At 50.0% G+C, this 57,671-nt stretch carries 57 protein-coding genes (2 of these 57 running past the window's edge); 31 read left to right on the top strand and 26 right to left on the bottom strand.

Translation table 11 applies throughout. The annotated features are described in order from the left end of the window. A protein-coding gene (locus tag FPG75_RS19890) for a helix-turn-helix domain-containing protein (protein ID WP_143309162.1) crosses the window boundary here: on the bottom strand, window positions 1-805 show its 5' portion. 44 nt of this gene lie to the left of the window's left edge; only the first 805 of its 849 coding nucleotides appear in the window; its start codon is at window positions 803-805; the stop codon falls past the left edge of the window. Between the two features lie 211 nt (window positions 806-1,016). On the opposite strand from FPG75_RS19890, the gene FPG75_RS19885 reads away from it, so the two are divergent. The 7 genes from FPG75_RS19885 (at window position 1,017) to FPG75_RS19855 (ending at window position 10,593) form a co-directional block, all read left to right on the top strand. Next, window positions 1,017-1,634 carry a TetR/AcrR family transcriptional regulator gene (locus tag FPG75_RS19885; RefSeq protein ID WP_143309160.1) on the top strand — a complete coding sequence of 206 codons (618 nt, stop codon included), beginning with the start codon at window positions 1,017-1,019 and terminating at the stop codon, window positions 1,632-1,634. A 119-nt stretch (window positions 1,635-1,753) separates the two neighbouring features. Next, on the top strand, window positions 1,754-2,950 hold the full coding sequence (locus FPG75_RS19880) for an efflux RND transporter periplasmic adaptor subunit (protein ID WP_143309158.1): 1,197 nt from the start codon (window positions 1,754-1,756) through the stop codon (window positions 2,948-2,950). A gap of 65 nt (window positions 2,951-3,015) precedes the next feature. Further along, the gene (locus FPG75_RS19875) at window positions 3,016-6,180 is read left to right on the top strand and encodes an efflux RND transporter permease subunit (protein ID WP_143309156.1); all 3,165 of its coding nucleotides are present in this window, start codon (window positions 3,016-3,018) and stop codon (window positions 6,178-6,180) included. Window positions 6,181-6,214: 34 nt separating this feature from the next. Further along, window positions 6,215-7,630 carry an efflux transporter outer membrane subunit gene (locus tag FPG75_RS19870; RefSeq protein ID WP_143309154.1) on the top strand — a complete coding sequence of 472 codons (1,416 nt, stop codon included), beginning with the start codon at window positions 6,215-6,217 and terminating at the stop codon, window positions 7,628-7,630. A gap of 154 nt (window positions 7,631-7,784) precedes the next feature. Next, on the top strand, window positions 7,785-8,699 hold the full coding sequence (locus tag FPG75_RS19865; RefSeq protein WP_143309152.1) for a helix-turn-helix domain-containing protein: 915 nt from the start codon (window positions 7,785-7,787) through the stop codon (window positions 8,697-8,699). A gap of 124 nt (window positions 8,700-8,823) precedes the next feature. Beyond that, window positions 8,824-9,756: a GlxA family transcriptional regulator gene (locus FPG75_RS19860; RefSeq protein WP_143309150.1), complete on the top strand. Its 933-nt coding sequence runs from the start codon at window positions 8,824-8,826 to the stop codon at window positions 9,754-9,756. Between the two features lie 66 nt (window positions 9,757-9,822). Continuing rightward, a complete protein-coding gene (locus FPG75_RS19855; protein ID WP_143309148.1) occupies window positions 9,823-10,593 on the top strand; it encodes a DJ-1/PfpI family protein in 771 nt (256 codons plus the stop codon). A gap of 43 nt (window positions 10,594-10,636) precedes the next feature. Here the strand turns inward: FPG75_RS19855 and FPG75_RS19850 are convergent, their stop codons facing one another. The 6 genes from FPG75_RS19850 to FPG75_RS19825 form a co-directional block, all read right to left on the bottom strand. Then, window positions 10,637-11,845 carry an FAD-dependent monooxygenase gene (locus FPG75_RS19850; RefSeq protein ID WP_143309146.1) on the bottom strand — a complete coding sequence of 403 codons (1,209 nt, stop codon included), beginning with the start codon at window positions 11,843-11,845 and terminating at the stop codon, window positions 10,637-10,639. 84 nt (window positions 11,846-11,929) lie between these two features. Further along, complete coding sequence (locus FPG75_RS19845; RefSeq protein WP_143309144.1) at window positions 11,930-12,736, bottom strand: hypothetical protein; 807 nt, start codon at window positions 12,734-12,736, stop codon at window positions 11,930-11,932. Between the two features lie 61 nt (window positions 12,737-12,797). Continuing rightward, window positions 12,798-13,634: a hypothetical protein gene (locus FPG75_RS19840; protein WP_143309142.1), complete on the bottom strand. Its 837-nt coding sequence runs from the start codon at window positions 13,632-13,634 to the stop codon at window positions 12,798-12,800. 117 nt (window positions 13,635-13,751) lie between these two features. Beyond that, window positions 13,752-14,228 (bottom strand): SRPBCC family protein, encoded by a 477-nt coding sequence (locus FPG75_RS19835; protein ID WP_143309140.1) that lies wholly within the window; start codon window positions 14,226-14,228, stop codon window positions 13,752-13,754. 27 nt (window positions 14,229-14,255) lie between these two features. Further along, a complete protein-coding gene (locus tag FPG75_RS19830) occupies window positions 14,256-14,681 on the bottom strand; it encodes a VOC family protein (RefSeq protein WP_143309138.1) in 426 nt (141 codons plus the stop codon). Between the two features lie 11 nt (window positions 14,682-14,692). Further along, window positions 14,693-15,031 (bottom strand): ArsR/SmtB family transcription factor, encoded by a 339-nt coding sequence (locus tag FPG75_RS19825; protein ID WP_143309136.1) that lies wholly within the window; start codon window positions 15,029-15,031, stop codon window positions 14,693-14,695. Between the two features lie 97 nt (window positions 15,032-15,128). On the opposite strand from FPG75_RS19825, the gene FPG75_RS19820 reads away from it, so the two are divergent. Continuing rightward, window positions 15,129-16,208: a serine hydrolase domain-containing protein gene (locus FPG75_RS19820; RefSeq protein WP_143309134.1), complete on the top strand. Its 1,080-nt coding sequence runs from the start codon at window positions 15,129-15,131 to the stop codon at window positions 16,206-16,208. A gap of 3 nt (window positions 16,209-16,211) precedes the next feature. Here the strand turns inward: FPG75_RS19820 and FPG75_RS19815 are convergent, their stop codons facing one another. Together FPG75_RS19815 and FPG75_RS19810 are read right to left on the bottom strand one after the other, a co-directional pair. Next, entirely contained in the window at window positions 16,212-16,592 is a 381-nt protein-coding gene (locus FPG75_RS19815) for a hypothetical protein (protein ID WP_143309132.1), read from the bottom strand. Further along, a complete protein-coding gene (locus tag FPG75_RS19810; protein WP_143309130.1) occupies window positions 16,589-17,977 on the bottom strand; it encodes an MFS transporter in 1,389 nt (462 codons plus the stop codon). Before FPG75_RS19810 ends, FPG75_RS19815 begins: the two co-directional genes overlap by 4 nt. A gap of 87 nt (window positions 17,978-18,064) precedes the next feature. Here FPG75_RS19810 and FPG75_RS19805 point away from each other — a divergent pair, with 87 nt between their 5' ends. Both FPG75_RS19805 and FPG75_RS19800 read left to right on the top strand, forming a co-directional pair. Next, a complete protein-coding gene (locus FPG75_RS19805) occupies window positions 18,065-18,928 on the top strand; it encodes a helix-turn-helix domain-containing protein (RefSeq protein ID WP_161596860.1) in 864 nt (287 codons plus the stop codon). Between the two features lie 23 nt (window positions 18,929-18,951). Beyond that, entirely contained in the window at window positions 18,952-19,542 is a 591-nt protein-coding gene (locus FPG75_RS19800) for a hypothetical protein (RefSeq protein ID WP_143309126.1), read from the top strand. Window positions 19,543-19,645: 103 nt separating this feature from the next. Here the strand turns inward: FPG75_RS19800 and FPG75_RS19795 are convergent, their stop codons facing one another. Then, window positions 19,646-20,233 (bottom strand): Crp/Fnr family transcriptional regulator, encoded by a 588-nt coding sequence (locus tag FPG75_RS19795; RefSeq protein ID WP_143309124.1) that lies wholly within the window; start codon window positions 20,231-20,233, stop codon window positions 19,646-19,648. A gap of 114 nt (window positions 20,234-20,347) precedes the next feature. On the opposite strand from FPG75_RS19795, the gene FPG75_RS19790 reads away from it, so the two are divergent. The 3 genes from FPG75_RS19790 (at window position 20,348) to FPG75_RS19780 (ending at window position 23,934) form a co-directional block, all read left to right on the top strand. Continuing rightward, window positions 20,348-21,241, top strand: a complete 894-nt coding sequence (locus FPG75_RS19790) for an SDR family oxidoreductase (protein WP_143309122.1) — start codon at window positions 20,348-20,350, stop codon at window positions 21,239-21,241. A 266-nt stretch (window positions 21,242-21,507) separates the two neighbouring features. Next, window positions 21,508-22,506: an EndoS/ChiA family endoglycosidase gene (locus FPG75_RS19785; RefSeq protein ID WP_161596859.1), complete on the top strand. Its 999-nt coding sequence runs from the start codon at window positions 21,508-21,510 to the stop codon at window positions 22,504-22,506. Window positions 22,507-23,079: 573 nt separating this feature from the next. Then, window positions 23,080-23,934, top strand: a complete 855-nt coding sequence (locus FPG75_RS19780) for a helix-turn-helix domain-containing protein (protein ID WP_143309118.1) — start codon at window positions 23,080-23,082, stop codon at window positions 23,932-23,934. Window positions 23,935-23,971: 37 nt separating this feature from the next. Here the strand turns inward: FPG75_RS19780 and FPG75_RS19775 are convergent, their stop codons facing one another. Continuing rightward, window positions 23,972-24,322, bottom strand: a complete 351-nt coding sequence (locus tag FPG75_RS19775; protein WP_143309116.1) for a TetR/AcrR family transcriptional regulator — start codon at window positions 24,320-24,322, stop codon at window positions 23,972-23,974. Between the two features lie 90 nt (window positions 24,323-24,412). Continuing rightward, complete coding sequence (locus FPG75_RS19770; RefSeq protein WP_143309113.1) at window positions 24,413-25,258, bottom strand: helix-turn-helix domain-containing protein; 846 nt, start codon at window positions 25,256-25,258, stop codon at window positions 24,413-24,415. A gap of 223 nt (window positions 25,259-25,481) precedes the next feature. On the opposite strand from FPG75_RS19770, the gene FPG75_RS19765 reads away from it, so the two are divergent. Continuing rightward, window positions 25,482-26,843 carry an outer membrane beta-barrel protein gene (locus tag FPG75_RS19765; protein WP_143309111.1) on the top strand — a complete coding sequence of 454 codons (1,362 nt, stop codon included), beginning with the start codon at window positions 25,482-25,484 and terminating at the stop codon, window positions 26,841-26,843. Here FPG75_RS19765 and FPG75_RS19760 read toward each other — a convergent pair. Continuing rightward, complete coding sequence (locus tag FPG75_RS19760) at window positions 26,829-27,038, bottom strand: hypothetical protein (RefSeq protein WP_143309109.1); 210 nt, start codon at window positions 27,036-27,038, stop codon at window positions 26,829-26,831. The genes FPG75_RS19765 and FPG75_RS19760 overlap by 15 nt on opposite strands. Before the next feature lie 109 nt (window positions 27,039-27,147). On the opposite strand from FPG75_RS19760, the gene FPG75_RS19755 reads away from it, so the two are divergent. Further along, complete coding sequence (locus FPG75_RS19755) at window positions 27,148-28,035, top strand: NmrA family NAD(P)-binding protein (protein WP_143309107.1); 888 nt, start codon at window positions 27,148-27,150, stop codon at window positions 28,033-28,035. Window positions 28,036-28,039: 4 nt separating this feature from the next. Continuing rightward, window positions 28,040-28,954 (top strand): helix-turn-helix domain-containing protein, encoded by a 915-nt coding sequence (locus tag FPG75_RS19750; RefSeq protein WP_143309105.1) that lies wholly within the window; start codon window positions 28,040-28,042, stop codon window positions 28,952-28,954. A 9-nt stretch (window positions 28,955-28,963) separates the two neighbouring features. On the opposite strand, the gene FPG75_RS19745 is transcribed toward FPG75_RS19750, so the two are convergent. Together FPG75_RS19745 and FPG75_RS19740 are read right to left on the bottom strand one after the other, a co-directional pair. After that, a complete protein-coding gene (locus FPG75_RS19745; protein ID WP_143309103.1) occupies window positions 28,964-29,518 on the bottom strand; it encodes a TlpA family protein disulfide reductase in 555 nt (184 codons plus the stop codon). Between the two features lie 84 nt (window positions 29,519-29,602). Continuing rightward, window positions 29,603-30,925, bottom strand: coding sequence for a DUF3472 domain-containing protein (locus FPG75_RS19740; protein WP_201747991.1), 1,323 nt, complete (start codon window positions 30,923-30,925; stop codon window positions 29,603-29,605). Between the two features lie 242 nt (window positions 30,926-31,167). On the opposite strand from FPG75_RS19740, the gene FPG75_RS19735 reads away from it, so the two are divergent. Continuing rightward, window positions 31,168-32,037, top strand: coding sequence for a M12 family metallopeptidase (locus FPG75_RS19735; protein ID WP_143309101.1), 870 nt, complete (start codon window positions 31,168-31,170; stop codon window positions 32,035-32,037). Between the two features lie 58 nt (window positions 32,038-32,095). On the opposite strand, the gene FPG75_RS19730 is transcribed toward FPG75_RS19735, so the two are convergent. The 10 genes from FPG75_RS19730 to FPG75_RS19685 all read right to left on the bottom strand — a co-directional run bounded on the left by FPG75_RS19730 (window position 32,096) and on the right by FPG75_RS19685 (window position 39,920). After that, window positions 32,096-32,509, bottom strand: a complete 414-nt coding sequence (locus FPG75_RS19730; RefSeq protein ID WP_143309099.1) for an arsenate reductase ArsC — start codon at window positions 32,507-32,509, stop codon at window positions 32,096-32,098. 18 nt (window positions 32,510-32,527) lie between these two features. After that, entirely contained in the window at window positions 32,528-33,364 is an 837-nt protein-coding gene (locus FPG75_RS19725) for an arsenite methyltransferase (protein ID WP_143309097.1), read from the bottom strand. Window positions 33,365-33,418: 54 nt separating this feature from the next. Further along, complete coding sequence (locus tag FPG75_RS19720) at window positions 33,419-33,748, bottom strand: ArsR/SmtB family transcription factor (RefSeq protein ID WP_143309095.1); 330 nt, start codon at window positions 33,746-33,748, stop codon at window positions 33,419-33,421. A 106-nt stretch (window positions 33,749-33,854) separates the two neighbouring features. After that, window positions 33,855-35,186: a glycoside hydrolase family 27 protein gene (locus FPG75_RS19715; RefSeq protein WP_143309093.1), complete on the bottom strand. Its 1,332-nt coding sequence runs from the start codon at window positions 35,184-35,186 to the stop codon at window positions 33,855-33,857. Window positions 35,187-35,277: 91 nt separating this feature from the next. After that, window positions 35,278-36,276, bottom strand: a complete 999-nt coding sequence (locus FPG75_RS19710; RefSeq protein ID WP_143309091.1) for a serine hydrolase domain-containing protein — start codon at window positions 36,274-36,276, stop codon at window positions 35,278-35,280. A 118-nt stretch (window positions 36,277-36,394) separates the two neighbouring features. Next, window positions 36,395-36,898, bottom strand: coding sequence for a GNAT family N-acetyltransferase (locus FPG75_RS19705; protein WP_161596858.1), 504 nt, complete (start codon window positions 36,896-36,898; stop codon window positions 36,395-36,397). Between the two features lie 44 nt (window positions 36,899-36,942). Further along, a complete protein-coding gene (locus FPG75_RS19700; RefSeq protein WP_143309087.1) occupies window positions 36,943-37,761 on the bottom strand; it encodes an SMP-30/gluconolactonase/LRE family protein in 819 nt (272 codons plus the stop codon). Between the two features lie 108 nt (window positions 37,762-37,869). Then, complete coding sequence (locus FPG75_RS19695) at window positions 37,870-38,250, bottom strand: YybH family protein (protein ID WP_143309085.1); 381 nt, start codon at window positions 38,248-38,250, stop codon at window positions 37,870-37,872. Between the two features lie 11 nt (window positions 38,251-38,261). Beyond that, window positions 38,262-39,035, bottom strand: a complete 774-nt coding sequence (locus tag FPG75_RS19690; protein ID WP_143309083.1) for an isocitrate lyase/PEP mutase family protein — start codon at window positions 39,033-39,035, stop codon at window positions 38,262-38,264. A gap of 69 nt (window positions 39,036-39,104) precedes the next feature. After that, on the bottom strand, window positions 39,105-39,920 hold the full coding sequence (locus FPG75_RS19685) for a helix-turn-helix transcriptional regulator (protein ID WP_161596857.1): 816 nt from the start codon (window positions 39,918-39,920) through the stop codon (window positions 39,105-39,107). Window positions 39,921-39,978: 58 nt separating this feature from the next. Here FPG75_RS19685 and FPG75_RS19680 point away from each other — a divergent pair, with 58 nt between their 5' ends. From FPG75_RS19680 to FPG75_RS19645, 10 genes are all read left to right on the top strand, one after another. After that, a complete protein-coding gene (locus tag FPG75_RS19680) occupies window positions 39,979-40,626 on the top strand; it encodes a GNAT family N-acetyltransferase (RefSeq protein WP_143309079.1) in 648 nt (215 codons plus the stop codon). A 4-nt stretch (window positions 40,627-40,630) separates the two neighbouring features. Further along, window positions 40,631-41,551, top strand: coding sequence for an alpha/beta fold hydrolase (locus tag FPG75_RS19675; protein ID WP_143309077.1), 921 nt, complete (start codon window positions 40,631-40,633; stop codon window positions 41,549-41,551). Between the two features lie 1,054 nt (window positions 41,552-42,605). Next, complete coding sequence (locus FPG75_RS26065; RefSeq protein WP_161596856.1) at window positions 42,606-42,752, top strand: hypothetical protein; 147 nt, start codon at window positions 42,606-42,608, stop codon at window positions 42,750-42,752. A gap of 153 nt (window positions 42,753-42,905) precedes the next feature. Beyond that, window positions 42,906-43,052, top strand: a complete 147-nt coding sequence (locus FPG75_RS26060) for a hypothetical protein (protein WP_161596855.1) — start codon at window positions 42,906-42,908, stop codon at window positions 43,050-43,052. A 222-nt stretch (window positions 43,053-43,274) separates the two neighbouring features. Then, the gene (locus tag FPG75_RS19670; RefSeq protein ID WP_143309075.1) at window positions 43,275-44,729 is read left to right on the top strand and encodes an RICIN domain-containing protein; all 1,455 of its coding nucleotides are present in this window, start codon (window positions 43,275-43,277) and stop codon (window positions 44,727-44,729) included. 257 nt (window positions 44,730-44,986) lie between these two features. Then, window positions 44,987-47,809: a TonB-dependent receptor gene (locus tag FPG75_RS19665; protein ID WP_143309073.1), complete on the top strand. Its 2,823-nt coding sequence runs from the start codon at window positions 44,987-44,989 to the stop codon at window positions 47,807-47,809. A gap of 20 nt (window positions 47,810-47,829) precedes the next feature. Next, on the top strand, window positions 47,830-49,227 hold the full coding sequence (locus FPG75_RS19660; RefSeq protein WP_143309071.1) for a hypothetical protein: 1,398 nt from the start codon (window positions 47,830-47,832) through the stop codon (window positions 49,225-49,227). A 128-nt stretch (window positions 49,228-49,355) separates the two neighbouring features. Continuing rightward, window positions 49,356-50,396 (top strand): exonuclease/endonuclease/phosphatase family protein, encoded by a 1,041-nt coding sequence (locus tag FPG75_RS19655; RefSeq protein WP_143309069.1) that lies wholly within the window; start codon window positions 49,356-49,358, stop codon window positions 50,394-50,396. A 76-nt stretch (window positions 50,397-50,472) separates the two neighbouring features. Continuing rightward, window positions 50,473-50,952: an ester cyclase gene (locus FPG75_RS19650; protein ID WP_161596854.1), complete on the top strand. Its 480-nt coding sequence runs from the start codon at window positions 50,473-50,475 to the stop codon at window positions 50,950-50,952. Window positions 50,953-50,993: 41 nt separating this feature from the next. Next, complete coding sequence (locus FPG75_RS19645; protein WP_143309065.1) at window positions 50,994-51,578, top strand: Crp/Fnr family transcriptional regulator; 585 nt, start codon at window positions 50,994-50,996, stop codon at window positions 51,576-51,578. Between the two features lie 127 nt (window positions 51,579-51,705). On the opposite strand, the gene FPG75_RS19640 is transcribed toward FPG75_RS19645, so the two are convergent. Then, window positions 51,706-52,920, bottom strand: a complete 1,215-nt coding sequence (locus FPG75_RS19640) for an aminotransferase class V-fold PLP-dependent enzyme (RefSeq protein WP_143309063.1) — start codon at window positions 52,918-52,920, stop codon at window positions 51,706-51,708. A 114-nt stretch (window positions 52,921-53,034) separates the two neighbouring features. Here FPG75_RS19640 and FPG75_RS19635 point away from each other — a divergent pair, with 114 nt between their 5' ends. The 4 genes from FPG75_RS19635 to FPG75_RS19620 form a co-directional block, all read left to right on the top strand. Further along, window positions 53,035-53,496, top strand: a complete 462-nt coding sequence (locus FPG75_RS19635) for an Lrp/AsnC family transcriptional regulator (protein WP_143309061.1) — start codon at window positions 53,035-53,037, stop codon at window positions 53,494-53,496. Window positions 53,497-53,564: 68 nt separating this feature from the next. Further along, a complete protein-coding gene (locus FPG75_RS19630; RefSeq protein ID WP_143309059.1) occupies window positions 53,565-54,413 on the top strand; it encodes an NAD(P)-dependent oxidoreductase in 849 nt (282 codons plus the stop codon). Between the two features lie 277 nt (window positions 54,414-54,690). Further along, window positions 54,691-56,016 carry a GntP family permease gene (locus FPG75_RS19625; RefSeq protein ID WP_143309057.1) on the top strand — a complete coding sequence of 442 codons (1,326 nt, stop codon included), beginning with the start codon at window positions 54,691-54,693 and terminating at the stop codon, window positions 56,014-56,016. 106 nt (window positions 56,017-56,122) lie between these two features. Next, window positions 56,123-57,671: the 5' portion of a chondroitinase-B domain-containing protein gene (locus FPG75_RS19620; protein WP_143309055.1), read on the top strand. It continues 503 nt past the right edge of the window; only the first 1,549 of its 2,052 coding nucleotides appear in the window; the start codon lies at window positions 56,123-56,125; its stop codon lies off the right edge, out of view.

The following is a 57,671-nucleotide window of genomic DNA, read 5'->3' as shown; positions in this document are numbered from 1 at the left end:
CGGGCACCAGCTCGTTTTCATCCAGGGCCAATTGAGATCTCAGGTACTCCATTGGCTTTAGCCCTGTAAAAAAGGCAAAGTCTTTTATGAAATGGGCCTGGTCAAAATAGCCATACCGGTGGATGATGGAGAACCAGTCGATATGGGTTTTGTTTTTTTGGATTTCAGTAATCACCTGCTGTAGCCGATGAACTCTTTGCAGGTATTTGGGTGAGAAGCCCGTATATGTTTTAAGCAGGTGAATGACGTGCTTTTGGGAATAGCCGGATTTCTGTACCAACCAGTCGATGGGTTTGTCGATATGCTGGTTTATAAACCTCACGATATGGTATCCCATGTTCTCTTCAACCGAATATTGTAAAAAGTAGTTTTCGATCAACGCGAACTTTTCTGCCAGGGCGGCGGCATTGAGTAGTTTTTCATACAATCGCGTGAAGGAGTTTCCAAAAACAGCTTCGGCCTCAATGCCCACGTCGTCCAATACGGTAACTGGTATCTTCGTAAGCGAAAAAAAGCCGCCCACCGTAAAACGGATACTGATGATAGTGGAATCAGGATTGTTTTTGTAATGGATCGCCTGTTTCTGCATCCCCGAGATCCAGGCATGCTTCACCTCTTTTTTGCAAGCGGCGTTTATTTCGGGATAAACTGTATTCAGGGTATTTTCATTCAGTTCGATCACGAGGTTTATCCCGCCTTCCGGAAGCTCTTTGATGTAGGGTATTGATAATGATCCGCTAACGTAAATAATGTGCTGAATAAAGTCTGAGAGTGGATATGTTGGAATGTGCCGGTGTACTTTCATGATCGGATCAGTGATTGCCAATTCCGTAAAAATATGCCATTTCCGGTTCTAATTGATTTATCCCGACCGGATTTATTTAGCGGGCCACCCGCAATTTGTATCAGTCTTCCTGCTTTTTGTATAAACATCCACGTTTTTTTGCGTCATAGCTTTACATCGTTAATCACCGGTATAAAATCTAACCGTTCCAGAAAAAATAACAGTGTTAGCGATGGGTATATCAGAACGTAAATTAAGACACAGAGAAGAAGTTAAGGCAAGTATCCTGCACGCAGCGAAACAACTGGTGAAAATGGAAGGGTGGCAGGCATTGTCTGTCCGGAAGATAGCCGATGTCATAGAATATAGCGTACCGGTGATTTACGAATACTTTGACAACAAGGAAGCCCTGCTGTTCGAACTTTCGCTCGAAGGATTCCATCTTCTTAAAAAAGATCTGAACGCCGCCCTGGTATCCTGCGCCATACCCGAGGAGCAGTTGAAAAGGTTGTCTTGCGCCTACTGGGATTTTGCTTTCAAAAACAGGGAATATTATCAACTGATGTATGGCATAGGCATGCCCTGTTCCAGCACAGGCAGGCTGAAGCCCGAGCTGAATATTTTCGGCCGCCTGATCGGTAACGCCATGAAGGAGATAGATTACCTGCAAAGAATGAACGAGCATGAAATTGATTTCAGGGCCTCCCTGCTCTGGAGTATGCTGCACGGGCTTATTTCCATTGTCATGATGCGTAACCCGGATGTGGATTATAAAATGGATAAGGAAGTGATGGAAGAAAGCATCACCGCTTATATTACCTACCTGCGCCGTTTTCATTCCCCATCCTGAATGTTTGAAAAAAAATCTGAAAAAAAAATTGTGTAACCAATTGGTTACGCATATATTTGTAACCAAATGGTTACCCTTTAATTTTTGCATTACATGTTCATTTTCTAATACTATACTATATGACCGCAAAGAATCATCAATCATACCGTTTACATCTCAGGCAGCTACTGGCCGGGGGCCTGGCGCTTTCTTTCATGACTGGTTTATACGGTTGTGCCGGACGTGCGGCAGTTAACAACGCGCCGCCCACCGTGCCTGTGGTGGCCGTCAGTGCTTTGCCCGCTACTACTTACCAGGATTTCACTGCCGCTATACAAGGCAGCCGCGATATAGAAATAAGACCATTGGTGGATGGTTATTTAACAGACATCGCGGTAGATGAAGGCGCCGCCGTACACAAAGGGCAGGTGTTATTCCACATCGACAAAAGGCCTTATGAAGAACAACTTCACAACGCCATGGCCAATTTGCAGGCGGCAAAAGCAGCGCAGGAAAATGCGCAGATCAATGTTGACAAACTGAAACCGCTGGTGGCGGCGAAAGTGGTATCTGACATACAACTGAAATCAGCTGAAGCAGTATATCATTCCGCGCAGGCCAATGTAGCACAAGCCGAAGCGCAGGTAGAAGCAGCCCGCATCAATATCGGGTATACTACTATCACTGCGCCGGGCGATGGTTACATCGGCAGCATCCCTTATAAAACCGGCAGCCTGGTCACCAAAGGCATGCCAGGCGCGCTCACCACTGTTTCTGAAACAAAAGAAGTAAGGGTGTATTTCTCCCTGAGCGAAACAGGTTTTCTGCAATTCACAGAAAAATACCCGGGCCAATCCATTGCGGAGAAAGTAAAATCAATGCCCCCGGTACAACTGGTGCTGGCTGATGGCAGCGTGTACCCGGAAAAAGGAAAGGTAGAATTGGCAAAAGGACAATTCGATAAAACGATCGGCGCCATCAATTTCAGAGCCTCGTTTCCTAATGCATCCGGAACGCTGAAAAGCGGCAGCACCGGCAAGATCAGGATACCCACTACGCTGTCGTCCGCACTGGTGGTGCCCCAGGAAGCCACCTTTGAAATACAGGACAAAATATTCGTTTACCTCGTAGCCGACAGTAACAAAGTAGTGACCCGGTCGCTCACCATTGCCGGCAAAACACCTAACTACTATTTTGTAGCCGATGGCGTAAAGAAAGGAGAACGGATTGTGTTGTCTTCTCAATCTACCTTGCTGATGGGCGGATTGAAAGATGGAATGGCCATCCAGCCGAAAATGGCTTCCATGGATAGCCTGCTGAGAGCGAAACCAATTTAGTGGTCTGTTCCCGGAAAACATTATTTATTTCTGCGGCTTTGTCCGCTGCATCACAATCTCATTTTATGCTACGAAAATTTATTGAACGTCCCGTATTATCTACGGTGGTGTCTATCATATTGCTATCACTCGGGGTGATCTCCCTTCTCACATTACCCATTACTTTGTTCCCGGATATTGCGCCGCCATCTGTTCAGGTAACGGCCAACTATCCCGGCGCCAACTCGGAAGTAGTAGCGCGCGCAGTGGCCACGCCTATTGAAGAAGCGGTGAACGGCGTGGAGAACATGAGCTACATGACCTCCAACTCCAGCAACGACGGTAACTATACGCTCACCGTTTATTTCAAGCAAGGTACCAATCCGGATATCAATGCGGTGAACGTACAAAACCGTGTATCGAAAGCCAATAGCCAGCTGCCACAGGAAGTAATACAGGCGGGCATCTCCACACAAAAAGTGCAGAACAGTACTATCATGTTCGTGGGCTTGCAGGCTTTTGATACCACCAAAGGTTATAATGAGCTTTTCCTGGAAAACTATCTCAGGATCAATCTTATTCCGCAACTGCAACGTATTCCCGGTGTGGCGCAGGCAACGGTGTTCAGCGCCAAGGATTATTCCATGCGCATTTGGCTGAAGCCCGAACGCCTGGCCGCCAACAACCTGTCTCCGCAGGATGTGATGAACGCCATCAGGGACCAGAACATCGAAGCGGCGCCCGGCAGGCTGGGACAGGGAAGCAGCGCCTCCTTTGAATACATCATCAAATATAAAGGCAAGCTGAATAAGAACGAGGACTATGAAAATATGGTGCTCAAATCCAATAACGATGGCTCCGTACTTCGACTGAAAGATGTGGCCCGTATTGAGTTTGGCGGATATAGTTATACATCCACCAACAAGTTGAGCAACAAGCCTACCTCCGGTTTTGCCATCCTGCAAACACCTGGCTCCAATGCCAACGAGATCCTTACAGAAGTACAAAGGCAGCTGAAAGAGTTTACGCCGAAACTCCCGGTGGGCACCCGTTTCGAGATTATGTACAATGTGAAGAACTTCCTGGATGCCTCTATCGACCAGGTAAAAGAAACACTGATCATCGCCTTCATACTGGTGGCATTGGTGGTATTTGTTTTCCTGCAAGACTGGCGTTCTACTTTGATACCGGTGATTGCTGTTCCTGTAGCGATCGTAGGTACTTTCTTCTTCATGCAGCTGCTGGGCTTTACCATCAACCTGCTCACACTCTTTGCGCTGGTACTGGCCATCGGCATTGTGGTGGATGATGCCATCGTGGTGGTGGAAGCAGTGCATACGAAGATGGCTCGAACGCACCTGGCGCCGAAAGAGGCCACCATCAGCGCGATGAGCGAGATATCCGGTGCGATCGTTTCCATTACCCTCGTGATGGCCGCCGTATTTGTGCCGGTGAGTTTTGTACAAGGCCCTGCCGGCGTGTTCTACAAACAGTTTGCCTTTACGATCGCTACCGCCATCATCATCTCTGCGATCAATGCGTTAACGCTCAGTCCTGCCTTGTGCGCCCTGCTGTTGAAAAACCATCATGCGGATGCGGAAGAAGAGAAGAAAGCGGGTCTTGGCAAACGTTTCTTCACTGCCTTTAACACCGGCTTCAATGCGATGACGGATAAATATGTAGGCAGTATAAAATTCCTGTTGAAGAACAAGTGGGTGGCCATTGCAGCGCTGCTGCTGGTTACATTGGGCAGCGTGGTGCTGATGAGAAACAGCCCTACCGGCTTTATCCCGAACGAGGACCAGGGTTTCGTATTGTCAGTTGTGCAAACACCTGCGGGTAGCTCGCTGGACAGGACCACAGCCGCCACCGCGCAGATCAGTGATATCATCGACAAAGATCCATCCACAAACGGCTCCTGGGTGATCAACGGTTTTAACCTCATCACTTTTGCCACCTCTTCGCCGCAGGCAGCTATCTTCTCGCGCCTGAAGCCCATCAAAGAGAGAGGCGCTGTAACAGACCCGGATGTGATTGCCGGCGGCCTGATCGCTAAAACAAGCCAGGTGCATGATGCCATGACCGTATTCGTGAACTTCCCTACCGTGCAAGGTTTCGGTAACGTGAGCGGTGCAGAATTTACCTTGCAGGACAGGGGAGACGGATCATTGCAGCAACTGGGAAACACCGCATGGGCCTTTATTGGCGAGCTTTCCAAAAGAAAAGAGATCGCTACAGCGTTCACCACCTTCAATACCAGCAACCCGCAATACAACCTGGAAGTAGATGATATCAAAGCCAAACAACTCGGCGTTTCCATCAGCGATCTGATGAACACTTTGCAGGTGTATTATGGTAGCAGCTTCGTGACAGACTTTAACCGTTTCGGTAAATACTACCGCGTGATGGCGCAGGCCGATGTGCCTTACCGCGTAGACGAAAGTTCGCTGGATGGTATCTATGTAAAGAATAATCTCGGCACGATGGTGCCCGTGTCTACAGTCGCCAAGTTTGTGCGCACCTATGGCCCGGAAGTGGTGACCCGCAACAACCTTTACAAGGCTGTGCAGATACAGGTGATCCCCAAACCGGGCTACAGTACCGGCGACGCGATCAAAGCCATCCAGGCTACGGCCAAACAGTCATTGCCCGCTTCATATGGCTATGAGTTCACCGGTATCAGCAGGGAAGAGATCAAGGCCGGTAACCAAACGGTGTTCATCTTCCTGCTCAGCGTATTCTTCGTGTATTTCCTGCTGGCCGCACAATATGAAAGCTATGTGCTGCCGCTGGCGGTGATCCTCACCGTGCCTACAGGCTTGTTGGGCGTGTTTGCGTTTATCGGTTTCGGTGGCGTACAAAACAACGTGTATGTACAGGTAGGCTTGATTATGCTGATAGGTCTCATCGCCAAGAACGCCATCCTGATCGTGGAGTTTGCCGTGCAAAGGCGACGAGCGGGGCACACACTCGTAGAAGCCGCGCTGGAAGCGGCGCATCTGCGCTTACGCCCGATACTCATGACCTCCTTTGCATTCATCGTGGGTATGCTGCCGCTGATCTTTACGCAAGGCGCTTCTGCACAGGGTAACCATTCTATCGGATGGAGCGCTGTTGGCGGTATGCTTTCCGGTGTGGTGCTCGGCATATTCCTGATACCCGTATTGTTCGTGATTTTCCAGTACATGCAGGAAAAGATATCTGCCCGGAAAGCCGCGTCTGTCCGGACGCGCCAGGTAGCAGTACAATAACTTTCATTCAGACAAGTATAAATTCTAAATAATAATGGACCGCAAAGATTATATGCGTTATCTGCTGTTAGCTCCGGTGGTAGTCGTTGTCATTGCTTCCTGCAAAGTTACCCGCGACTACCAGCGTCCGGATCTGCAATTGCCGGCGCAGTACAATGGCCTCAGTTACAGCGACACTTCTTCGATCTCAGACATGCCATGGAATACTTTTTTCACGGAGCCGGCTTTGCAGGCGCTGATAGAGAAAGGTATTGCACGTAATAACAATATGCTGACCGCTTTAAAGAACATCGATATCGCCGATCAGCAACTGAAGCAGGCAAAACTATTCTGGACGCCGCAGTTAAATGCACAGGCTGGATATCAATATAACCATCCGTCCGGCAACAGCTTCAATGGCGCATTGATGCAGGGAAGCAACTATTTCCAGGATCACCAGGTGACGCTTAATCTCACCTGGGAGCTGGGGATATGGGGGAAGATCAGACGGCAGAAAGAAGCCGTGGTAGACCAATACCTGCAAAGCTATGAAGCTAGGAAAGCAGTACAAACAACGGTGGTATCAGATATCGCCAAAGGTTTTTACAATTTGCTGATGCTCGATAAGCAACTGACCATCACCAAAGAGAACCTCACCCTGAGCGATAGCACGTTGCAGATCACCACGCTGCTGATGAATGCCGGCACCCCCAATGTGACACAATTATCCATCGACCAGGTAAAGGCGCAGCGGGAAGGCATCGCCGCGCAGATACCATTGCTGGAACAATATATCACCCTGCAGGAAAATGCCCTGCAATTGTTGACAGGAGCCTATCCTGGCGAGATTGCCAGGAGTGTGAAGCTGACAGATATGGCCGTGCCCTCCAGCTTGCCGGCGGGCTTGCCTGCCTCCATTGTGAGCCGCCGTCCGGATGTGCGTGCCGCGGAGCTGGACGTGATGGCCGCAAATGCCCGTGTAGGCGTGGCTGCGGCGGATATGTATCCCAAGCTCACGATCACTTCCGGTATCGGGTTTGAGTCGTTGAAAGCCAGCGATTGGTTCAAACCGGCTTCCTGGCTGGCGAATGCAGCGGGTGGCATTGTGCAGCCCGTCTTCAACAGGCGGCAATACAAAACGCAATATGAGGTAGCCAGGCTGAATCGCGATAATTCAGAGATCGCGTTCCGGCAATCCGTGCTGCGCGCTGTAGGCGAAGTGTCTAACGCGCTGGCGCAAATAGATAAACTGAAACAACAAGAACGGGCAACCTACATACAGTCTACTGATCTGCACCGGGCCATCGAGCATGCGCTCTTGCTATACCAGGGAGATATGGCGAACTATTTAGAAGTCATTACCGCGCAAAGCAATGCTTTACAAGCGGACCTGGGACTTGCAAATATCCATAGCAACCTTTTGACTGCTGTTGTAGAATTGTACAGGAGCACAGGAGGAGGTTGGAAATAGCAGAACGATAGTGTAACAGTTGTAGGTTTTTTATATGTCAGGCGGCCGTTTCGACGGCCGCCTATTTCCGTAAAAAGCAAGCAACAAATTTCATTCACACATTTGTCCTAATTTTAACAGGATAATACGTCATATCTTCAAACTATTTTGTTTTATGGCAGAACGTACGAACATTACAGAACTCTTCATATTGAAAGGCGAGGAGCCCCCTGAAAACCCGCTCCTGGTGCTCAAACCCTCTACCCCCGATTCTGTTTGTAATATGGGCCCTATCACACTGGGTTACTATTCCATGTGTCTTAACCGGCATAAATCCGGCGAGCTGAAATATGGCCGTACACGGTACGATGCAAAAGGAGGCGGTATGTTTTTTATGAAACCGGGGCAAACCGTCGCAAATGACAATATCGTTACAGATGGCGATGGATTTTGTTTGATCTTCCAGGAAGAATATTTATATGGTCATCCCTTACATGCGGAGATCAGGAAATACCGCTACTTTGAATATGATATCAACGAAGCCCTGCATTTAACGCCGCAGGAAGAACAAACGATGATCAGGATATCAAAAGAAATTGAAGCGGAATATCACCATCACCAGGATGAGCTATCCAAAGAAATTATCCTGGGGCATATTGCGTCGCTGCTCAGGTATAGCCAGCGTTTCTACAAACGGCAGTTCATTGATCGCGCAGACCATTCCGGTAAAATAGCCAACCGCTTCCATGAACAGCTGTCGGCCTATTTTGAAACAGGCATCGCCGCCACACAGGGCTTGCCCTCTGTAAAGTACCTGGCAGAACAGCTGCATGTTTCGCCGCACTACCTCAGCGATGTACTGAAACAGGAAACCGGCAAAACAGCGCTGGAACTCATTCATCTCTTCCTGATATCAGAAGCCAAGAACCTGCTGACAGGAACAGATCTTTCCATTTCTGAAATATCTTATAATCTCGGTTTTGAAAATCACCCTTATTTCTCGCGTCTCTTCAAACGCATCGCCGGACTAACGCCCAATGCGTTTAAGAATAATCTCACGAAATTCAGCCATCAGCTGTATGTGGATTAATTTCATTTGCCAGGTTACCTGATCAGAAACGGGTAACCTGGTTTTTTGTTGTGTATGATTTTATCACAGCTGGCAGGACTTGGAAAAACTGTTCTCGCGCTGATGAGAATCGTACCTTCACACCATGGAAAAGAAACGGATCATTTTCTTCCTCTTCGATAGCGTACATCTGCTGGATCTGGCAGGCGCTGTAACAGTTTTTTATGAAGCGGGATGCTGCGGCCATCCATATGAACTGCGGTATGTATCGCCTTATACATCGCCGCTTGCTTCTTCCGGTTTGGGATTTACGCGTGTAGAGCCTTTGACCGACATTGCCCTTAAGGCTGATGATATTGTGATCGTTGCGGGTATGGACCTGAGCCGATGGAGCCGTGAAGATGACAGTGGCTGGATACCCTGGCTGCAACACGCTGCCGCAGTGGGCGCCACGGTATGCTCTGTATGTACCGCAGCATTTGCCCTCGCTGCGGCAGGATTGCTCGATGGCCGCAGTTGTACTACCCACTGGGCTTACACCGCCGCCTTGCAGGAACACTTTCCGAAATTGCAGGTAATAGAGAACAGGCTCTTTGTGAAGAGCGATAATATTTACACCAGTGCAGGCATCTCCACAGGCATCGACCTGGCGCTGTTCCTGGTGGAAGAGCATTATGGTCCTGCCTTTGCTTGTACGGTGGCGAAAGATATGGTGGTGTATATCCGCCGTGATGGCGCCTCAGCGCAGCATAGCATCCACCTGCAATATCGGCAGCATATCAATCACCAGGTGCATGAGGTACAGGACTATATCACGCATCATCTGCATCTGAAACTCACCATCACCGCATTGGCAGCGATGGTGTTCATGTCTCCCAGAAATCTTACCCGTCTCTTCAAATCTACTACCGGCATTACGATCGGCGAATATATCCAACAGCTGCGCGAAGAAAAGGCCACGCAATTATTGAAAGAGGGTCAGAAGCTGTCATGGGTAGCCAAAGCCTGCGGCATGGGCAACACCCGGCAATTGGGACAGCTGGCCCGGAAGACAGGCATGACGGCAAAATTGGCCTGATTTGCCGGGTGCTTGTCCTTCTTTGCACGCGCTTGCCACATTACCTTGCAGGTATAATCAAGCGATATGAAACATCTGGTCATCTTGCTGCTATGTTTGCCTTTATGGGCTTGGGCGCAGCAAAAAAGTTCCGACTACGTTTGCCCGCCCTGCGGCACATGCGACTCCATTGTATATCACCAGCCCGGTATATGCCCCCATTGCGGCATGGCATTGATACCTAAAGACGCCGCTAAAGCGCCACCACCGCAAACTTACAGCATCTGCTTTTACCTCTATGACGGCACGGAAGTGCTCGACTTCGCAGGACCGCTGGAAGTATTTTCCTATGCCGGCTTCAAAATATTTACTGTAGGAAAAACGAAAGCGCCGGTAACAGTGCAAGGCATACTGAAAGTAAATCCGGACTATAGTATCCAGGATGCGCCGCCAGCGGACTTCTTCGCCATCTTTGGCGGTAACGACGACGTAGCTGCCGGCGATCCGGAAGTGATCCGCTGGATCAAAAGCAGGGATGCCAGTACCAAAGGTTATTTCTCTGTTTGCACCGGCGCTTTTGTACTGGGCAAAACCGGTTTGCTGGATAGCCTTACCGTTACCACTTTTCACAGGAGCATACAGGCATTGCAGCAGGAAGTGCCTTCAGCCAAAGTATTATCCAATGTGCGTTATGTAGATAATGGCCGGGTCATCACCACGGCAGGCATCTCCGCTGGCATCGATGGCGCGCTGCACCTGGTGGCCAGGCTACGTGGAGAAGCAGAAGCACTGCGCATCGCCCGGCATATGGAATATGATAAATACGTACCTGAACAAGGGTTGATCGTAAAACATTAACCTACGCAAAAGCCCGTAAGTAATAGTGTTTACGGGCTTTTGCTCAGGCGGCCACTTTCTCTTCCCAGTTTATTTTATAACGATATAGCCAGTCCTGTGATGTAGATCCAAAGAGCCGGATGAACACGCTGATCATGAAGTTGCGGATCTTCGCCTGCATAGGTGTAACGATCTTTTTATCATCGCCCCTCCTTCTCCCTTCGGCTACAATCCTCTCTACGCGCGGTTTACGTGCGGCTTCAAACAACCCGAACACTTTTTCATGATCGCCGGGAATATCCCTGAGCAACCTGGCGAGGCAGATGGCGTCTTCCAGCGCCATAGACGCACCCTGGCCTGCATTCGGACTTACCGCATGTGCGGCATCTCCCATCAGCAATACCCGCTGCTGATGCCATACCGGCAATGATGGTATATCGCTGATGTTTTGTTTCAATACCTTTTCGGAGTGTGCAATGAGCGCTACCACCGGGTTTTCGTAATCTTTATAGATAGCCAGCATCTCACGTTTCACGTTTTCTACGGATGTATCCTGCAATACTTCGGCACTCATCGCTGTAGGAGAGGGCAGGTTCGACCACCACATGGCATAGTCTTTATCAGCAGGGGAGTAGCCAAAGAAACCTTTGGCTCCGAAAACATAGTGCAAGCTGGCAAGGTCCCGCTGTGAAAGAGAAGGTACGTTTGCCAATTTCACAAAGCCTCCTACTCCCAACATGCCTGTGAATGCGGGTTTCGGCCCATCCGGCCATATGATGCGGCGGGTGGCCGAATGTATGCCGTCGGCGCCGATCAGCAGGGAGCCGCTTGTTTCAGTGCCGTCTTCAAAAAAAGCAGTAACGCTATCCGGCTGCTGCCGGATGTTTTGTAATCTTTTATTGTAATGAATGGGGATGCCGGCTTTATTCACCGCTATTGTCAACACCTCATGCAAGGCGCTCCTGGTAATGCTGACGCCGAATTGGCCGTATCGCTGAATGTTGCCATTGCTCATCCTTGCTAATACCTTACCTTTTTCATTCTGAAAACAGTGCTCAGTGGTAAGGGCGCCGCGTTTTTTTATTTCTTCTGCAAGACCAAGTGTTGCCAGCACATTCATACCATTGGGCGCAATGTTCAAACCGCCGCCCACGCCATCTTTCCAGGCATAGGCTTCGTAGATGGCAGCCGGTATGCCGGCTTTGTGCAGGAATAAAGCAAGCGCCAGGCCACCGATGCCGCCACCGATGATGAGGATGTTGGAAGTGTTCATAACAGGGTAGTTTTTGGTTGTAAAACTACCTGTATCAACAGGGCCTGAAAATATGCATTAGGTAAAACCAAGAAGATCTGCCGGTCAGCTACCCGTTTTTACCGGCGAAAGTTGTTGCCCGGGTATCACGCGCTCAAAATATTCTCCGGTAAATTTATACTGGATATACTTCTCTGTTACCGTACCATCGGGCTTTACCACGGGAAGACTGATCGTTTGCGTATCAGGATCGAAAGTGATCAGATGGATCGGGCGTTCTTTTCTATCTACTACAGAAAAGAAATCATAAGCAAAGCTGAGCTGATTTTTGATGCCTGTTTTTGTTTTTATCAATCTTACGCTATCGCTCAACTGGTTGTTGCTGATCGCAAAAACTTTGATGCCCTGGTAAGCGTCTTTGTTAGAATAAACAGCATTGTAAACGCCCAGGTAGTACGTTTTTCCCTGGTTTTCCAGGGTGTAGATCGCTACATAGGCGGCCGCTGCATGGAGCTTATCGTCGTTTGCATGCGGATTCAGTGAAAATACTTTACCGTCAGATTGATATTGATACACGTTGCTGAAGAAGCGCATGGTGCCGCCCATTTCTGTGTCCCAACTGTATATCCGCAAATGCTTGTCTTTTGAAGTGACGATTTGCAGGCCTTTTGCATCGAGTGGTGCAAAGTCTGCGCTAATCGTAGCGGGGTTGTTGCTGGTATACTGAAGCAGTTTTTGTTCGAAGCGTTTGTTGGCGAGCAGGATGGAGTCGCCTGCATCAGTTTCTTTATGATCTCCCCAATACTGTATCTGCTGGAAGTTTTGGAGCAGGTCGTTTTCGATGGTATGGATATTTTGTCCGAAGGTGATGCCGCTATAGGTCAGCAATAGCAAAAGAAAAAAGAAGCGCATGGAGGCCGGGTTATTTTATCCTCAAATATCTGTAATTAAGCCGGCTACTCCAAATGCTTACTCAGGGGACATCCAGAACGAGGCCGGAAGTGAGGTTGAAGAGCCGGGCTTCGTCAACGGAAGGCGTGAATGTATGTTCGGTAGAAGGGGAGGGTGCAGGTGCTGCCTTTAGTACATTGGCGCTTGCTGCCGGCGGACGTTTGATAATAGCGGGCGTAAGCCCGAAAACCACATCGAGGGAGTATTCGTCGGTGCTGGTAGACAATTTGCCGTCAATGTTCAGCCCATAAGCGCCGCCTTTAGCGCCTGCTTCAAAAAGATAATATTTTTTCTTGATGATATTTTTTTGAATGAAGCCACTGACAACATAGATGTAACAGATCTCCGGATCATTCATTTTGTCCTGGTTATTCTGTTTCCATTGCGTGATGGCATTTGTCCAGGATGGGTCCTGGAAGTTGACCAGCCCGCTGGCCTGATCCATGATAACAAGGCTGAACGTACTTTTCTGATCCAGCTGCGCGCTCAGGAAATTGAGGAAACCCGCCTGCGCGCACAATGCTTTGTTAACGATAATGGACCCGCGTAATTGAGGCTTGGCTAATTTTGACTGTTCGTCAACTTTAAGGCCGGTGACCGGAAACGATGAAAATTCAAAGTTCAGGTCCTTTGCATTGACAAGGTTGGTAGGGCATTGACCATCTGTTTTCCTAACCTCAATCACCTGTCCTAACAGCTGATAAGGATTTCCGATAAATGCATCTGCAATAATGTAGGCAGTCTGGTCATTGACCATTGTTTTGGTTTTGAGATCGTTCAAGGTGGCGATGGGCGCACTGTCGGAGATATCTCTGTTCATCACGTCATTGACGTGGTCTGGATGATTGTTATTACCCATGGTTATTTGGGGTTTTATATTTTGGGGAATTGGAATAACGTTATAAAAATAACGAAATGTCTGCAAACATAAATTTATTATTCTCCCGGTACGATCTGTGTATCGGGAGAATAATAATTATTGGAAGATGGCTGCCATCTTCGCGATACTTTGTTCCAGGCCGAGTTGCGCAAACTGGCTCATAGAGCCAAATTCAGCGTATTCTGTCACCGTCATCTCTGTTTTGCCATCGCCTGTTTTTTTGAAAGTGACCACGGTTCTGATGTCCAGTGGAAAATCCGCCGGCATGCCCAGTTTTACGGGAGCTGTTTTCTGGCCGTTTTCATCTGCGAGGTTTTGAATGAACTCGATGCTTTCGTGTGGAACGATCTTTATATAATCCCAGATAGAATAAAATTCCTGGCCGCCCATTTCCGGCGGGGCTTTCATGCTCACGAGCGATTGGCCGCCTTCGCGGAAATCGATCCTGGCGAGAGGAGAGGTGAAGTGTTGCGGGCCCCACCAGCGTTTCACCAGTTCGGGATCGGTCCATACTTTCCAGACCATTTCTACCGGCGCATTGAAGGTTCGGGTAACTTCCACTTGTTTTGCCATGGTTACAGTAATGAAGGTGAAGAATGATCAGGCATTTTGCAATGCTTCGATATCAAATTTCTGCATTTGCATAAATGCTTTCGCTACGCGCGGCCCTTTTTCCGGGTCAGACATTAACTCGCCCAGTACGCTTGGCACCACTTGCCAGGATAATCCGAACTGGTCTTTACACCAACCGCATCTACCTTCGGAACCGCCGTTGGCAGTGAGTTTGTACCAGTAGTGATCAATCTCCTGCTGGTCTTTACAGTTGATCACGAAGGAAACCGCTTCGTTGAAAGCGAATTGCGGGCCGCCATTCAGGCCCATGAAAAATTTTCCGTTCAGTTCAAAATTCACTACCATCCCGGAGTCGTGGAGGATGCGTGAATTGGGGAAAATGTTGCAGTAGAAATCTGCTGCCGCTCTTGCCTGGCCATCAAACCAAAGACAAGGATACAATTGTTCTTTCATATAGTTTGATTTTATTTTTTGCGCTTTGTTTTCTTCTGCTGCATCTCTTCCAGCAGTCCTTCGATCTCATCCAGCCTGTTTTCCCATAGCTTCCGGTAAGGATCTATCCAGTCTGCCACTTCCTTCAGTTTTTTCGCATTGAAATGATAATGGATCTCCCGGCCGGATTGCTCCTGTTTCAGCAGTTCGCATTCCGTGAGTATCTGGATATGTTTGGAGATGGTTTGTCGCGATGAGCCGAAATGCTCGGCGATGGCCCCCGGCGTCATGGCCTGCATCGCTACCAGGCTCAGAATGAGCCTGCGGGTAGGATCGGCCAGGGCTTGAAATACGTCTCTGCGGATCTTCATATTATGCAGCTATTTGACTGCAATTTAATGCAGTTATTTGACTGCGCAAAATTTTTTTCTGAAATGAAAAAGAGTATATTTAGATATACATCCTGCCATGAAAAAGATAATCTCCCTGATCGCCTTTCTCGCTATCACCTGTTCCATTGCTGCACAATCCCCTGGGGCAGCGGCTTTCATCGACTCCTTCGCCAGGAAGAATAATTTCAATGGTACCATCGTACTGGCAAAGCACGACAAAGCCTGGTACAGAAAGAGTTTCGGGCTGGCCAATTTCCAACATAAAACGCCTAACACACCGGATACACGTTACAAGATCGCCTCTATCACCAAAGCATTTGCCGCCGTACTGATACTGCAATTGTATGAACAAGACAAGATCGATCTGCATAAAACGATCAGCGCGTACCTGCCCGGCTACAAAGGAGAAGGAGCAGATAAAGTAACTATAGAACAGCTCCTCAACATGACTTCCGGCATTCATAATATGGATGCCAACATCACTTCCATGGAATCAGTATTGAAGAACGGGATGCCGCAATACCAGCTGCCGCATACTTCCGATGAAATGCTGACACTTTTCAGCAGCGGTAAACTGGACACCATACCAGGGAAGGAGTGGGACTACAACAATGCTGATTATATTATTCTCGGCAAGATCATCGAACAGGTGAGCGGCAAAAGTTTTGAAGAGAACCTGAAAACCCGCATCCTGCAACCATTGCAGCTGAATAATACCGGTATCGCATATCAGCAAACGGTCATTCCGAAATTGGCAGATACCTATTTTTACCGGGATGATATCAGGCAGCTGGTCAACGATCTGCCGGTGTACATGGAGAACTGGTATGCTTCGGGCGCCATGTATTCTACTGCAGACGATGTACTGAAATTTTCCAACGCACTGTTTGGCCGGAAGCTGTTGAAACAAGCTACGCTCGACCTGATGTTCACCTCAGGATTAGGCGAGTATGGCTATGGCGTTTGGGTGTATAAGAATTACAAGATCCATCAGCAGCAATATACCATCGTGAAAAGGCCCGGCTCCATTATGGGAGCGCAGGCCATGTTGTTTCATGTACTGGAAGATGGCTCCACGATTATTATACTCAGCAATGCGGTAACGACCAGTCTGGACGAATTTGCCGCACGCCTCGCGGAACATATTATTCCCTGATCTTTACATCCACTCTTCTTGTAACCGCCACCATTTCAGGTCATCGCCTTCCAAGCGGAAAATGGCGCTGGACCTGCGTTTGGTGGTAATGTCTCCCATCGACTGTGTTTCTTCATAATACACCAGTGTATGATGAAAGGTAGAAGCGGTCCACAGATTATCGAAGCTGACGATGATACCCGGCCGGCTGCCCTTTACCGATAGCAGCCAGGCTGCGAGTGCCGGAAAGTCCATCTCCTGGCCATTGGCGCCTGTCATCTGAAATTGTGCACTGAAAGCATGCAGCAGTTGCGCTGCGCTCACATTGTTATTGCCACGGAACCAGTCCTGTATGCCCACGTGAAAATCCTTGACCATTTTGCTGGCCTGATCAGCATGATTCATATATTATTGTTTGTTTGTGTTTTACCATAGCGTTTTGCCAGCCGCCAGCCTGCCAATTGCAATGCTGCCAGCGTAATGAATGCCACCTCAAGGGAACGGCTATACGAAAAGGAGCCGAGCAGTGAAAAGAACAAAGTGCTGATCACTGCCGTGCCGGTAACGCTGCCCACCTGGATGGCCGTGCTCACGATACCGGAAGCCTGGCCCGCCAGCGAAGCGGCGGTACCGGCCATGATCTGCCGTAACATGGCAGGCATCACCATGCCATGGCCCGCACCAGCCAGCAGCAATCCTGCTTTGAGCCACCATCCCGGCGCCGGTTGAAAATGAATGCCCACTGCGCCAATCATAAAACCGGCGATAAGCAGCAAGAGGCCCGCTTGCATCAATTGCTGACTGGAAGCGCGGAAACGATGGCTGCTCAACGGAGCTATAAAGAAGCCGATAGCATAAGGCAGTATCGATAATCCCGCTTCAAAAGCGCCATAGTGCAAGCCATTTTGCAGGTAATAAGGGAATATCAGGAAGAAGGCAGCCGTATGATTGTATAGGAAGATCACACCGATGCCTTTCAGAAATGACCTGTCTCTCAGCAGCGGCATATACAGCAGCGGCGCTTTGCCGCGTTGCAGTAATTTTTCTTCATAGCGGAACAGCGCCCATCCCGTGAGGATGGCCAGCGCCATGCTTATAAATACCCAGGCAGGCCAATGTGCCTCGCGGCCTTTTACGATGGGGTAGATGAATAAGAGGAGCGACAACGTAGCGAGCAGCATGCCGGTGATATCCAGCCGGGGCCGCGTGCCGGCGCGGTTTTCCTGCATTACGAAATAGGCGGCGATGCTACAGAGGATGCCGATAGGCAGGTTCACCATAAACACGCTTTCCCAGGTCCAGCCGAAGAGCTGCGCATTGATCAGCAGGCCGCCGAGTAATTGTCCGCCGATGGCTGCCAGGCCAAACATAGCGCCGAAAATGCCCATGGCGCGCGCTTGTTCTTCCGGCGGAAAGATCACGCGTATTGTAGCGATCACTTGTGGCGCCAGCATCGCCGCGCCCATGCCTTGCCATATCCGCGCGGCAATCAGCCATTGTACCTCTTTTGCCAATGCGCATGCTGCGGATGCCATCGTGAATAGCAGCATGCCGCCGATGAATACTTTCTTGCGTCCATAGATATCGCCCAGTCTGCCGCCTGTTACCACCAGCACCGCATAGGTCAGCCCGTAGCCTGCCACTACTAATTGCAAAGCCGTGTCAGTCGCTTGCAGCGCGGTTTTTACGGAAGGCAGCGCCACATTCACAATAAAGAAATCGAGGGGCGATAAAAACGCGCCTGCAGATAAAATAGCCAATATGAACCATCGGTGTTTTGCAGCTGCCATTTTTTTTTGATGGCAAAGCAACGACAGAGAGTACAAAAAAAATGGTACTATAAGGGGTTTGTTTTGTACCTTCGACGGATGGCGTTTATGAAGATAATAGACCAGGTGGAAGTGGACATCGTGCAAACCAACATGCGCAGGCACAGGTTCCGGTCCGACTACTTCTTTGAAATGGCATACGTGCTGGAAGGGAAGGGGCAGTTCAGCGAGGGGCAATATGATTACCGTTATGCGCCCCGTAAATTATTTCTTTTGCAACAAGGCACGCCTTATACCTTTTCGCCCGAAACCGGCAGCAGCATTGCCTTGCTGCGTTTCAGCCCGGCCTTCATCGAACAGGTGAGGTTCGAGAATGAACGCCTTGAAACCTGCGACAACCTCCGGAAGATCAGTTATATCCTGAACCATTATCATGCAAAAGCCGGTTGTATCTTCCGGGAACGCAATGATGAGAAACTGGCGCATGCCTTGCTGGACGGGATCATCCGGGAGTATCAACAAAAGTCTTATGGCCATACCTTGATCATCCGTCAATCATTATCTATCCTCATCAACCTGATCGCCCGTAACCTGATCGCCAGTGAAGGCTCTGTGAGCAGTGGCAGCGAGCAACCATTGGCGATGAAAATGATCAGCTATATACAGCAGCACATCGGCGATGCAGCCGCCCTGAAAATTGATACCATGGCGGAACGCGTGAATATCTCCCCTCATTATCTCGGCGAATATTTTAAAAAACACACTGGCCGCAGCTTGCAGGATTATTTGTTGGAATACCGGTTGAAACTGATAGAAACACGGCTTGTATACAGCAACATGCGATTGAAAGAGATCGCCCTTGAACTGTCGTTCAATGATGAGAGTTATCTCTCTAAATTATTCAGAAAACACCGCGGAATGACGCCCGGGGCCTATCGCCGGCAACAACGACTGATAGAAGAGCGGAAATAGACAATAATGTCTATTTTTGAGAGATGAAGAAGATATTTTTAATGAGCCTCGCCTTAGCTGTATGGCTCTTTAGTACGGTAGCATCAGCGCAAACCCCTGCGGCCACTGATTACCTGCATGTGCCGGGCCCCATTCAATTCAACAAAACAAGCTGGCATCTGCAATGGTCCTCGCACCCCGCAGCTAATTATTACAAGCAGGAATATTTTACCACCGGTGATAATGTTGAGCATTTTTCAAAAATGCTGTCGATCGACTATCTCCGCGGACAAGCCACCGTAAAGGATCTTGCTGGGCATAAGGTGGCAGAGTTGAAAAAGATGAAGGAAAGTAATCCCATGGTGCAATACCAGGTGTTTGAGAAAGATGGCGAAGTGTTGCTCGATTTTCTCGTGAGCGCCAACAATGCCGACGGAAAGCGGATAGATATTCTTGAAAGAAATGTTTACCGGTACGTAGCCATGAAAGACCCATCCGGCGTAGTCCTGTTCTCTCTAAGCGAAAGGGCTTATGGTAAAGATGTGACGGCCTTTCTGAACCGTCTGAAAACGGGCATGGAGGCTTCGCGGAATGCAGTGGCCGCATTTGCGATACCGGCGGTACACGTGAAATAGCTAGTAGAAAGATGGTTTGTTACCCCTGGTTTGTTAATAGTCCGGTTGTTGCCAATTGTACTTCATGAGCCGAATAATTTCCTAATCAGCTCACGCGTAAAAACTAATGGCTTTTCACACTACGTTGTGCATGGCGTATCCTGCTGAGTGTTTCCCTGGATATGCCAAGGTAGGAGGCGATCAGATGTAAGGGGATACGGTTAGCCAGATCGGGAAAGGTGTGAAGAAATTCCTGGTATTTTTCTTCTGAAGAAGCGCTGATATGCATGCGTATCCTGTCCTGGCTGGCATTGAGGCTGTTGGATATCGTATTAACGGCGTAGGCTTTCAGGGCAGGGATGCTTTCCAGCAGAATATAGAAATGATCGCGCGCCCACAACATCACGGTGCTGTCTTCCATCGCTTCAATATAATATTTCGACGGCGTCTGGTGCGTATAGCTCTCATGGTCGGTGATCCAGCTGTTTTCCGGTGCGAAGCGCATGATATATTCCGTGCCGTCATCTTTGAGTATGTAGGTTTTTAGCAGTCCTTTTATCACGAACATCTTATGGATGCATACTTCGCCCTCTTCCAGCAGCAGCTGCCTTTTGCGTACTCTTTTCGTGACGGCCAGGGAAATAATATGTTGCAATTCGTCTTTGGTAAGATGAATTTTAGACTGGATATAGTTTTCAAAAAGTTCAGACATGGGCGATAATTTCAGTACAAAGATATGTCAAATGACCTGGTAAAATTGTGTCAAATGACCTTGTGCCGGGGGCTTGTTGCGCTGCAATTTTGTGGTACATCAAAATCAGGATTTATGCGTGTTTTTGTTACAGGCGCTACGGGCTTTATTGGTTCGGCCATTGTTCAGGAATTATTACAGGCAGGGCATGAGGTGCTGGGCCTTGCACGTTCAGATGCCGCTGCACAGCGGCTGGCGGCGGCGGGTGCGGCCGTGCATCGCGGTGATGTGAATGATACCGATAGTTTGCAACGTGGTGCGATGGCCGCCGATGGCGTAATCCATACGGCGTTCATACATGATTTCGCCAACTTTGAAGCCAGTTGCGAAGCCGACCGGCGCGCCATTACTGCAATAGGCGCCGCATTGGAGGGTTCGGCGCGCCCGCTGGTGGTGACCTCCGGTACCAGCATCGTGCATAATGGCGGCATTGCCACAGAGAACGACGGACCGGCGGCCGGGCCGCGCTCCCTGCCGCGCGCCGCATCGGAAGAGGCAGCGATGGCCCTGGCCGCACGCGGTGTACGGGCATCGGTGCTGCGTTTGCCCCCATCTGTTCATGGCGATGGCGATCATGGCTTTGTGCCGGCGCTCATCAACATTGCACGGGAGAAGGGCGTGTCAGCCTTCATCGGCGATGGCCTGAACCGCTGGCCGGCCGTGCACAGGCTGGATGCCGCACGGGCGTTCAGGTTGATACTGGAGCGAGGCGTTGCCGGCGCCAGGTATCATGCCGTGGGCGACGAAGGCATCCCCACCAGGGATATTGCCGCCATTATCGGCAAACAGCTGCAAGTGCCGGTGGTAGCCCAATCGCCGGAAACGGCATCCGACCACTTCGGCTGGATAGCGCGTTTCTTCTCCCTGGATGTTCCTGCCTCCAGCAAACAAACGCAGGAACAACTATCATGGCTTCCCACACACCCCTCATTGCTGGCTGATATCGACCGACCAGGGTATTATATTTAGGGATTTATTGATTTACGGATTTTTTGATTTGAGGGAACTCAAGGTTTCCTCAAATCAAAAAATCCGTAAATCAATAAATCCCTAAATATTTGCTCGGTTTCCATTTTTAACCTATCTTGTTAATCTCATATCTGACGTTTGCTCGCACTTGCCGCCTTCCTGGTGGCTTCTCTTTTATTTATACAAATACTGCAACCTGAACGATGAAAAATACGTGCTGGTCGTTTGTCCTGTCGATTTTTTATTTACTCATAAAACCCACACACATGCAACACAAGCGCTTATTGCCGCTGGTATGGATGGCATTGGCCATGCTGATACTCGGCGCCGCCTGCACAAAAGATGCCCAACAAAAAGAAAAACTGTCCACGAACAAAGCTATGACCACACTCAGCAGCAATCCTTACCTGGATAGCCTGCTGGCCTACAAGAGCCGCCCGCATGAGATCTATGCCGGCTTTTACCGCATCCAGGGCCCTTGCTACGGCGCCGCGCCCTTTGGCACTAACTTCTCACAAGTGCCTGATAGCCTCGATGTATTGATCCTCTTCTGCTTCTCTTCTACCTCTCCCATTGCCAGCAGCGTGCCGGGATGGATCAGCGCATTACATGCCAAAGGCACCAAAGTGATCCTCACCGGTAATCTCAACCTCGTGGCCGGCGCTACGCATGATACCAGCGGCTATGGCAAAACAGCACGGTATATCATGGACAGCACCATCAACAAATATGGATTTGATGGTTATGATATCGATGTGGAGAGCACACCGAGCGGACAAACACTCACCGATATGGCGGGCGTATATACGGCCTTATCCAAATACCTCGGCCCGAAATCAGGCACCGGCAAGCTGCTTACATTTGATACTAATCAGAGCGGCACCAACAGCCTTTTCAGAAAAGTATATACCATGGTGGACTATGTATGGTTACAGGCCTATGGCCGCGGCGCCAGCACCTTGCAATCCACCTGGCAAACATTTTCTCCCTACATCAAATCCAGCCAGTTTGTGCCGGGCTTCTCCTTCTATGAAGAAAATGGTTACCCTTCCAATGTATGGTATGATGTAACTTACCCGGTGAATGGCACCGGCCGCGCCTACGACTACGCCCGCTGGGAACCCACAGGGGCAAAGAAAGGCGGCGTATTCGGCTATGCGATCGATAGAGATGCGCCACTCACTTCTGCTACAGATAATACTTTGTATGCACCTACTTATATCGTGAGCAAACAACTGATACAGATCATGAATCCTGCACACTGATCGTAACATTTATAGTAATACGATAATCACAGGCCGGCTTGCAAAAGCCGGCCTGTCTTGTTTCTTCACAGTTTTACCTGACGCTTCTCTCATCTCTGATAATATTTTGCAAGATGCATGTTGTCTGGTTCAATACGATTAATTGCCCCTAACGGTAACGCATATAGTACCGTGCCCAACACTATTATCGGTCGTATCAATAACAGGGGCGGGAGCTATAAAACAGCCAAGTTTTTTAATAAACAGGACAATGATCCCTTTATACCGTTACCATATTTTTGTACCTATTGAATTGAGAGCCAGTAAGAGATTGTTTTATCAATAAATTACTTGCGCAATTGATTGTACGCATCGTTAGCATTTGAAGTATTATTTCCGGAAAAACCGGACTTGTCACACCATTGGGTTGTATACCTGTTAGCGTTTTAATACGCCGTTTCATTGCTGGAGAACGGCGGTATGCAGCGATTATTTGCCAGCCATTTCATGGAATATCTATGTCAATGATGCCATGTCAACTTGATTTAGATTAAAGTCCCATTTGTCGTTTTTAAGAATGAAACCCAAATAAGAATGAAATCCAAAGAAAAATTTCCAATACTTGAGATCAGGAAATTTCAGGAGGCCTGGGATCCCGATGGTAGTGTGGTATTCCACCGCTTTGATGGGGCCAGTAGCATTGAAGAAGCGCGTTCTCATGACTTTTTTGTATTCCTGTTATTTGAGAGAGGCAGCGGCGTACATTGGATCGATTTTATCGATCATCCGGTAGAAGCAAACCAGGTACACCTGCTTTTTCCGGGCCAGATACATAAGTGGGATCTGGGCAAGAATACAAAAGGGATGAAACTGATCATCGACCGTCGTCTTTTTGAGACATTTTCTTCGACCTTGCAATTTTCTTTTGCAAGATTTAACCAGCACAGCGTGCTGACGCTGGACGCTGCACTGTTCCGAAAGATATCGAATGAGTTCGAGGCTATTGAACATGAGCTGGCATCGTCCAATATTTTCTGGGAGATCGTACATGAACGCGCACGCCTGATCGCCATGCTCGTGAGCCGCCAGGCAGAGAAGGATTTCAGACGTACGATCAGCCGGCGCATCAATCCTTTGCTGTATAATTTTTTATTGCTGATAGACCAGCATTTCCGGGAACAGAAGATGGTGGCCTTTTATGCCGAACATTTGTTTATTGTACCCAACTACCTGAATATATTGTGCAAGCGACAGTTCAAAGTTTCCGCTTCCAGCCTGATACGACAAAGGATACTGCTGGAAGCGAAAAGACTGATACAAAGCACAGACATGTCGATCAAAGAGATTGGTTATTCGCTGGGCTTTAAAGACCTGTCGAGCTTCTCCCGCTTCTTTAAATTCCATACCGGATTTTCTCCCAAGCAATACGTAAAAAGCGATAGCGGATAAGAAATTTTGGGGCTAACTAAACGTTTTTGTAAAACAACTAATGGCCTGGATAAGCCCGAGTTGACCTGAAGATTGTCCAGTGGTATTCTTCTGGGAGCGTATCGAATTGTATATATGCCTCTGAGCTTGGCAGAAAATATTCCTGCACCTGCCGTGTGATCCAGCTGTTCTCATTCATCTCCCAATAGATCACCATCAGTTTATCAACACTGCTAAAATAATCGTATATGCGTGACAGTGATATGCCGGCAACGTCGGAGATATTGCCACCTGTAAGATGGATATAGCTTTGGGTCCTCAGCACTTCGCCAACGGCCCATATCAATTTTTCCCTGACCAGCGATTTTGTTTTATGGCTCCCTTCCATGACAATTCGGGGTGATCTCATGTAGAATATTTACGTCGCTGTAAAGGTAGTGGTCCTTACATTTTTCAGGTTATCCGAATCGCTACATTTGTTGACTGAATCATAGTTTTTTTATTTATCATGCTGCTTGAAGTGGCGCGGCGCAAAGCCGGTATTGGATTTAAAGAAGCGGGAGAAGTAAGCCAGGTCGCCGAATCCGAGCTCGAAAGCGATTTCTTTGATAGATTTGTTGGAAGATCTGATCAAACGTTTTGCTTCCAGGATAATGCGTTGCTGTATCAGTTGAATGGGAGATACCTGCAATCCTTTTTTACAAAGGATACCAAGGTATCCGGGTGAAACATTCAGCTGGCGCGCATAGAAAGCCACTGAACGTTGTTGCGCGAAATGCGTATCGATGAGTGATTGCAATTTTACCAGGAGAGGATTGCTGTCATACATCAGCATGTCTTTATGGAGTAATGCCATCTGTTTGTTGATCAGCAAGGCTACCATCCGGAGCCGGGCGTAGAGAATCTCGCAGCAGTCTATCCCATCTGCCTGGATACCTTCTATCAGCATTAATTCTGACCGGATCTCTTTGAAAATAACCGGGTCAAGATTGATGACAGGGCAGTGCTTATATCTGGTGAGTGAGAACTGGAACTGGACGGGAAACGTTTCGATCACTTCAGCAGGGATCTTGAGTCGATACCCTATAGTGTCGGGGCCGCAGCTCCAGGAGCGTACCTGCCCGGGAAAGGTGATGTGTACCTGTCGGGGTTTGATTTCATGGTCAATATCATTGATGGTATGTATACCATCTCCGCTTTCGAATAAGATAAATACAAAATCTTCATCTCTCACCGGTTTTTCCAATGTGGCTGCGCCAACAAACTGGTAATAGATGGAGCTTGGTAATGTAAAGTTATTGCCCTTGAAATTTTGCCTGGTTGTGGGATCGGTTGCATTGTTCATGTGTACATGTAGGTTAATGGCATAATAGTGGCGGTGGGACCGGTTCCCACAAATACAAATATCCGGCCAATATTTTATTTGTCCGCTGAAACCCTTTGTGGTAAAGGTTGTTGGCGGATGAATGCTGCCAGGGGCGTGCTGTAAATCGCTCCAATTTAGTAGGGTGCATTATTTCGCAGAATTGAAAAAAAGACTCACTTTTGCCTATCTTAAAATAGTTGTTATGGTAAGAAGGTTACTTATCCTTGCTTGTATATTTACTGCAGGTATTTCCACATCGTACGCACAGGAATCCACCAATGAAAAGATACCCTTCGATGGTATCGAAACCAACTGGCAGAACGGGAGCGACCGGAGAGACTCCTCTATATTTTCCGGTAAATATTTTACGCCGAGCGTAATGGTAGATATTAATTACACACATTCCTTCAATCACCCGAATGATCATACCGTAGTGGGTTCTACGGCATTGTCGAGGAATGATGAAATTCAGTTGTCGCATCTCAGTCTGGGCGGCGATCTGAATTTTCATAACGCACGTGCGCGTATCATGCTGCAATTCGGCACACGTTCGCAAGTGGTGCCCAGGAATGATCTGAGCCCATACCGCGGCCAATATAAACTCGCTGATGTATATCGTTACCTCAGCGAAACCTATGTAGGCTATCATTTCAATGTATGGTATGGTATCAATGTGGACGCAGGTTTGTTCATGTCGTACATCGGGCTTAACTCTTATTACCAGGTAGAGAACTGGGAGTACCAGGCTTCCTTTACATCGGACAATACGCCCTGGTTTTTTAATGGAGTGCGCGTGCAGATCTATCCGAGCAAATACCTCAAGATAGAACCCTGGATCATCAACGGCTGGCAGAGCTACGGCGTATTTAACCGGCGGCCAGGCGTAGGCGCAAATATTACCTGGAATCCTTCCAGTCGTTTCAAGATACTGACTAACGATTACTATGGCGCGGATGCAGGTGGCATCCCCACCAGGAACCGCTTCCACTCGGATAATAGTATGTTGGTGAGATATTTTAACAAGCCTGCATCGAAAGGCGTTTCCCGTATGGCCTTTTCACTCACAGGCGATATCGGCTTTGAAAACGGCGGCGGCGTAAGCGGTTTCAAGAACAGCGATACCAGCAAGCCGGCGCAATATTTTCTAAGCGCCATGTTCTACAACCGCATCTGGTTCAATAAAAATAAATTTGCGTGGACGATCGGCGGTGGCGTCATGACCAACCCGGGTCGCTACCTGGTACTGGCGCCCACCGGACAGGCCAGTCCATTGCCCGATCCTAACAATCCTACACAAACCGAAGGTAAGTATCCCTTCGATACCAATCCAGGTACGAGTTTCAAGGGCTGGGATTGTTCCACCAATTTCGACTGGATGCCTAATCAAAGTTTTTTAGTAAGACTGGAATATGTGCACCGTCACGCCAATGTGCCTTACTTCGCCGGCGCTGGCGGCGTTACCTCTCCTGATGGTTACAGCACTACGCCCTTGCCGGCCAACTGGCGGCCCGACCTTGTGAAGTCGGAAGACCGGGTGATACTGGCGCTGCTATTCAGGTTGTGAGACTTTCGGTTTCTTTGCCCACAGGTATATTGTCCATACTGTTGCAATGACGAACAGGATAGCCAGCGGGATATAATACCGGCTGAAAAATTCATGGAAATAAGCGCCAACAATAATGTAAAGGCTGGCAATACAGAGTTTGAAAGGAATGAATTCTGCATTGCTCCAGGTGGTCTTGGTTTTCAGGAAGCTCATAAGTGAAAAGTTTACCAAAATTACCATTGTTTTGGTTACGACAATCATAGATTCGGCTACGCCATTTTTTGTGCTGCAACAGAACTTTGTAGCATAAAAAAACAGCCAGATGAAAATTGTTATCACAGGATCTTTAGGACACATCAGCCGGCCGCTGGCCACCACCCTCATTCAGCAAGGACATGCCGTTACCATTATCAGCAGCAAGGCAGATAAGCAGGAAGATATTGAAGCGCTGGGCGCCACCGCCGCCATCGGGCCTTTGGAAGATGCCGCTTTTGTTACCCGCGCTTTTACCGGCGCCGATGCAGTGTATGCCATGGTGCCTCCCAATCTCTTTGCCATGCCCGATCCGCGCGACTACTACCGTTTGATAGGCGGCAACTACGCGCAGGCCATTACACAGGCAGGCGTGAAAAGAGTAGTGTACCTCAGCAGCATGGGAGCAGAGCAAACAGAGGGCACAGGCATCATCCTCGGCGCGCATCATGTGGAACAACTGTTGAACCAGTTGCCGGGCATCGCACTCACCCATCTGCGGCCAGGTTATTTTTATTATAACCTGTACCAGTTCACAGATATGATCAAAGGCGCCGGCCTGATGCAAGCCAACTATGGCGGCGCAGATCCCGTTGTGCTGGTATCGCCAGTGGATATTGCCGCCGCAGCAGCAGAAGAGCTGACCACTGTTCATGCAGTAAAACCAGTACGTTATGTTGCCAGCGATGAACGTACCTGTAACGAGATAGCTGCCGTGCTGGGCGCCGCCATTGGCAAGCCCGCGCTGCAATGGAAGCTATGCACAGACGAACAAATGCAGCAGCAGCTGGAAAGCCGTGGCCTGCCTGCCTTGCTGGCAACCAGCTACGTGGAATTGTTCCGCATTGTGCATAATGGTATCTTCGTAAAAGAATACCGGCAACAAGCGCCGATCGCCATGGGCGCCGTAAAACTGGAAACCTTTGCAGCGGAATTTGCTGCGGCATTTAAAGCATAGTATCATGAAACATCCTGCACCGCATCATATTCATACCATCACTGCTTACCATCAGTTCAGGAACCTGCCGGGGCCTGCGCATCCGCTGATCAGCGTGGTCAACTGCAAGGATATCGCCAGGCTGCGCAGCGATGAGCCGCAAAGCATCATCCAGCATTTTTATGCCATCTCCCTGAAACGCAATTTTGATGGCAGAATGAAATACGGCCAGCAGGAATACGATTTTGATGCCGGCGTGATGTTTTTCATGGCGCCCGGACAGGTATTCTCCATCGAGCCAAATGTACTGCTGAAACATACAGGATGGATCTTGCTGATCCATCCTGATTTTCTCTGGAATACGCCACTGGCCAAAGCGATCAGGCAGTACGAATATTTCAGTTATGCTGTGAATGAAGCGCTCTATCTATCCGAAAAAGAAGAAGCGGTGATCACGGGTATCATCAGTAATATAGAACAGGAGTATCATGCGAACATCGATCAGTTTAGTCAACAGGTGATGATCGCGCAGCTTGAGCTGTTGCTGACCTATGCCGAACGGTTCTATCACCGACAATTCCTTACCCGCAAGATCAGCAACCACCAGGTGCTGGATCGCCTGGAAACCATACTGGATGCCTATTTCAACAATGATGAGCTGATGCGGAAAGGTTTGCCATCTGTTCAGCAGATCGCGCAGCAACTTCATCTCTCTCCCAATTATCTCAGCAATTTATTGAAAGTGCTCACCGGGCAAAATACACAGCAGCACATCCATGAAAAACTCATTAGCAAAGCAAAAGAGAAATTATCGACTACCGACCTTTCTGTTAGTGAAATTGCCTATGAACTGGGATTTGAACACCCGCAGTCCTTCAGCAAGTTATTCAAGATGAAAACGCATCTCTCGCCGGTAGCGTTCCGGCAGTCTTTCGGTTGAAGTAAAGCGCTAGTTGGCAGCCGTAGCTTTCCTGGCGGCCATCGTTTGTTGCAGCAGCTGTAACATGGCTTCAAACTCCTGTGGTACATAGCCGGTGGTTTGCCAGATGATCTTGCCGTTTTCGTCGAGTATGACGTTGCGCGGAATGAAGCTGGTAGCAAACTTGCCGAATACGTTCCGGCCTACATCCGGCAGCAGCGGGAAACCGGGATTGACCTTCTTTTTGAAGGCCTCTACTTCTTTCCAGTTATGTTCTCTGCCGAAAGCGAGGAATACGAAATGGGGATCATCTTTATAAACATTCCATACCTTTTGGGTAAGGTGTGGAAACTCTTCCCGGCAAGGGCCGCACCAGGTGGCAAAGAAATCGATGAAAACGATCTTGCCCCTGTAATCTGCGAAGGTATTGGTTTTGCCGGGGCTGGTCTCGAAAGTGACATCAGGGGCGGTATCGCCGGTATGCAGCAGGGTAGCAGTATCTGTGAGGGTTTGTGCATGCAGCGTGTTGTAGGTCAACAAACATATGCTGAAGGCCAGCACAGACAGAAGGCGGAAACGGGTCATGTTTTTTTTATAAAGATAAAAAATAAGCGGCTGACGAATACATTCGTCAGCCGCTTATTTTTTAGCGTATACCCCTGAATAAGATCAGGGCAGTGTATTCAGGTTCACATTCGGCGCAACCCCGGTGGCGCTGCGGGTAAACGTGGTATTGTAGTTTACGTAGGCGGCGAAGAAGCCGCCGTTTTTGAGGAAGAACCTGCCGGTGCTGGCATCAACGCCGCCGGCATAATCGCGCCGTTGGTCGTTGGTAGCAGTAGCATCAGCGGTGAAGCGGGCGCTGGTCAGCTCTGTCCATACGCCGGTGGTGCTGCGTATCCAGGCATTGCTGTATTGGCCGCTTCTGCCAAGGTAACCATTGGTATCGATGAAGTTCTCCAGGAAAGAATAAAGGCCGCCGAGATAGGTGGTGGTATTGGGCTGTTTCCAGGTGGCGATGAAGCGCCAGGCGCTGGTTTCAGGCGTATATATCCAGGAAGAGAAATCGGTGCCGCCGGCGCCGTCAGGCAATACGTGCGTGAGGAATTTGTAGGTGGCGCCGGCCTGCCAGTTGAATACGAGGTAGCTTTGTCCGCCCGTACCTTCGCCGCCGAAGCTGTTATCCACTACATTCGGCCCTTTGCGTACCAGCGAGGTTTTACCGGTGGAAGGGTCCCAGATGGAGAAGAGCACGCGGCGTTCGGTGGCGCTGTTTACCTGGATACCGAAGTAGCCGCCATTAAAGCCATTGCTCATAAAATAAGAGCCGATCTTGTCTTCGCCGGCCGGTACAGTCACTTCATTGTAGAACCATTCTGCAGTAGTACCGGATGGAATGGTGTAGCCAAGATGTACGGAAGGGCCACGCCTGGACCAGTAGTAGTTCGCCGAATCATTGGCGTATACTACATTGCTTGCAGTAGCGCTGCCACTGATGATGATGTGCGACACATCGCCAAAATAGCCGCCGGTTTTACTCACGCCTTGCAGGTCTACTTTCACATATCCTGCGCTGCCGATGTTCACAGAGCCAATGCTGTAATCGGTATAACTGCTGCCAGTGACGGTTTTGTTAAATGAAGCGCCGTTCACCGTTACCTTGATCACGCTGGTGCCGGAAGGTACTTTCACTCTTACGCTGATGTTGAGGGTACCGGTAAGGCCTACACGAAAATAGGCGCTGGTGATGCTGTTGGCATTGGTCCAGTTGCCAAGACCCTTGGCCGTGATGGTTTCTGCGCCGCCAGCGGCAAGCGTAGTAACAAAGCCATTGCCTGCCAGCGGCACCAGGTAGCTGGAGGCCGGCGGTAAGGATTCAGTTTTAATAGGGTTGCTGTCATTGGCTGTGGGCACGGCTTCCCGGCTTTTGCTGCACGACAGTACGCAGATGGCTATGGTAAAGATAAAAATAGCGCGGATGTTCACTTTCATGGATGACAGATTTTAGATAATGGTTAAGATAGATGTTCACTGTATACTGTAAAATAGGAAATTAATTTCTTAACGGCAGAGATTTGGAATTTTATTTTTGTTGTTGTATCTATGTAATGAATTTTCTGTCTGAGAACAACTTGCACTAATTTCTTATTTTCCATTATGGTATGATGACCCGCTATGTCATGATATGACATCTGTTGTCCTGTGCGTGAATTTTTAACCCAAATTGAATAAACATGAGCAAAACATCTGTTCTCAAAACCTTCACTGTACTTGCGATTGCAGTAACAACAACCTACGCCTGCCAGAAAGAGCAGCAACATGCCGGTACACGCGCGTCCAGATCAGCGGCGGAGCGCCCGGAAGAAGCCTTTCCCGGACAAACCGGACAGGCGATGAAAGGTTACCTGGGCGGCCGGCCGGTCACCTACTCACTCATCAATGGAGAAGCTGTTTTTCAGGGCGACATCCTTTTGCCCGCAACGGCGATCAGGAACACCCCTGTTGCAACGGAGGGCACCGGCTTTGAAACCGCCAGCCGCCATTGGCCAAACGATACACTGGTGTATTCACTCGATGCCAGCCTTAACCAGCAACAGAAAACGGATGTAGCCCGCGCGATGAACATGTGGTCCGACAGCACCAATGTACGCTTCCGCGAAAAAAGAAGCGGCGAAACTGCGTATGTGCTTATCCGTAATTCATCCGGTAACTCTGCCACACTGGGCTACACCGGCAGATTGCAATATGTGAACATTGCCCGCTCCCAGGAAGTAGGCCGCTATGCACATGAGCTCGGACACGCACTGGGCCTGTTTCACGAGCATACGCGCAAAGACAGGGACCAATATGTGACGATCAACTTCGATAATATCCAGTCAGGGTACGAACATAACTATGATATCTACAGCGGCTACGATACCACACAGGGTTTTGAAGTAGATACGCTGGACTTTGGCTCTGTGATGATGTATGGATCGTACTATTTTGCGGTAGACGGCAGCATCCCTACGATGACAAAATCCGATGGCAGCACCTTCAGCGTACAGCGTGCAGCGCCGTCTGCCAGCGACTACCGCGCCATGAGGCACATGTATCCGAATTGATTATTATGGTTGATAAACAAGCAAAATAACGGCGATGATCCCATCGCCGTTCCTCTTATTACAAGTGTGTTTCAACAAAGGCCTTACAATAGTCTTTTATCAGTTGCCTTACCTTCCTGAATTCAGCCATGATAGCTGCTTCGCTGCCGATGGCCTTTGCCGGGTCGGGAAAGTTTTCATGGAATGTTCGCGCAGCAGCAGGGAAGACCGGGCACCGTTCTTTTGCATGATCGCATACCGTGATCACGAAGTCAAACGGGATATGCGTGTATTCGTTCACGTTATTAGAGGTATGTGAAGAGATATCGATGCCATCTTCCTGCATGATGGCCACCGCCCTCGGGTTTACGCCATGTGTTTCCACGCCGGCGCTGTACACGGCCGCCTTGTTGCCGGCAAAATATTTCAAATAACCTTCTGCTATCTGGCTGCGGCAACTGTTGCCAGTGCAGAGGACGAGGATTTTTTTCATGTAGAAAATTTTAGTTTGTCAGCAACAGCCGGGCGCGCAACACGCTGCTGCGGGTTTCTCTGCATATACGGTAATGCTGTAGATGCCGGTGCCGCTGTTACGGAAATCCTGTATCGCTGCAGCATCCATGTATTGCAGCAGGATATCATCGGGAATGTTGATGGTCTTTTCTTTTTGAATGGCGAGGTTGGTAAAACCGCTCTCTTCGATCAATCCGAGATAATGTTGTTGTTGAATCGCGCCGGATACGCAGCCGGCATACATTTCAGCGGCTTGTTGTATCGGCGCGGGCAGGGCGCCCTGTAATACAATATCGGAGATGCTGAAATGTCCGCCAGGTTTGAGTACGCGGAACATCTCGCTGAAAACGGCGGCTTTGTCGGGAACCAGGTTGAGCACACAATTGCTCACGATCACATCGGCGACGTTGGCGCTTACCGGCATTTTTTCAATATCGCCCTGGCGGAACTCTACGTTGTTGAAGCCCAGTTTCTCCGCATTGGCCCTTGCTTTTTCAATCATGGCAGGGGTGAAGTCGATGCCGATCACTTTGCCGCTTGCACCGGTTTGCTGGCGGGCTATAAAGCAGTCGTTGCCCGCGCCGGAGCCCAGGTCGATTACAATATCGCCGCTTTTGATATGGGCAAATTGTGTAGGCAGGCCGCAGCCGAGGCCCAGATCGGCATCGGGCTGGTAACCTTCCAGTGCGGAATAATCCTCACTCATGATGTTATACACTTCGGTAGAACAACAGCTGGCGCCACAGCAGGAGGCAGCGTTGGACTCCCGGTCCTGCTGCGCGATCTCGCTGTACTGTAATTTTACCAGTTCTTTTATCGCTTCGTTTGTGGTCATGATAGTATATTAATTGTGTTATTGCAATATTGCGATGAATGATGTCAAAAAAAATCAGCAGCAGTTATTTTTCGGATCCACGTCTTTAAAGAAGCTGTTGAACAGTTCTTTATATTGTTTCCACACTTTCGGGTTGATGCAGTAGCATACGTTCGTGCCTTCTATCGCGCCTTGTATAATACCTGCCGTTTTTAATTCCTTCAGGTGCTGGGAGGTGGTGGCCTGCGCCAGGCCCAGCTCATCTACGAGGTCGCCGCACACGCAGGCGTTCTTTTTAACGAGATACTGCAAAATGGCCACCCGCGCAGGATGCGCCAGGGCCTTGGCCATCGCCGCTATTTCATTTTGCTGCCGGGTGAAAAGGTCTGATTTGGTAGCGCCCATGATTGTATTGATTGTGATATCGCAATATTACGATGGATGATTGAGAAAACAAAAACAAAATTTAAAGCCCTTGAAACGTTTCAAGGGCTCTAAATTTTGTTGGGCCTTACTTTAGCTTGTAAAGGCCTGCGCCATGTGGTGCGATTATTGGTTGAAAAGATGCAGAAAAAGTTCCCAGCTCTTTGCCGGTCCACAGGTCTTTGATCCGGTGCGCGGCCTCGCTGGCGAAGGAAGATAGTGTAACGGGTATAGTGCGTTGGCTATTGCTGCGGTTAAATACTGCGAGATATTTTTCGCCGGTGAGCGGGTTGTCGGCCACCCAAACCGCACTGCTGGCGTCTTTGAACAGTTGACGGTTGTTAGTGCTGTTGTTAAGCACATCCAGCACCTGCCGGTTGGTGAGTAAGGAAAGTGTGAAAGGATCGTTGTCGGGAAGATGACCACCAAAGAACAAGGGCGAACGGAAGATCGCGAAGAGGGTCATCAGCGTGTATTGCTCATCTTTGGAGAGGGCCGTCATGCGCGGGTTTCCGACTTCCCCTCTAACAGACAGTTTGCCAAGGGGCAGCATATCGCCGTCGGGCCAGGCGCCGGATATTCTCCATTTATTCCATCTCTCGAAAATATCAAAATGTTCATCCACCTGTGCCCACCGGTCCCAGAAATCATCGATCACGCGCCACATATTGGCATGTGCGCTGACGTGCGGCGCCGCCTCCAGCGGCGTTTCGCCGGGAGAAGTGCTTAACACGATGGCGCGGCCGCAACGGTCGATCGCCTTGCGGATCATGTCAATTTCTGCGGTATGATAGGGCCTCGACAGATCATCTATCTTCACAAAATCAACGCCCCAGGCGGCATACAGCTCAAACAGGGAATTGTAATAGGCCTGACTGCCGCTTTTCGCTGCATCGATGGTACACATATCGTGCAGCCATGCGCAGCTGTCCTTTGGAGAATAAATATCGGCGGCAGTTACCTTGGTACCTTTTACCGGAGTGCGTTGCTGCACGGCGATCATGGGTACGCCTCTCATGATATGGATGCCGAACTTCAGCCCTTTGCCGTGTATATAATCTGCCAGCGGCTTGAAACCCTTGCCACCACTGGCAGAGGGGAAGCGGTTGGGCGCCGGTATGAAGCGTCCGTATTTATCCAGGTTATATATCGGATTGGCCTGGTTATAACCATGGGCTTTGTCGTTGGATACATACCAGCGTATATCCACAACGATATACTGCCAGCCCGCTGCTTTCAGGTAGCGCGCCATGTAATCAGCATTATCTTTTACTTCCTGCTCTACTACCGTAGGGCCGAAACAATCCCAGCTGTTCCATCCCATGGGCGGTGTGGGCGCCCAGTCGTGAAAAGCAGTCTGCTGGCCATGTACAGCTACATTGAATAATAAGGTGGCGAGACAAAGGGCGATCCTTTTCATGAAGATGATTTGGCTGCGTAAGATAATAAAATAATTGTCTTATTGACAATTTATTTTTGGAAGAAGATGAAAACGCCGCTTTCTGTAGATATTACTTTTTCAGCGTTTGTAGCCAGTCGAATATCAAAGGAAACAGCTGTCCCATAAACGTATTGGATTGTTGGATGGCGTTACGGTCGTTCACGTCCTGGTTCACGGTGATCACCGCATGCAGGTGGGGCAGTAGTATCAGGTATTGCCCACCCCAGCCCATGCCGAAGATCATTTTTTCTCCCCGGTATATTTTGTGGTAAAAGCACAAAGCGTAATCAGTGTTGACGAGGCCCCAGGGAGCAGGATATTTTTTTTCGGGAGATAACAGGGCTTGTACCCATTTTGCGGAAACGAGCTGCCGCCCCTGGTAGCGGCCTTCATCCAGCAGCAGTTGCCCTATCTTGTTGACGGCCGCAGTGCTCATATGTACGCTCAGCAGGCCGCTGCCATCGTTATAGCCGTCGGCCATGCGGGGCCATTCGGTTTGGTGGATGCCCAGCGGCTCAAAGAGATACTGGCGTGCAAAATCTTCCGTTGCCTGCCCTGTTGCTTTGGTGAGTATCACCGATAGCAGGTGCGAGGCGGCATTGTTATAATGCAGCTCGCTGCCGGGATCGGCGAGCAATGGCTGCCGGAGCACATAGTCGGAAGGGTCGGAGAGACGCAGGTAGCGGTCCAGCCGCATGAGGTCTTCATGCCACAGCCCTGAAGCCTGGTTCATCACATCCGCGATGGTGATGGCGGTTTTTCGTTTATCCTTATCCGTTATAAGCGCAGGAAAGTACGCAGCAATTTTTGTATCTGTCGACGGGATCAGTCCTCTGTCGATCGCAATGCCGATCAAAACAGCTTCGATGCTTTTCGTAAGCGATTGGTTATTGCATAATTCCGTATAGTCCTTGCCGTTATAACCCTTTGCATATACGATGCTGTCGTGCATACTGATGACCAGTGAATAGATACCCTTGTTATTGCGCAGCGCCGTATCAAACGGCGCTTGTGCCCGGGTGTAGCCGGTAGCGCAGAGCAGGAGGATCAGCAGGATATGTTTACTCATATCGCGATCGTTATGCCGGTGATGCGGGCAGCCATGCCTGTGGCATATATTACGGCTGTTTTGTTTTCAAGTACCATATTTACAATTTACGGTATTTGCAGGGGGATTCCAGCAGTAATTATTGCGGTGTTAATACCAGGCGGAACAACAATAATTCTTCTCCGTTCAGCATCATTTTTTCCTGTAGCGACAGTCCCAGTTTTTCCAGTAATTGTATAGAGCGGCTGTTCCCGGGCAGGGTGGTAGCCAGCACCTCTTTATGCGAGGCATCTGCCCGGATCAATTCCAGGAATGCGGCAGCCGCTTCATAGGCAAGGCCTTGGCCTGCATAGGCAGGCAGGAAGGCAAAGCCGATATCATGATATGGCAGGTAGGTCCGTTTGATGAACGTGACGATGCCCGCCGGTTCCTGATCCTGTGCCAGCCTGGCCACCACATAGGTCACGTCCGGGTTCGATAATATTTTTTCTATGTAGGCGGCAGCATCATCCAGCGTGTGGATATGCCGGTCGCCGATGAAAGTCTTCCATCCTTCAGTATTGAGCAGCTCGTAGATGAAAGGCGCATCGCCGCTTGTCAGTGGCTGCAGGGCAAGCCGGGCGGTGTTGAATACGTGGCGCATAAACGTTCCTTTGAGCCCGGAAGTTACGCGCAATCTTTGAAAGATCACCATTCCGCCATTACAATATTGCCGGTGCGTGGCCCGCTGAACAGCTGCTGTGGCCCTTTCCATTCCATCGTAGCCATAAACAGCTGATGGCCATTGCTGGCGCAGGAGAAACAACCCTGGTCCAGCGTGATGCTTTCTACTACCTCGCCGCCTTCCCGCACGCGGGTGCAGCTTTTGTTGGGCACATCTGCATACCAGATGGTATGTTCGCCGCCATCGCAGATGCCATCGGGCACGCCGTTGCCAAGATCGGCCCATATACGGCGATTGTGTAAACTGCCGTCCGCTGCGATATCAAATGCGCTGAGCCGCTTGCCATAAGATTCCGCTACAATGAGGGTTTGATGGTCGGATGTGATGATCATCCCATTGGGGAAATAAAGGTCGCCCGCCACTTTCCGGGCGCTGCCATCCGGCGCCACCACCGCGATGTGGCCAGGTTGGAAAGGCGCGCCGTTCATCATATCAAAATCAACACAGTTGAGGTAGGCATAACCTCTGTTGTCGGTCACGATCTCGTTCCAGCCGAATGGGGAGAGGTGTTGCACATCGGCATGTGATACAAACGACCCATCGGCTTCCTGGCGCAACAGTGGCTGATCGCTGGAGGAAGTGATGAGCAGGCGGCCATCGGGGAGCCAGTCGAAACAGAAGGGAAAGGACTGGAAAGGCAGGCGTACCATGGTTTCGCTGCGGCCTTGCGGATCCACTGCAATGATCTCTTGTGTGCCCCAGTCGGAGAACCAGCAGCGATCTTCATGCCAGCGGACTGATTCGCCAAATACGCGCTCAGGGAGCAGGATGTTTGTTTTCATGATGATGTTTTCTTTTATATCAAACGGGAACAAAAGAATAGGACAACATCAGGAAAAAAAATAACCCGGTTGGATAACCGGGTTTTTCTATTTCAACCAAAATGCTGATTAAGCAATAAGATCCTTTTCTGCACCGAAGGCATGATCGATCACGATCTTCCAGGTGCCGTCTGCCTGCTGGCGCATCACTTCAATGCCTTTGGCGTTTACTTTCACTTCGTTGCCATCGGTGATGTTCCATTCTGACCTGCCTACGGCGATATTGCCGCTTTGCAGGCAGTATACGGTTTTGATCTCCATTTTGCCTTTGATGGAGAGGATGGACCGGATGGCCGCTTCAAATTGCGCCTGGCCTGAAACGGCCTTCCCTGGCTCGGGTACGATGATGCCACTGAGATCGTACATGTTCATCACGGTGTTTACATCGCCGGTGTTGAAAGCGGCGGCTAGTGCGGCATGCGCGTCTTGTGCTTTGGTAGGTAATTGCATATGATGTTGTTTTAGAGGATGGAAGAAAAATTGTTGTCACGGAGGATCTGTTGATATAATTCACCTGTATGTGCGGCTGCCTTGCTGAAGAGGAAAGGCCCGGCGCTGGCGCGTTTCACGCCCAGTTGCTGTAAGGTCTGGAAATCGGGCAGGCCGGGAATGCACATCACATTCAGGGGTAGCGTGGTGGCCTTTACAGCGGCGGCGATATCTTCCGGCGCTGTAATACAAGGCAGGAAAATACCATCGGCGCCTGTGTGTTCGTAGAGCGCCAGTCGTTGCTGCGTGGCAGCTTGTTTATGATCTACATTTAAAATATAAGTATCGCAGCGGATATTGATGAAAATGGCCAGCTGCGCGGCTGTGAGCTGTTCTTTGATGTAAGAGATATTGGCCGCAAACGTTTCGGCAGCTTGCAAGCTGCGGGCGCCATCACTGAGCTGTGAGTCTTCGATGTTGATACCCGCCACACCCAATTGTGCCAGCGTAGCGATGTGGTCGTAAATTTCCTCTTTCGTATGGCCGTACCCCATCTCTATATCTACCGATACAGGAATATCTACTGCGGATAATATCCTCTTGACGATAAAAAGATATTCATCGAAGGACATCGCTTCTCCGTCGTCATAGCCCAGACTGTTGGCTACCGCCATGCTGGAAGTGGCTACGGCTTTAGCGCCGGCATCCTGGAAAACCTGTGCGCTCTTTGCATTCCAGGCGTTGGGTAATACGAGTAGCCCCGGCGCTGTATGCAGGTGTTTGAATTGTTCAAATTTGGAAAACATGATCTTGTAGTTTTAACACTACAAAAGTAGCCTGGGTGCGGCAGCGCAAATTGTATAAAACGGAACAATTTAATGACCTGCTATTGCCTGCGATACGGGAGAGGCGTTCAGTGAGTAATCAGAAGGGGTGATGCCTGCAAATGTTTTGAAATCGCGGATGAAATGCGATTGATCGAAATAACCGCAGTCGTAAGTGATGGAAGTAAGGGAAGACCTGTTGGCAGTGATCAGTTGCAAGCTATGCTGGAAGCGGTTAATCTTATTGTATAGCTTCGGGCTTACACCGGTATATTGCAGGAACAGTTTGCGGAGATAACGGGAGGAGAGGCGATAGCGTGCAGCAATGCTTTCAATATGATCCTGGCTATCGCTTTGCTGCATCTCGCGGATGATCTGGCCGATCATGGCCAGATGGTTCATCTTGCCTTCCTGTTGTGCCAATCGTTTGAGCAGGAATTTTTCGATGAGTTGTATACGCGCATCAAGACTCACAGCTTCCAGTAATTGCGCATGCAGTGTGCGCACTGGTTCACCGAGCAGGTCGCGCAGATCGGCTACCTGGTTATTGAACTGTGAGATCTCATCTTGCAGGAAATAGGCCGCAGAATGCGCATGGAAGCGGATACCGAGCATCCGGTGCTTGCCGAGCGATTTTACGGGAAGGGGCTGGGTAAGTTTGCCCCATAGTTCTACCGGCGGGGTAGTATAGTAGGTATCATTTACAGACGACTGCCATTTGCCTTCTCCCAGGTTGAAGATGATCTCCATATGGCCCCCGGGAAATACGGTATCATCCAGTTCTACGTTGGCGTAGGACTCGAAGGTGTAGTAGCACTTGACGTAAGGCTTCAACTGATCTCCGGGAATGATCTCGCAGTATTTCATACTATAAATGTAGTGAAATATTTGATTGCTTATCTTTAGGGTCACATAACCTGTTGCCATGAGCGCCGTAGATGCTTGTATATTAGAGACCTGGGTGAAGGGATGGTCGATGGCTCGTGAGGTGCCGCCGCCAGAGCCGTTTGGCGATGGTTTCCGTACAGAGGTGGGCTGGCCCGGGATCAAGACCCGTTATGTTTTTCCGGCCTGTACGCCGATGGTGCGTGAACTGGCGGCAACAATTGATGCGCCGCATATCTTTCTGAAAGTATGCGCACCCGTGGAAGAGGTAGCGGCGATATTACCTGCCGCCTGGAAGCTGGAGGCGCCGGCCTTCATGATGAGCTGCCCCCACGGCATGCATCCTGCCAAACATCACTTGTTACCGCAATATCATGTAGATGTCAACAAACACGCCGCTGTGCCACTGGTGCGGATATTGACCGCACGCGGTGAAGAAGCGGCAGTAGGCCGCGTTGCTTTGGTAGACGGTTACGCGATCTACGACCGCATAGAAACCCATCCTGATCACCGTCGCCGTGGACTGGGAAGCGTGATCATGAAAACGCTGGAAGCCGTTGCCAAAGGGAGAGGAGCCCGCAAAGGCTTGCTGGTGGCTACTGCGCAGGGAAGGGAGCTGTATCATTCCCTGGGATGGGAATACATCGCGCCTTATACTACCGCCGTGATACCCGAAACAGAAATATAAACATATGAAAACCTGGATATGGTTAACCATGCTACTATGCAGTACCCGCTTTGCTGCCGCCCAGCAGCTTGATTCTATCAAATATGCCTATGGTCATCTTTACTATCATAGCTGGGGCCGGGGAACACCGGTGATCGTTTTGTCTGGCGGGCCAGGCAATTCCTGTCTGCAACAACAAGATGTAGCGATCGCGCTGGGTAAACATTACCGGGCCATCCTGCTGGAACAGCGTGGTACCGGGCTTTCCATCCCTTCCCGTTTTGATTCTACTACCATCAACCTGCAATCGGCAGTGGATGATATCCGTTTGTTGATGCAGCACCTGGGGCTGCGCAATGCCATCATCTTTGGCCACTCCTGGGGCGGTATGCTGGCGATGAGCTTTGCCGCCGAACATCCGGATAAGGTAAAGGCGCTGGTATTGTCCAATCCTGGTTTCTACAAATTCTCCGATGAGTGGATGACAACACTCTCCAACAACCTGCGCGCGCGCGTTGGGCGCGCCGAACTGGCCCTGTTGGATTCTCTGGAGAAAAAGATCAGTGAAGGCAAAAGCAGCGAAGAAGAAAATGCGCAATACAGCAGGACCATGCGACTGGCTTATGTCTACGACAAAGCCAACATCGACAGCCTGCTGAAAAAGATCTATATCGCCAAATCCAATGCTACCATGCAAGGCCTGATATGGCAGGATCTGCAAAGGATACATTTCGATTTGAGCAAAAGTCTCTTTCATTACAAAGGCCCGGTGTATGTTATCGGCGGCCGTCAGGACCTGCTGGCGTTCTGCACCTACGAGCTGAAAATGATACGCCCAGATGCAAAGCTGTATTGGATACAGGCTTCCGGGCACTTCCCGATGTTTGAACAAGCGCAGGCATTTGAAAAACAGTTAGAAGAGATTATGGGAGAGATCGTGAAATAGTTAGCGATGCTTATTTTTTCACCTGCGGTTATAACGCAGGCGCCTCTGTTAATTTGTGCTACCAATATATCGCCCCTACGGGGCGTAACATTGTTGGCTGAATACATTGCTACCAATATATCGCCCCTACGGGGCGTAACATTGTTGGCTGAATACATTGCTACCAATATATCGCCCCTACGGGGCGTAACATTGTTGGCTGAACGCGTTGCTACCAATATATCGCCCCTACCGGGCGTAACATTGTTGGCTGAACGCGTTGCTACCAATATATTGCCCCTCCGGGGCGTAACATTGTTGGCTGAATGCGTTGCTACCAATATATCGCCCCTACGGGGCGTAACATTGTTGACTGGATGCGTTGCTACCAATATGTCGCCCCTACGGGGCGTAACATTGTTGGCTGAATACATTGCTACCAATATATCGCCCCTACGGGGCGTAACATTGTGGCTGGATGCGTTGCTACCAATATATCGCCCCTACGGGGCGTAACATTGTTGGCTGAATACATTGCTACCAATATATCGCCCCTACGGGGCGTAACATTGTTGGCTGAATGTGTTGCTACCAATATGTTGCCCCTACGGGGCGATAGCTCGATAGCATATATGTGGTCTACGCTGCAATCCGCCCCATAGGGGCGAAATATTGGTAGACGAAATGCTATTTACCAACCTGTCGCCCCGTAGGGGCGATACTACGTAATCATTCAAACAACCCCGTTGTTTATAAACCCAAACATAAATGGTATGAAAAAACAACCCACCAAAAAACTGAAACTTGCCGCTATCAAAGTTGCCCGTCTCTCACAGGATGCTTCAAAAGAAATTCCTGTTTCTCTTCGCAATTGTACTTTTCTTTGTTCAGAGAGGTTCACTTGTCCAACGAATTTATGTTGATGTAATTTCATTGTAATGACCGGAAATGAAGCAGGGGCGCCACTTTCAGGTGCCTCTGTTTTTGTCAGTACTACTACTGATTTTTCATAAGAGCATCAATAACGCAGTTAGTAAAACTAATTTGGTGGTTGTAAACCCAAAAAAATAATGTTATGAAAAAACAACCCACCAAAAAACTGACACTCGGTTCCCTCAAAGTGGCCCGCCTTTCCCAGCAAATGCCTCAGGTAGTAGCAGCTACCGTTTACACTTTTGTTTGTACACACGGCGCCCCCGGATGCCTCACGCCACGTTGCTGAGGTACTGCCGGAAATAAAGAGGGGACGCCACTTTCGGCGTCCCCTCTTTTGTAAGTAGAACTACTGAAGTACTACTACTGGTTTATTGAAAATGCGATAATAGCGCAGTCGCCAAAACTAATTTGCTGGTATAAACCCAAAAAAATAAATGTTATGAAAAAACAAAACTCCAAAAAACTGACACTCGGCACTATCAAAGTAGCCAATCTTTCACAGGAAGTTCCTGCCAATGCCAAGCTCACCATCTACACCTGCACTGACCTCTGCACGGCGCGCCGCACCTGCTCTGATTTCTGCTAAGTAGTACTGTTCGTGGTAAGCAATGCAACGAAGGCTGTATCACTCCCCCGATACAGCCTTTTTATTTAGCCTTTCACAATAATTTTTACAGATAACAGTTTTTATGTTGGAGAGCAAATAAAAGAATCAATAGCCCTATTGTCATCAGTGAACGATGAAACCCGTGCCAGGGATGTATCAACCACGTCTTTATTTTTTCTATCCTAAACAAAAACTGATCCGATGAAAAAACAAAAACTCCTGTCATTGGCTGCCATTGCAGTCAGCACTACCCTCTTTTTCACTGCCTGCCGCAAAGAGCAGGACGCCGGCAACGCCAACACCCCCGCAGCACTGAAGCCCGACAAAGACGGTATGGTAGCAACGCCCTATGGCAAAGTACCAGCCGCGCGCGTGATTGCGGTGGATAACCATACCACTGCCCGCATCGCTAATGGCCACTTGCAGAAAGTAGATATTGCCAGCGGCAAGGTATTACAGGATTTCGGGCAGCTCTCCGCTGAAGAGCTGCAAAGCCGCGACCCATACCTGTTTGCGGCCCGCCTGCGTAAAGAGCCGCTGGGCATGCCCGCTGGTCAACAGGCTGTCAGCACCGAACTTACCGGCACTAACTATCCCGGCTATACGGCGCAGGCGTCAGCTACCAACATCCAGTCCTTTTCCACTAAATGGACTGTGCCGCCGGTGCCACAGGAATCTACCAGTACAGCTACTACCTTCCTGTGGAATGGTATCGATCGCGGCTCGCTGCAACCCGTGCTGATGTGGGGCGCTACCGCCGGCGGCGCTTTCTATGCGATCGCCAACTGGTACTTCCTTGGCGGCAATTACTTCCATGGCACCTATGTGAATGTATCTCCCGGCACGCCGCTCGAAGGTGTGATCACCTACATCTCCTATGATGGCGCCAACTGGACCTACAAAGAATCATTCACCGGCTATCCCGCCGCAGATGTAACGGTAGTACGACCCACAGAAGCTACCGGCGTAATCGAATGCTGGGAAGCCTATACGAATATCCTCACACAGTGGCCGAACACCGACAAAGCCACAATGACAAACATCCAGCTCACTACCCGCAGCGGCACGCCCCCGGCCAATTTCAGCTGGTCTGTATCCGGCGGCGCTATCACCACGCCATCCGGCAATAATACCGTGATCGTCAATAGCAGCACACAAAATGGAGAAGTGGATTTTTATTTCGGCGGCAGCGCTCCTGCTGATACCGGTATCGTATCCGGCGCCGTATATAAAATAGTTTCTACCACCAACAACAGCAGCGTACTGGATGTTACCGGCAGCGCCACCGCCGACGGTACCAAAGTGGAACTGTGGAGCGAGAACGCTCCCATCACAGCCAACCAGCAATGGATGGTGACCAGTACCGGCAACGGCTATTATAAACTGCAGCCGCAGAACGCGCCCGCTAAAGTGATGAACGTAACCGGCAATGCCAGCGCTGACGGCACACAGGTAACTATCGCTACGGATAATGGCGCCAGCGGCCAGCGATGGAAGATCACCGCTGTAGGCAATGGTATTTATAGCCTGTCGCCCGCCTGCGCTACCGGCTCCTCGCTGGATGTTTATGCCAACAATACCGCCAACGGTACCAAGATAGAAATATGGGGCAGCAACACATCGCCCGCACAGCGTTTCCGCTTCGTGAAGCAGTAATGAAATCTGGAGCAATTCTGTAGTGGTTATCATGATAAGATGACGGCCACAGAATTGCTCCAGATTTTTTGCATATCAATAGTAGCAGGCACTTTTGAAGGATAAAGTAATTTTTTTACGCAGAGAAAACCGCATAATCTATCCCTTTAATAATAACAAAAGGTTAATTTAAGTTTATCAAATAATTAAATGAATGGAAGGGCTTGAAAGGCATCTCTCTTTTTGAAGAGATTTGTTTCACTAAACCAAAATTCATCATGCCCTCTTCTCCCTGTAAACTATTGTCATTATTAGGTGGAATTTGTTTTTCCCTGCCGGCCTTCGCTGGCATCATCAAAGGAAAAGTATCTGATTCAAAAACGCACGAGCCTGTGGTGGGCGCGGTAGTAGAAGCAGAGAATGGAAATGCCAAATACAGGACCGCTGTTAATCTCGATGGCAGCTTCGTATTCCGCAACCTGCCGCAAGGTAGCTACGAGATCAGGATCAAATCTGTTGGCTATAAAACTTCCGATGCATTCAAGGTAACGTTGAAAGATGTAAACGCTGCAGAAACACTGGGGAACGTTGAACTGAAAGATGATATAAAGGAACTGCATGCCGTAAACGTTACCAGCGGCAATGTGCATAGCGACAGCTACGCGCGCGGCCTGGAAAAGAACCGCGATGTGATCCTCAACATCCTCTCTGAAAGGGCCATCCAGCTGCTGCCCGATGTAACCGTTGCCAACGCATTACAACGCGTGAGTGGCGTTACCATCCAGCGTGATAACAGCGGTGAAGGCCGTTACGCGATCATCCGCGGGATGGCGCAGCGTTATAACAACACACTGGTGAATGGTATCAAGATACCCAGCCCGGATGATAAATACCGCTTCGTACCGATGGACCTCTTCCCTTCAGAAATGCTGGAAAGACTGGAAGTGATCAAAGCGCTGACCGCCAACATGGAAGGCGATGCGATCGGCGGCACCATGAACCTCGTCATGAAAAGCGCGCCGGATCATTTCCTGCTCACCGCTAACGTAGCAGGCGGTTACTCCACGCTCTTCTCCAACAGGCCTTTCAGCGCCTTCGACCATAGCGGCCTCGGTAAATCATCACCCGCCGAGATTAACGGCAACGGCTATACGGCCACAGCAAAAGATTTCTCCATCAACCAGTTTCATTATAACGATAAATCTGCCCCGGTGAACATGACTGCTGGTCTGACCATCGGCGACCGTTTCATCAACAAGAAACTGGGCGTGATCGTTTCTGCCAGCTACCAGAATTTCTTCCGTGGTTCCAACACACAAACCATCATCCCCAGCGCCAACACCGACATCGTGCCGGAGCCTACCCGCCTGATGATCACCGATGTGATGGACAGAAGATATTCAACGCAAACCAACAGGATCGCGGTGCACAACAAGATCGACTATGTGTTCAACAGCCGTAACAGCATCTCCCTGTATAATTTCTATGTACATCAGAACGAGTACCAGACCAGGTACACCAATGATACCACCTTTGGCACCAACTCTTCTGCCGTACAAAAATCTGTTGACGTAGAATACAGGAGCAGATGGCAGATACAGGATATCTACAATGCTACCCTGCATGGCGATCATCAGCTGAGCGATCGTGTAAGGTTCGACTGGACCGGCGTATATTCTATCGCCAAGAGCAATGTGCCGGATATGTCGTCTTACAATTTCAACTCCAACGTATTCTTTAACGGCAATGGCAAAGCTACCGGCGCCGACTCTTCCACCTATGGTGCGGGAGTAGGCCATACCTGGCAGCACAATACCGACAAAGACTGGGCTGCTTATGCCAACCTCGCCTATACGCCACGTTTGTTTGGTCAGGAAGTAGCATTCCAGGGCGGTGGATTATACCGCTATAAAACCAGAGACAATTACTACAACGATTATTCCCTGAAACCATTCTACGGCACCACGCAGGCCTTTCATACCATCGATACCCTGTCTCTCTTCTTCAACCCTTCTTCAAATGGCAGCGGCAGCGTAACAGCTATCACGCCTAATACTTACACCGCGCACGAATATATCACCGCAGGATACGTGCAAGTGAAATTCCTGCTGCTGCCGAAGTTGCAGGTACTGGGCGGTGTGCGCATCGAAAATACCCAACAGGATTACACCACTGTAATGCCTGCTGAATTTGACGCCCGCTATGGTAAAATTCATTATACGGATGTATTGCCCAGCATACACTTCAGGTATATGATGGGCAACCAGCAACTGCGCCTGTCGTACTTCAAATCCATCAGCAGACCGGGCTTTGGAGAGATCGATCCGTATTCAGTTCATGGCGAACAATTCACCGAGATGGGCAACCCGCACCTGAAACACGTACGCGCAGACAATATCGACCTGCGCTATGAACTGTTCCCGGGCGGCTCCAATCAATTGCTGCTGGGCGGTTTCTACAAACAACTGCAAGACCCGATTGAGTATTTCGTGATCAACCAGGGCGGCCCCAGCAACCTGAACATACAGGCACAGAACACCGATAAGGCCACCAACTTCGGTTTTGAAGCCGTGTACACCAAATATTTCGGTATGTTCGGCGTATCAGCTAACTACACCTATACGCACTCCGAAGTAACGACGCTGAAAACCACCAAATACTACGATAAGGTACTGGCGCAAACGCAAACCGGCGTTACCACGCAAACAAGGCCGCTGCAAGGCCAGGCGGCGCACATCGGCAATGCATCCGTGTTGTATAAGAATCCGAAGATCGGACTGGATATGCAGGTGGCATTCTCTTACACTGGCGACAGGATCGCGCAGGTGTCTGCCTGGTACGGACTGGATATCTGGCAGAAGCCTTATACCCAGCTGGACTTCTCCCTGGAACAGCGTTTGGCAAAACACTTCTCTTTCTACACGAAAGTGAATAACATCACCAACTCCGCATCCAGACTGTATATCAAAGTGGATCCTGCCGTACACGACTACTTCGTTGCACAGGGATTACCTAACCAGGGTTCCGGCGATCATATCATCAACATGGAAAAACAGATCGTTTACCTGAGCTTCCTGGCTGGCTTTAAATACAAGTTCTAATCATCCTTAATACAAAATACATGAGAAAGATATTCATTCCAGTGATCACTATGCTGGCGGTACTGAGCTTAGGCACCGGCTGTAAGAAATGGGCGGATGAGAAAACAGATATTTATAAATACACCCCGCCTCCGGGCCAGGCGGTGAGCGACGCTACGCCGCTCAGTGGCGCTATCAAAGGCGTAATGCTCTCCGGTAAAACCTACACCATCGGCGGCGACGTATACATAAATCATGGCGATACGCTGCTGATCCAGCCTGGCGTTACCATCAATGTGACCAACAGCGCAGGTATCGTAGTGCGTGGTATCCTTGTAAGTCTTGGTACACAGGCAAGCCCGGTAACGATGACGGTGCCCGGCCTGAAGAAAGATTATACGCCCGGTCTTGCCTACGCGGCAGATTCAGCACACAGCAGCAACCGCCTCTGGAAAGGTATTGCCGCCGATACTTCCTGCCCCATGCTCGTAATTAAATGGACGCATATCGATTTCGCCGGCGCCAGCTATGGTAAATCATTTGGTCCGGCCGTGCAGCAGAAAGCTACTACCGCCTACAACCTGTTATTCCAGAATCCTAATGGCGCTTTCATCATGGAAGACAGCTGGGTATGGGGTGGTACGGATGATTGTATCCGCGTGTCTAATGGCAGGATCCATGTGTTCCGTAACACTTTCGAAAAATGTAATGGCACCGGTGGCGACGTAGTGAATGTAAAAGGCGGCACCGTAGGCACCATGGCTTATAACTTCTTTATCGGCAGCGCCTATAACGGACAGAAAGCTTCCAACAAAGGCCAGCCCGTAGGTGCGCCGCAAACGAGCGTGGTGATGTACAACAGCACCTTCATCAATGGCGGCAGGGGCGTAGTGCCCGGCCAGCGCGGTTCTACCACTAACTTTGAAGAAGGCGCCAGAGGCGCGTACTATAACAACGTAGCGGTTAATTGTCGTGTAGGCTACCGCGTAGTAAACAATCCCGCCGCCGATACCGCTAACCTGAGCTATGGCAACAACTATCAGTATGCCGACTCACTGGTGATCGCCAACAACTTCTTCACTACCGGTACCGTATGTACGAAACCGCAAGCGACCGACCTGCCTGCTCCCTCCAGCTACCTGCCTGCTAACTTCGACTATATGAATCCGAAGTACGACGGTACGCCCGTTGTGCAGAAGCTCAACCCGATGTTTGTAAATTATCCATTGCCCAGCCCTTATTCGCCCTGGGGCCTTACTGCCATAGGCGCCTACAATTTTCATATCAAGCCGGGATCACCCCTGATCGGTAAAGGCTATACCGCCGTACATCCGCTGGTGGTAGTACCGATCGATCCGATCTTCGGCGCAACGGAAGTAACGCCGCCCGGCAGCGATCTCGGTTGCTACCAGGTGAATGGTTCCGGTAACCAACATTGATGAAATATGATCTACCAACATTTCGCCCCTGCGGGGCGTTATATTGGTAGATAAAAAAATATGACCTGCCGGCATCCCGCCCCCGTAGGGGCGGAATGTCGACAGGCTTTTTGTTAAAAATTTTTCTGATGAGAAGAATGTTTTCCCTGGCCGCTATCATAGCCGCTATGTCTTGCTGCGGGAAAGGCAACAACAGCGAACCTGTACCAGCCCGCAATTACAACCCTGACACCCTCCGCGTGATGGCTTACAATGTGCTCAACTATGGCGATGGCTGTCAGGGCAATATGGATTCACTAAACGCTTATTTCCGCACCATCATCCGGTACACGCAACCCGATATACTCAGCTGTGAAAAGATGTACGCCCCCGGCCATCCGGCGGAAACGATTGCATCGCAAGTGCTGAACGTGGCGTTTCCGCAATGTTACGACTATGCCAAACCCACCAACACCACTAACGGAGATGATGTTTCCGTGCTGTTCTACAACAAGCAAAAACTGGGTTACGTATATACGGAAACGTTAGTATCCAACATCACCGACTTCGATCTCTACAAATTATATTATAAAGACAGTACGCTTGCGCAAACGCATGATTCCCTCTTCCTGTATGTAGTGGTGAACCATACCAAATCCGGCAGCAACAGCGCTACCCGTGATCAGCAGGTGACGGCGGAAATGCAGGCATTGCGCCGGCAATTCAAGGTGCTGCCCAATGTGATCAATATGGGAGACTTCAATACACATAGCAGTATGGAAGATGGATATCAGACCATTGTATCGGGAGATAGCACTACCGCCATGTATGATCCGCCTTTCTTCCCGGATGGCAATGCGCATTATCCTGTGAACTGGGACGTAAACCCTGCATTGGTAGCGCCTTATCTCACTACCTCCACCCGTTTGCTGGCCACCGTGCCGAACAGCTGTGGTACCAGCGGTGGCGCTAAATCCTGGTTCGATCATATTTTTATTTCAAGACCATTGCTGAGTGGCAGCAACCATATGCAGTACGTAAAAGGTTCGTATCAGGCCGTAGGTAATGATGGCAACCGGATCAACGCCGACCTCAATGATCATAACAGCATTGCGCCGCAGGCCGTACTGGATGCACTGTTTCAGTTCTCCAACAAATACCCGGTGATGATCCGTGTAGCGATACATTAATGCGCAGATATCCATTGATCCAGATCACAAAAAATCTGCTGCCGCTAACGGAATTTTGATGCATAAAAAAAGCATCATGCGAAGAATGTTGTTATACCTGCCCTTGTGGCTGCTGGTATACGCCTGTGTGCAATCGCCCGGAAAGGCGGCACAGAACAGGAAGATCGTAGAACGTTATTTTACGGAAGTATGGAACGGCGGCCAGCTGGATGTGCTGGACCAGTTGCTGGCCCCACAATACATCAATCATACGCCCAGCACGCCCAATCCGCCAGTAGGCCCCGGCGGCCTGAAACCCATTGTGGCCGCCATCCGCCGGGCATTCCCCGACCTCCATTTCGAGATAAAGGATATGGTGGTGAACGACAGCATGGCCGTTGCCCGCCTGGTGATGACCGGCACCCAGCAAGACAGTCTCTTCAACCTTCCGCCTACCGGTAAAAAGATCACCGTAAACCAGATCAATATTGAAAAGATCGTGAATGGCCGCATCGCAGAACACTGGCGCGTTACCGACGATCTCACCCTGATGCGGCAGCTGGGTTTTGTGCCATAATAACGGAATGTTGTATCTATGCATGGTAAATACTCACGGCCATGCACGAGTTACTGATCCGGAATTGCAGCCGGCATATCACGCTTACACCGGCGGATATCGCGCGCATACCTGCCTTCTTCCAATACCGTAAGGTGAAAAAGAAAACCTGGCTGCTGGAAGAAGGCAACGTATGCAGGGCCGATTGCTTTGTGCTCAGCGGCTGCCTGCGCATGTACGAAACCAGCAACGATGGCCGCGAAAACGTAGTGCAGTTTGCCCTCAGCGACTGGTGGATCGCCGACCTCTACAGCCTGCTCACCCATACGCCCTCCGCTTACAATATCGACGCATTGGAAGATGCAGAAGTACTGCTGCTCGACCATTCCATGCGGGAAGCGCTCTTCCGCGAAATCCCTGCCATGAATATCTACTGGCGTATCATCATGGAAAACGCTTTCATCGCTACACAGCGGCGCGTGTTGTTATTGCAACAGCCTGCGGAAGCCCGCTACCTCGATTTCCTGGAACGTTACCCGCATTTTGAGCAGCATATCCCGCAACATCAGATCGCTTCTTATCTGGGCATCACCCGGGAATCGCTGAGCAGGATAAGGCATGCGGTTTTCAGAAGAAGGAGTGTTTGACGCGATTAGAGCCCTTGAAGCGCTTTAAGCGCTTCAAGGGCGGCAACCTTTGTATGCTTCTGGCAAGTATAAATGTGTCACGTTCGCGGCTCATAGCCCTTGAAGCGCTTTGAGCGCTTCAAGGGCTTCAAACCAACGTCTTCAACGTGTCTACAAAAATGTTGATCTCTTCCTCCGTATTAAAATAATGCGGAGAGGCGCGTAGCGCCCATTGCACCTGCTTCTCATCAAAATCTATCACGGCAAAATTGCGGTAGCTCGGCACTACATTGATCCTGCGTTGCAGCAGTTGCTGCACCAGGGTATCTGGCTGTGCGCCAGCGATGGTGAAAGTTACCAAACCACCTTTTTCCGGGCCGGTATCGAGCACCCGTAAACCTTTGATGGTGGCCAGTTCGCGCCGCAGGAGGCCCGACAGGTATTTCACCTGTTCCCATATCCTTTCTTCACCGATATGCAGGCAGTACGCTATTGCCTTGCTGGTGGCGAGTACCAGCGAATAGGCAAATTCCCAGTCTTCGAAGCGCATGGCTGTTTTGCGTGGCTCGTAGCGGTCTTTGGCTACCCACTCCGCACCGCGCATATCGATGAAAAGTGGTTCCAGTCCTGCTTGCAGCGCCTTGTCGGAGATGTACAGGAAACCCGCGCCGCGCGGCCCTCTCAGGAATTTGCGGTTGGTGACGCTGAGGAAATCGCAGTGGAGGCTTTGTACGTCGAGTTTCATCTGCCCGATCGACTGGCAGGCATCGAGGATGTACCATGTTTTGCCTTCGTGCGTGTTGATATAATCTTTATAGATCTTGCCGATCGCCTGTACCGGTTGTACCAGCCCCGCATTGGTAGGGATGTGCGTAATGGCCAGCAGCCGCGGTTGCAGGCGGTGTAGCTGCTGTTGCAGGTCGTGCAGGTCCACGCCGCCTTCCGGCGCATTCCTGATATGCACGATCCGGATACCAAAACGTTTCTGACAGGAGAGGAACTGCAATTGATTGGAGATGAAATCGTCGTTATCCGTGAGGATGATATCTCCGCGTTCAAAAGGGATGGCCGACAAAGCGCGTGTATACGAGTCCGTTGCACTGGCCGTGAAAGCGATGTTATCCGCATGGCAGTTGATGAGCTGCGCTGCCAGCGTATAAAAGTGACGGATCTCTTTGGCGCGGAGCGCTGCCGCCTCATAGCCGCCGATGGTGGATTCCAGCGTGATGTGCGCTTGCAGCGCCTGTGTGACGCTGTCGGGCATGAGGCTGGCGCCTGCGTTATTGAGATGGATCACCTGCGCGCATCCGGCGGTGTCCTTGCGGAAGCCTTGTATCTCTTCCGGTGTAAAAAGTGTGGGCATATCGCTGTTGTTTTTTGCTGTCACAAAGCTATTTTCAGCGTGCTGCTTTTTTTCTGCAAAGGAAGCTCGCTCACGGTTTTTTTAGGTAGTTTTGATAGCTAAAACGCGGAAAAAATGCATGAACTGGATGATTTCGATAAACAGCTGCTACGCCTGCTGCAACAGAACAACCGCCTCACCGCCGACGAGCTGGCCGCTACCGTTAATCTCAGCCCTTCCGCAGTGCAGCGCCGCCTGAAGAAGCTGCGCGAAGAGAAGGTGATAGAGGCAGATGTATCGATCATCTCGCCCGAAGTAGCCGGCATCGGCATCACCTGCGTAGTGGATGTGGTATTGCAGGATGGCAATTCCCGCGAGCTGGAAAAATTCAAAGCCACCATGCGCCAATGCCCGGAAGTAATGCAGTGTTATTTCGTTACCGGCACCTATGATTTCGTGGTGATCGTGAATACCCGCGATATGCGCCACTATGAAGACTTCAGCAAGCAATGGCTGATGGACAATCCCAACGTGAAGCACTTTTATACGCATGTGGTGATGGACCGCGTGAAAGTAGGATATGGTATCGCCATATAATCCTGTCATTTATCGTATAGGCGTTCACGGTAATAAAAAGTAATTTCATCATCTAAAAAATAATTACAATGGTAGCATTCTTAGGTATGGGCCTTTTGGGGGCGAACTTTGTTCAGGCGCTGCTCGCCAAAGGAGAACAGGTACAGGTATGGAACCGTACCGCATCAAAAGCAACGGCGCTGGAAACTTATGGCGCCAAAGCATTTGCGCAGGTGACGGATGCCGTGAAAGGCGCGGATGTCATCCACCTCACTTTGAAAGACGACAGCACCGTTGATGAAGTGCTGGCTGCCGCCGCGGCAGGGCTGAAACCTGGCGCCACCATCATCGATCATACCACCACCTCGGCAGCCGGCGCGATACAACGCACGAAAGACTGGAAAGCCCGCGGCTATACGTATTTGCATGCGCCGGTATTCATGGGGCCTGTGAATGCGTTGGAAAGTACTGGTACCATGCTGGTTTCCGGCGATCAGGAAGTGGTGAAAAAATGGGAGCCTACGCTTTCAAAAATGACGGGCAAGGTGCTCAACTTCGGTCCGGAAGAGGGCAGGGCTGCCGCTATGAAGCTCATCGGCAATCTCTTCCTCGTCACTTTCACCGCAGGTATCGCCGACACCTTATCGCTCGCAAAAGCGCTGCACGTGCCGCTCAGCGACATCACCTCCCTCTTCGATACCTGGAACCCGGCTACCATGCTGCATGGCCGCATCCAACGCATGACCTCCGGCAGCTACGATAAACCTTCCTGGGAACTCAACATGGCCCGCAAAGATACCGGCCTTTTCCTCGACGCTGCCGCCAAAGCCGGCGTGCCGCTGGCCGTAATACCCGCCATCGCCGAAGAAATGGACCGCTGGATCGCCAAAGGCCATGGTGGCGATGATTGGACAGTGATCGCGAAGAACAGCTTGTAGGTTGTCTTTGCTCAGGATTATATGGATTGAAAGGATTACCAGGATTTTTTTTATCAGGATTAATAAAGATTGACGAAGATTAATGAGAAGATTATTTCGAAGATATTCGCGACAATAGCCCTTGAAGCGCTCAAAGCGCTTCAAGGGCTGAAACCTTGTTGATCTTCTCATTAATCTCCGCTAATCCTTATTAATCCTGAAAAAAAAATCCTGGTAATCCTTTCAATCCTTATAATCCTGAGCAAAGACAACCTTCGCGTAAAACCTCATTAATCCTATGGTGTCAATCACACAAAGCCTGATCGCCCTGTTGGCAGGGATTACGCTGATCGTATTGCTGACAGCGCGTTTCAGGGTACATGCATTTTTTGCCTTGCTGCTGGCGGCTATCCTTACGGGGATGTTGCTGGGATTGACTTTTGCTGAGATTTTGACGGTGATCAAAAGCGGGTTTGGCAACATCATGGGGGCATTGGGATTGTTGATTGTATTGGGTACTACGCTGGGACTGATACTGGAACATACCGGTAGTACCGCCGTGCTGGCCAGTTATGTGCTGCGGCAGACAGGTACGCAGCGCGCAGCGATGGCGATGAGCATGATCGGGTATATTGTTGGCATGCCTATCTTTTGTGATTCCGGGTTTATTGTGCTGAGTGGGCTGAACAAGGCGCTGGCAAGGCGTTCCGGCGTTTCGATGGTGATAATGGCTTCCTCGCTGGCAACGGGCTTGTATGCGGTGCATTGTATGATGCCGCCGCATCCGGGCATTACGGCAGCTGCGGGTACTATACACGCGGAAGTAGGACAAGTGATGCTGTATGGTTTGCTGATCGCGATACCCGCTGCGGTGGCGGGTTATAGCTGGTCGCTGCTGATGGGCAGGAAACTGCCGCCGGCTGTGATAGAAGAGGAAGAGGCTTTGCAGGAAACGGTGCAGGGACCTTCGGTGCTGATGTCGGTGTTGCCGATTGCTGTGCCGGTATTGTTGATTGCCTTACGTTCTTTAGCAGGTATGGAAACGGCGCCACCGGGCATGTTATTGCAATTGATCAATGTGGCCGGTATGCCGGAAGTAGCGATCAGTGCGGGTATCCTGCTGGCCCTGGCGGGCGGCCCGTCGGTAAGACGTAATGAGTTGCCCCGTCTGCTGCGCGAAGGTGCGGAGAAAGCCGCAGGTATACTGGTGATCATCGGCGGTGGTGGCGCCTTCGGGGCGATACTTGCCAAAGCCGGTATTGGCGGGCATATCGCACAGTATCAGTCGCTCGCAGCGATGGGTTTGTTCCTGCCTTTCCTGGTAACGGCCCTGCTGAAAACAGCGCAAGGTTCTTCTACCGTAGCGATTATTACGGCGGCTTCCATCTTGCAGCCGCTGCTGCCCGCATTGGGCATGGATGCCGGCCACGGCCCGCTCCTCTGTGTGCTGGCGATGGGCGCAGGGTCCATGATGATCTCCCATACCAATGATGCGTATTTCTGGGTGATCTCTAAATTCTCCGGACTGGAAATCAAAGATATGCTTCGTGTATACAGTACCGGTAGTGCGGTGATGGGTATCACCGCTATCTTATTTATATACTTGCTGTCATTTTTGCTGTAAATATGACGGGTATTGAGTTTCAGCGTTTTGAGAGAGATTTGTGCAAACGTTTGCATTTTTCATGGGATTTTCCTAGTTTAGATGCATCATCCTAAACTCATCGCCCATGAACCCTTTTTATCAACGTCTGTACTTCCTTTTTTGCTTTCTTATTCCCGCCTTTGCATCTGCGGCTAACATCCCTGTTAATTCACTGCAAGCCTTGCAGTCTGCCATCAACAACGCCGTTCCTGGCGATGTGATCGTACTGGCCAATGGCGTTTATACAGCATCTGCCAGCATCAGCATCAACAGGCAGGGCACGGCGGCACAGCCGATCACCATCATGGCACAAAGTGTTGGTGGCGCGGAGATCACTGGCACCGCGGGCATCACTTTGGTGAGCCCGGCGAAATACATCATCATCAAAGGTTTTAAATTCACCTTCAGCGCCTCTAAAGCCTCGTCCGCAGCGGGTACCAGCTTTTGCCGCTGGACGCGCAACATCTTCGAAACGCCCGGGGCAGGAGAGAACCTGCTCATCAATGGCGACGATCACGAAGTGGATTACAACACTTTCCAGCACAAGAATGCGATGGGCCGCTTTCTCGCGATACGCGGCACTGGCAGCCAGATCGCGCAGCGGCTGTACATCCATCACAACTACTTTTTTGATCAGCAGCCACAAACCGCGAATGGCGCAGAAACGCTCCAGTTCGGCCTCAGCGGCTTCAGTCTTTCTTCTTCCAACAGTATCGTAGAGTACAATCTTTTTGAGCAATGTGCGGGAGAAAACGAATTGATATCTGTGAAGGCATCTGCCCTTACTATCCGTTACAATACCATCCGTAATTGCCCGGCACAGTTCACGCTGCGTCATGGCAACAAGAGCGTCGTATATGGTAACTACTTCGTTAATACGCCAGGGATAAGGATATTCGGCGATGATCACAAAATATTCAGCAACTATTTTGAAAACTGTAATCCTGCCATCAACATTGGTAATGGAGATGGAGAAGTGGCCGATGGCGCGCCGCTCACCTCGCACGATCGTCCCGATCGCACACTCATCGCCTTCAACACGCTGGTAGATAATCCGGCCAACTACGTGCAAAGTGGCCGTACGAATGGCCTTGGCGCTACCGCTACCATTTTTGCCAACAACATCATTCAGGGCGGCGGGACAGCAGCCAGTATCGCCGGCCCTTATACCGATGCGGTATGGAGCGGCAACCTGCTCTACAACACCAATGGCGCCGGCGCAATGCCTGACAGTGGCTATACCACCGCCAACCCTTTGCTGGCAAGGGATGCAACAGGCACTTATCATTTGCAGGGCGGCAGTCCGGCCATCGATGCAGCCGCAGGTTCCTACCCGGATGTAACAGTGGACATGGATGGACAGCCACGCATTGCGCCGCTCGACAAAGGCGCTGATGAAGTATCCAACGCACCGGTGATCGCACAGATATTATCGCCTTCCATGGTGGGCGCAAATGCCGCAGCGCCGCAAGCGCCCTGCCTGCCTGTTAGCGCCAGCGCCGATGACGGCAATGTACCAGCCAATGTACTTGATAATAATCTCGCCACCCGTTGGTCGGCCAATGGCGACGGCCAGTGGATACAATTCTGTTTGGGCGACACGCTGCAAATATCCGGCGTACAGATCGCGTTCT

The organism is Chitinophaga vietnamensis, assembly GCF_902167635.1.
Lineage (GTDB): Bacteria > Bacteroidota > Bacteroidia > Chitinophagales > Chitinophagaceae > Chitinophaga > Chitinophaga vietnamensis.
Note: the sequence above shows the minus strand (reverse complement) of the source record. Positions and strands in the feature narration are given on the sequence as shown.

Bases quoted from the DNA above. Each gene is read 5' to 3' on its own strand.
- FPG75_RS19885 (WP_143309160.1), top strand. From the start codon at position 1,017: ATGGGTATATCAGAACGTAAATTAAGACACAGAGAAGAAGTTAAGGCA.
- FPG75_RS19880 (WP_143309158.1), top strand. From the start codon at position 1,754: ATGACCGCAAAGAATCATCAATCATACCGTTTACATCTCAGGCAGCTA.
- FPG75_RS19875 (WP_143309156.1), top strand. From the start codon at position 3,016: ATGCTACGAAAATTTATTGAACGTCCCGTATTATCTACGGTGGTGTCT.
- FPG75_RS19870 (WP_143309154.1), top strand. From the start codon at position 6,215: ATGGACCGCAAAGATTATATGCGTTATCTGCTGTTAGCTCCGGTGGTA.
- FPG75_RS19865 (WP_143309152.1), top strand. From the start codon at position 7,785: ATGGCAGAACGTACGAACATTACAGAACTCTTCATATTGAAAGGCGAG.
- FPG75_RS19860 (WP_143309150.1), top strand. From the start codon at position 8,824: ATGGAAAAGAAACGGATCATTTTCTTCCTCTTCGATAGCGTACATCTG.
- FPG75_RS19855 (WP_143309148.1), top strand. From the start codon at position 9,823: ATGAAACATCTGGTCATCTTGCTGCTATGTTTGCCTTTATGGGCTTGG.
- FPG75_RS19850 (WP_143309146.1), bottom strand. From the start codon at position 11,845: ATGAACACTTCCAACATCCTCATCATCGGTGGCGGCATCGGTGGCCTG.
- FPG75_RS19845 (WP_143309144.1), bottom strand. From the start codon at position 12,736: ATGCGCTTCTTTTTTCTTTTGCTATTGCTGACCTATAGCGGCATCACC.
- FPG75_RS19840 (WP_143309142.1), bottom strand. From the start codon at position 13,634: ATGGGTAATAACAATCATCCAGACCACGTCAATGACGTGATGAACAGA.
- FPG75_RS19835 (WP_143309140.1), bottom strand. From the start codon at position 14,228: ATGGCAAAACAAGTGGAAGTTACCCGAACCTTCAATGCGCCGGTAGAA.
- FPG75_RS19830 (WP_143309138.1), bottom strand. From the start codon at position 14,681: ATGAAAGAACAATTGTATCCTTGTCTTTGGTTTGATGGCCAGGCAAGA.
- FPG75_RS19825 (WP_143309136.1), bottom strand. From the start codon at position 15,031: ATGAAGATCCGCAGAGACGTATTTCAAGCCCTGGCCGATCCTACCCGC.
- FPG75_RS19820 (WP_143309134.1), top strand. From the start codon at position 15,129: ATGAAAAAGATAATCTCCCTGATCGCCTTTCTCGCTATCACCTGTTCC.
- FPG75_RS19815 (WP_143309132.1), bottom strand. From the start codon at position 16,592: ATGAATCATGCTGATCAGGCCAGCAAAATGGTCAAGGATTTTCACGTG.
- FPG75_RS19810 (WP_143309130.1), bottom strand. From the start codon at position 17,977: ATGGCAGCTGCAAAACACCGATGGTTCATATTGGCTATTTTATCTGCA.
- FPG75_RS19805 (WP_161596860.1), top strand. From the start codon at position 18,065: ATGAAGATAATAGACCAGGTGGAAGTGGACATCGTGCAAACCAACATG.
- FPG75_RS19800 (WP_143309126.1), top strand. From the start codon at position 18,952: ATGAAGAAGATATTTTTAATGAGCCTCGCCTTAGCTGTATGGCTCTTT.
- FPG75_RS19795 (WP_143309124.1), bottom strand. From the start codon at position 20,233: ATGTCTGAACTTTTTGAAAACTATATCCAGTCTAAAATTCATCTTACC.
- FPG75_RS19790 (WP_143309122.1), top strand. From the start codon at position 20,348: ATGCGTGTTTTTGTTACAGGCGCTACGGGCTTTATTGGTTCGGCCATT.
- FPG75_RS19785 (WP_161596859.1), top strand. From the start codon at position 21,508: ATGCAACACAAGCGCTTATTGCCGCTGGTATGGATGGCATTGGCCATG.
- FPG75_RS19780 (WP_143309118.1), top strand. From the start codon at position 23,080: ATGAAATCCAAAGAAAAATTTCCAATACTTGAGATCAGGAAATTTCAG.
- FPG75_RS19775 (WP_143309116.1), bottom strand. From the start codon at position 24,322: ATGAGATCACCCCGAATTGTCATGGAAGGGAGCCATAAAACAAAATCG.
- FPG75_RS19770 (WP_143309113.1), bottom strand. From the start codon at position 25,258: ATGAACAATGCAACCGATCCCACAACCAGGCAAAATTTCAAGGGCAAT.
- FPG75_RS19765 (WP_143309111.1), top strand. From the start codon at position 25,482: ATGGTAAGAAGGTTACTTATCCTTGCTTGTATATTTACTGCAGGTATT.
- FPG75_RS19760 (WP_143309109.1), bottom strand. From the start codon at position 27,038: ATGAGCTTCCTGAAAACCAAGACCACCTGGAGCAATGCAGAATTCATT.
- FPG75_RS19755 (WP_143309107.1), top strand. From the start codon at position 27,148: ATGAAAATTGTTATCACAGGATCTTTAGGACACATCAGCCGGCCGCTG.
- FPG75_RS19750 (WP_143309105.1), top strand. From the start codon at position 28,040: ATGAAACATCCTGCACCGCATCATATTCATACCATCACTGCTTACCAT.
- FPG75_RS19745 (WP_143309103.1), bottom strand. From the start codon at position 29,518: ATGACCCGTTTCCGCCTTCTGTCTGTGCTGGCCTTCAGCATATGTTTG.
- FPG75_RS19740 (WP_201747991.1), bottom strand. From the start codon at position 30,925: ATGAAAGTGAACATCCGCGCTATTTTTATCTTTACCATAGCCATCTGC.
- FPG75_RS19735 (WP_143309101.1), top strand. From the start codon at position 31,168: ATGAGCAAAACATCTGTTCTCAAAACCTTCACTGTACTTGCGATTGCA.
- FPG75_RS19730 (WP_143309099.1), bottom strand. From the start codon at position 32,509: ATGAAAAAAATCCTCGTCCTCTGCACTGGCAACAGTTGCCGCAGCCAG.
- FPG75_RS19725 (WP_143309097.1), bottom strand. From the start codon at position 33,364: ATGACCACAAACGAAGCGATAAAAGAACTGGTAAAATTACAGTACAGC.
- FPG75_RS19720 (WP_143309095.1), bottom strand. From the start codon at position 33,748: ATGGGCGCTACCAAATCAGACCTTTTCACCCGGCAGCAAAATGAAATA.
- FPG75_RS19715 (WP_143309093.1), bottom strand. From the start codon at position 35,186: ATGAAAAGGATCGCCCTTTGTCTCGCCACCTTATTATTCAATGTAGCT.
- FPG75_RS19710 (WP_143309091.1), bottom strand. From the start codon at position 36,276: ATGAGTAAACATATCCTGCTGATCCTCCTGCTCTGCGCTACCGGCTAC.
- FPG75_RS19705 (WP_161596858.1), bottom strand. From the start codon at position 36,898: ATGCGCCACGTATTCAACACCGCCCGGCTTGCCCTGCAGCCACTGACA.
- FPG75_RS19700 (WP_143309087.1), bottom strand. From the start codon at position 37,761: ATGAAAACAAACATCCTGCTCCCTGAGCGCGTATTTGGCGAATCAGTC.
- FPG75_RS19695 (WP_143309085.1), bottom strand. From the start codon at position 38,250: ATGCAATTACCTACCAAAGCACAAGACGCGCATGCCGCACTAGCCGCC.
- FPG75_RS19690 (WP_143309083.1), bottom strand. From the start codon at position 39,035: ATGTTTTCCAAATTTGAACAATTCAAACACCTGCATACAGCGCCGGGG.
- FPG75_RS19685 (WP_161596857.1), bottom strand. From the start codon at position 39,920: ATGAAATACTGCGAGATCATTCCCGGAGATCAGTTGAAGCCTTACGTC.
- FPG75_RS19680 (WP_143309079.1), top strand. From the start codon at position 39,979: ATGAGCGCCGTAGATGCTTGTATATTAGAGACCTGGGTGAAGGGATGG.
- FPG75_RS19675 (WP_143309077.1), top strand. From the start codon at position 40,631: ATGAAAACCTGGATATGGTTAACCATGCTACTATGCAGTACCCGCTTT.
- FPG75_RS26065 (WP_161596856.1), top strand. From the start codon at position 42,606: ATGAAAAAACAACCCACCAAAAAACTGACACTCGGTTCCCTCAAAGTG.
- FPG75_RS26060 (WP_161596855.1), top strand. From the start codon at position 42,906: ATGAAAAAACAAAACTCCAAAAAACTGACACTCGGCACTATCAAAGTA.
- FPG75_RS19670 (WP_143309075.1), top strand. From the start codon at position 43,275: ATGAAAAAACAAAAACTCCTGTCATTGGCTGCCATTGCAGTCAGCACT.
- FPG75_RS19665 (WP_143309073.1), top strand. From the start codon at position 44,987: ATGCCCTCTTCTCCCTGTAAACTATTGTCATTATTAGGTGGAATTTGT.
- FPG75_RS19660 (WP_143309071.1), top strand. From the start codon at position 47,830: ATGAGAAAGATATTCATTCCAGTGATCACTATGCTGGCGGTACTGAGC.
- FPG75_RS19655 (WP_143309069.1), top strand. From the start codon at position 49,356: ATGAGAAGAATGTTTTCCCTGGCCGCTATCATAGCCGCTATGTCTTGC.
- FPG75_RS19650 (WP_161596854.1), top strand. From the start codon at position 50,473: ATGCGAAGAATGTTGTTATACCTGCCCTTGTGGCTGCTGGTATACGCC.
- FPG75_RS19645 (WP_143309065.1), top strand. From the start codon at position 50,994: ATGCACGAGTTACTGATCCGGAATTGCAGCCGGCATATCACGCTTACA.
- FPG75_RS19640 (WP_143309063.1), bottom strand. From the start codon at position 52,920: ATGCCCACACTTTTTACACCGGAAGAGATACAAGGCTTCCGCAAGGAC.
- FPG75_RS19635 (WP_143309061.1), top strand. From the start codon at position 53,035: ATGCATGAACTGGATGATTTCGATAAACAGCTGCTACGCCTGCTGCAA.
- FPG75_RS19630 (WP_143309059.1), top strand. From the start codon at position 53,565: ATGGTAGCATTCTTAGGTATGGGCCTTTTGGGGGCGAACTTTGTTCAG.
- FPG75_RS19625 (WP_143309057.1), top strand. From the start codon at position 54,691: ATGGTGTCAATCACACAAAGCCTGATCGCCCTGTTGGCAGGGATTACG.